Source organism: Marinilabilia salmonicolor JCM 21150, assembly GCF_000259075.1.
GTDB lineage: Bacteria > Bacteroidota > Bacteroidia > Bacteroidales > Marinilabiliaceae > Marinilabilia > Marinilabilia salmonicolor.
In genome coordinates, this window is record NZ_AJKI01000014.1 from 1 (window position 1) to 57,671 (window position 57,671).

General features: G+C 41.9%; 39 protein-coding genes (1 of these 39 running past the window's edge). 20 read left to right on the forward strand and 19 right to left on the reverse strand.

The window, feature by feature from the left end; all coding sequences use genetic code 11:
- A partial coding sequence (locus W7W_RS21965) for a fasciclin domain-containing protein (protein WP_010663505.1) occupies nt 1-1,384 on the forward strand: 1,384 nt, incomplete at its 5' end.
- Nucleotides 1,385-1,678: 294 nt separating this feature from the next.
- Here the strand turns inward: W7W_RS21965 and W7W_RS0109275 are convergent.
- From W7W_RS0109275 to W7W_RS0109285, 3 genes are all read right to left on the reverse strand, one after another.
- Nucleotides 1,679-2,203, reverse strand: coding sequence for a GNAT family N-acetyltransferase (locus W7W_RS0109275; protein ID WP_010663506.1), 525 nt, complete (start codon nt 2,201-2,203; stop codon nt 1,679-1,681).
- 140 nt (nt 2,204-2,343) lie between these two features.
- Nucleotides 2,344-3,942 (reverse strand): RagB/SusD family nutrient uptake outer membrane protein, encoded by a 1,599-nt coding sequence (locus W7W_RS0109280; RefSeq protein ID WP_010663507.1) that lies wholly within the window; start codon nt 3,940-3,942, stop codon nt 2,344-2,346.
- Between the two features lie 44 nt (nt 3,943-3,986).
- The gene (locus tag W7W_RS0109285) at nt 3,987-7,019 is read right to left on the reverse strand and encodes a SusC/RagA family TonB-linked outer membrane protein (RefSeq protein ID WP_081485167.1); all 3,033 of its coding nucleotides are present in this window, start codon (nt 7,017-7,019) and stop codon (nt 3,987-3,989) included.
- A 352-nt stretch (nt 7,020-7,371) separates the two neighbouring features.
- On the opposite strand from W7W_RS0109285, the gene W7W_RS0109290 reads away from it, so the two are divergent.
- From W7W_RS0109290 to W7W_RS0109310, 5 genes are all read left to right on the forward strand, one after another.
- Nucleotides 7,372-10,275, forward strand: coding sequence for a triple tyrosine motif-containing protein (locus W7W_RS0109290; RefSeq protein WP_010663509.1), 2,904 nt, complete (start codon nt 7,372-7,374; stop codon nt 10,273-10,275).
- A 164-nt stretch (nt 10,276-10,439) separates the two neighbouring features.
- Entirely contained in the window at nt 10,440-12,068 is a 1,629-nt protein-coding gene (locus tag W7W_RS0109295) for an SGNH/GDSL hydrolase family protein (RefSeq protein WP_010663510.1), read from the forward strand.
- 31 nt (nt 12,069-12,099) lie between these two features.
- Nucleotides 12,100-12,894: a glycoside hydrolase family 16 protein gene (locus W7W_RS0109300; RefSeq protein WP_010663511.1), complete on the forward strand. Its 795-nt coding sequence runs from the start codon at nt 12,100-12,102 to the stop codon at nt 12,892-12,894.
- A gap of 32 nt (nt 12,895-12,926) precedes the next feature.
- The gene (locus tag W7W_RS0109305; protein WP_010663512.1) at nt 12,927-14,708 is read left to right on the forward strand and encodes a glycoside hydrolase family 31 protein; all 1,782 of its coding nucleotides are present in this window, start codon (nt 12,927-12,929) and stop codon (nt 14,706-14,708) included.
- Between the two features lie 92 nt (nt 14,709-14,800).
- Nucleotides 14,801-16,597 carry a glycoside hydrolase family 31 protein gene (locus W7W_RS0109310; protein WP_010663513.1) on the forward strand — a complete coding sequence of 599 codons (1,797 nt, stop codon included), beginning with the start codon at nt 14,801-14,803 and terminating at the stop codon, nt 16,595-16,597.
- Nucleotides 16,598-16,767: 170 nt separating this feature from the next.
- On the opposite strand, the gene W7W_RS0109315 is transcribed toward W7W_RS0109310, so the two are convergent.
- Nucleotides 16,768-18,297: a beta-N-acetylhexosaminidase gene (locus tag W7W_RS0109315; protein WP_234408530.1), complete on the reverse strand. Its 1,530-nt coding sequence runs from the start codon at nt 18,295-18,297 to the stop codon at nt 16,768-16,770.
- Nucleotides 18,298-18,445: 148 nt separating this feature from the next.
- Here W7W_RS0109315 and ispE point away from each other — a divergent pair, with 148 nt between their 5' ends.
- Nucleotides 18,446-19,285: a 4-(cytidine 5'-diphospho)-2-C-methyl-D-erythritol kinase gene (ispE, locus tag W7W_RS0109320; RefSeq protein WP_010663515.1), complete on the forward strand. Its 840-nt coding sequence runs from the start codon at nt 18,446-18,448 to the stop codon at nt 19,283-19,285.
- 259 nt (nt 19,286-19,544) lie between these two features.
- Here the strand turns inward: ispE and W7W_RS0109325 are convergent, their stop codons facing one another.
- Both W7W_RS0109325 and W7W_RS0109335 read right to left on the reverse strand, forming a co-directional pair.
- Nucleotides 19,545-21,194, reverse strand: coding sequence for an NAD+ synthase (locus tag W7W_RS0109325; RefSeq protein WP_010663516.1), 1,650 nt, complete (start codon nt 21,192-21,194; stop codon nt 19,545-19,547).
- Nucleotides 21,195-21,784: 590 nt separating this feature from the next.
- Nucleotides 21,785-22,423: a porin family protein gene (locus tag W7W_RS0109335; protein WP_010663518.1), complete on the reverse strand. Its 639-nt coding sequence runs from the start codon at nt 22,421-22,423 to the stop codon at nt 21,785-21,787.
- Between the two features lie 145 nt (nt 22,424-22,568).
- On the opposite strand from W7W_RS0109335, the gene gldB reads away from it, so the two are divergent.
- Together gldB and W7W_RS0109345 are read left to right on the forward strand one after the other, a co-directional pair.
- Nucleotides 22,569-23,573 carry a gliding motility lipoprotein GldB gene (gene gldB / locus W7W_RS0109340; RefSeq protein ID WP_010663519.1) on the forward strand — a complete coding sequence of 335 codons (1,005 nt, stop codon included), beginning with the start codon at nt 22,569-22,571 and terminating at the stop codon, nt 23,571-23,573.
- A gap of 15 nt (nt 23,574-23,588) precedes the next feature.
- Nucleotides 23,589-24,959, forward strand: a complete 1,371-nt coding sequence (locus W7W_RS0109345) for a 5-formyltetrahydrofolate cyclo-ligase (protein WP_010663520.1) — start codon at nt 23,589-23,591, stop codon at nt 24,957-24,959.
- A gap of 56 nt (nt 24,960-25,015) precedes the next feature.
- Here the strand turns inward: W7W_RS0109345 and W7W_RS0109350 are convergent, their stop codons facing one another.
- The 5 genes from W7W_RS0109350 to tgt all read right to left on the reverse strand — a co-directional run bounded on the left by W7W_RS0109350 (nt 25,016) and on the right by tgt (nt 31,051).
- On the reverse strand, nt 25,016-25,183 hold the full coding sequence (locus tag W7W_RS0109350; RefSeq protein WP_010663521.1) for a DUF362 domain-containing protein: 168 nt from the start codon (nt 25,181-25,183) through the stop codon (nt 25,016-25,018).
- A gap of 1,299 nt (nt 25,184-26,482) precedes the next feature.
- The gene (locus W7W_RS0109370) at nt 26,483-26,803 is read right to left on the reverse strand and encodes a biotin/lipoyl-containing protein (protein WP_010663523.1); all 321 of its coding nucleotides are present in this window, start codon (nt 26,801-26,803) and stop codon (nt 26,483-26,485) included.
- 112 nt (nt 26,804-26,915) lie between these two features.
- Nucleotides 26,916-28,460, reverse strand: a complete 1,545-nt coding sequence (locus tag W7W_RS0109375; protein WP_010663524.1) for an acyl-CoA carboxylase subunit beta — start codon at nt 28,458-28,460, stop codon at nt 26,916-26,918.
- Between the two features lie 325 nt (nt 28,461-28,785).
- Nucleotides 28,786-29,871: an LptF/LptG family permease gene (locus tag W7W_RS0109380; protein ID WP_010663525.1), complete on the reverse strand. Its 1,086-nt coding sequence runs from the start codon at nt 29,869-29,871 to the stop codon at nt 28,786-28,788.
- A gap of 49 nt (nt 29,872-29,920) precedes the next feature.
- Nucleotides 29,921-31,051 carry a tRNA guanosine(34) transglycosylase Tgt gene (tgt, locus tag W7W_RS0109385; RefSeq protein ID WP_010663526.1) on the reverse strand — a complete coding sequence of 377 codons (1,131 nt, stop codon included), beginning with the start codon at nt 31,049-31,051 and terminating at the stop codon, nt 29,921-29,923.
- 279 nt (nt 31,052-31,330) lie between these two features.
- On the opposite strand from tgt, the gene W7W_RS0109395 reads away from it, so the two are divergent.
- From W7W_RS0109395 to W7W_RS0109425, 7 genes are all read left to right on the forward strand, one after another.
- A complete protein-coding gene (locus W7W_RS0109395; protein ID WP_010663527.1) occupies nt 31,331-32,467 on the forward strand; it encodes a glycosyltransferase in 1,137 nt (378 codons plus the stop codon).
- Complete coding sequence (locus tag W7W_RS0109400; protein WP_010663528.1) at nt 32,458-33,069, forward strand: RNA polymerase sigma factor; 612 nt, start codon at nt 32,458-32,460, stop codon at nt 33,067-33,069. Before W7W_RS0109395 ends, W7W_RS0109400 begins: the two co-directional genes overlap by 10 nt.
- A gap of 50 nt (nt 33,070-33,119) precedes the next feature.
- Nucleotides 33,120-33,740 (forward strand): 16S rRNA (guanine(527)-N(7))-methyltransferase RsmG, encoded by a 621-nt coding sequence (rsmG, locus tag W7W_RS0109405; protein WP_010663529.1) that lies wholly within the window; start codon nt 33,120-33,122, stop codon nt 33,738-33,740.
- A gap of 202 nt (nt 33,741-33,942) precedes the next feature.
- Complete coding sequence (gene rpmH, locus W7W_RS23155; RefSeq protein ID WP_010663530.1) at nt 33,943-34,101, forward strand: 50S ribosomal protein L34; 159 nt, start codon at nt 33,943-33,945, stop codon at nt 34,099-34,101.
- A gap of 232 nt (nt 34,102-34,333) precedes the next feature.
- Entirely contained in the window at nt 34,334-35,215 is an 882-nt protein-coding gene (locus tag W7W_RS0109415) for a PASTA domain-containing protein (protein ID WP_010663532.1), read from the forward strand.
- A gap of 419 nt (nt 35,216-35,634) precedes the next feature.
- Entirely contained in the window at nt 35,635-36,720 is a 1,086-nt protein-coding gene (locus tag W7W_RS0109420) for an RluA family pseudouridine synthase (RefSeq protein WP_010663533.1), read from the forward strand.
- 167 nt (nt 36,721-36,887) lie between these two features.
- Entirely contained in the window at nt 36,888-37,868 is a 981-nt protein-coding gene (locus W7W_RS0109425; protein WP_010663534.1) for a D-alanine--D-alanine ligase, read from the forward strand.
- Nucleotides 37,869-38,135: 267 nt separating this feature from the next.
- Here W7W_RS0109425 and W7W_RS0109430 read toward each other — a convergent pair whose 3' ends face one another.
- Nucleotides 38,136-38,744 carry a T9SS type A sorting domain-containing protein gene (locus W7W_RS0109430; protein WP_010663535.1) on the reverse strand — a complete coding sequence of 203 codons (609 nt, stop codon included), beginning with the start codon at nt 38,742-38,744 and terminating at the stop codon, nt 38,136-38,138.
- A gap of 633 nt (nt 38,745-39,377) precedes the next feature.
- Here W7W_RS0109430 and tpx point away from each other — a divergent pair.
- A complete protein-coding gene (tpx, locus tag W7W_RS0109440) occupies nt 39,378-39,890 on the forward strand; it encodes a thiol peroxidase (RefSeq protein ID WP_010663537.1) in 513 nt (170 codons plus the stop codon).
- A gap of 258 nt (nt 39,891-40,148) precedes the next feature.
- On the opposite strand, the gene W7W_RS0109450 is transcribed toward tpx, so the two are convergent.
- The gene (locus W7W_RS0109450; RefSeq protein ID WP_010663538.1) at nt 40,149-41,342 is read right to left on the reverse strand and encodes an anaerobic sulfatase maturase; all 1,194 of its coding nucleotides are present in this window, start codon (nt 41,340-41,342) and stop codon (nt 40,149-40,151) included.
- Nucleotides 41,343-41,541: 199 nt separating this feature from the next.
- Nucleotides 41,542-44,439 (reverse strand): aminomethyl-transferring glycine dehydrogenase, encoded by a 2,898-nt coding sequence (gene gcvP / locus W7W_RS0109455; protein WP_010663539.1) that lies wholly within the window; start codon nt 44,437-44,439, stop codon nt 41,542-41,544.
- 178 nt (nt 44,440-44,617) lie between these two features.
- On the opposite strand from gcvP, the gene W7W_RS0109460 reads away from it, so the two are divergent.
- Both W7W_RS0109460 and W7W_RS0109465 read left to right on the forward strand, forming a co-directional pair.
- Complete coding sequence (locus tag W7W_RS0109460; RefSeq protein ID WP_081485169.1) at nt 44,618-46,255, forward strand: helix-turn-helix domain-containing protein; 1,638 nt, start codon at nt 44,618-44,620, stop codon at nt 46,253-46,255.
- A 491-nt stretch (nt 46,256-46,746) separates the two neighbouring features.
- Nucleotides 46,747-49,080: a T9SS type A sorting domain-containing protein gene (locus W7W_RS0109465; protein ID WP_044084697.1), complete on the forward strand. Its 2,334-nt coding sequence runs from the start codon at nt 46,747-46,749 to the stop codon at nt 49,078-49,080.
- Between the two features lie 279 nt (nt 49,081-49,359).
- Here W7W_RS0109465 and W7W_RS0109470 read toward each other — a convergent pair whose 3' ends face one another.
- Nucleotides 49,360-50,001: an MBL fold metallo-hydrolase gene (locus W7W_RS0109470; RefSeq protein WP_010663542.1), complete on the reverse strand. Its 642-nt coding sequence runs from the start codon at nt 49,999-50,001 to the stop codon at nt 49,360-49,362.
- Nucleotides 50,002-50,048: 47 nt separating this feature from the next.
- Nucleotides 50,049-50,702, reverse strand: coding sequence for a protein-L-isoaspartate(D-aspartate) O-methyltransferase (locus W7W_RS0109475; RefSeq protein WP_010663543.1), 654 nt, complete (start codon nt 50,700-50,702; stop codon nt 50,049-50,051).
- Between the two features lie 516 nt (nt 50,703-51,218).
- On the opposite strand from W7W_RS0109475, the gene W7W_RS0109490 reads away from it, so the two are divergent.
- The gene (locus W7W_RS0109490; protein WP_010663544.1) at nt 51,219-52,319 is read left to right on the forward strand and encodes a sugar transferase; all 1,101 of its coding nucleotides are present in this window, start codon (nt 51,219-51,221) and stop codon (nt 52,317-52,319) included.
- A gap of 74 nt (nt 52,320-52,393) precedes the next feature.
- On the opposite strand, the gene W7W_RS0109495 is transcribed toward W7W_RS0109490, so the two are convergent.
- The 3 genes from W7W_RS0109495 to W7W_RS0109505 all read right to left on the reverse strand — a co-directional run.
- Nucleotides 52,394-55,180, reverse strand: coding sequence for an alpha-amylase family glycosyl hydrolase (locus W7W_RS0109495; protein ID WP_010663545.1), 2,787 nt, complete (start codon nt 55,178-55,180; stop codon nt 52,394-52,396).
- Between the two features lie 682 nt (nt 55,181-55,862).
- A complete protein-coding gene (locus tag W7W_RS22865; RefSeq protein ID WP_010663546.1) occupies nt 55,863-57,371 on the reverse strand; it encodes a SusF/SusE family outer membrane protein in 1,509 nt (502 codons plus the stop codon).
- Nucleotides 57,372-57,402: 31 nt separating this feature from the next.
- A protein-coding gene (locus W7W_RS0109505; protein ID WP_010663547.1) for a RagB/SusD family nutrient uptake outer membrane protein crosses the window boundary here: on the reverse strand, nt 57,403-57,671 show its 3' portion. The gene runs 1,273 nt beyond the window's last position; 269 of the gene's 1,542 nt are visible here — the last part of the coding sequence; its start codon lies beyond the right edge, outside the window; its stop codon occupies nt 57,403-57,405.

Consider the following 57,671-nt stretch of genomic DNA (forward strand, 5'->3'; position numbering starts at 1 on the left):
GCCGACCGATGCAGCTTTTGACGCGTTACCTGCAGGAGTTCTTGATGACTTATTGGCAGATCCCACAGGAGATTTAACCGATATTCTACTTTATCACGTAGTTGCTGCTGAAGCTCTGTCCACAAGTCTTTCCGACGGACAAGTCATCACCACCATGCTGGGTAAAGACATTGAGGTGACAATCACCGGCGGAGATGTATTTATCAACGGTGCGCAGGTTACTGTAGCAGATATTGAAACCGATAACGGAGTGGTACACGTGATTGATGCTGTACTTATTCCTCCCACCACAGTTGTGGATGTTATCAACGACAGTCCGGACCATACAACCCTGGAGACAGCTCTGGAGGCCGCTGAACTGGATATTCCTCTGAATCAGACAGGACCATTTACTGTGTTTGCGCCTACCGATGCAGCTTTTGACGCGTTACCTGCAGGAGTTCTTGATGACTTATTGGCAGATCCCGCAGGAGATTTAACCGATATTCTACTTTATCACGTAGTTGCTGCTGAAGCTCTTTCCACCAGTCTTTCCGACGGACAAGTCATCACCACCATGCTGGGTAAAGACATTGAGGTGACAATCACCGGCGGAGATGTATTTATTAACGGTGCGCAGGTTACTGTAGCAGATATTCAAGCCGACAATGGAGTTGTGCATGTGATTGATGCCGTACTGACACCTCCGGTAATAACCGTCTTCGACATTATTTCCGCCAGCGCTGATCATACAACTCTTGAAACTGCCTTGATTGAAGCTCAGCTGGATGATGACCTGCAAGGTGAAGGACCATTCACTGTATTCGCCCCAACCGACGCTGCATTTGATGCATTGCCAGATGGAGTACTCAGTGATCTTCTCAGTGACCCAACAGGCGCTCTCGCAGATGTATTGTTGTACCATGTGGTTGCAGGAACTGCCATGTCAACCAGTTTGAGTGACGGCCAAAACATCACAACCCTGCTTGATGAGGACGTTGTTGTTACACTCTCCGGCGGCGATGTTTATATTAATGACGCTATGGTCACACTGGCAGATATTGAGTCAGATAACGGAGTGGTACATGTCATAAATGTCGTTCTTATTCCCGGCACCAACACCAATACTTCAAATATGCAGGCAAACATGGAAGGAATAAAAATTTTCCCTAATCCTTCTTCCTCTTATTTCAATATTGCTTTTTCAGCGGACAAAGCATCACCAACCTATATGGAAATATTCAACATTCTCGGCCAGAAAGTATTTGCCAGAGATTTCGGAATTTTGCCTGCCGGACAACACTCTTTTAATCAAACCTTAAACGGTTTTGACAGCGGTGCTTATTTTGTGATCATCACCTCAGATGATAACAGGTATGTATCCAAATTAAAAATCATCAAATAAAAGAAAAAATTTATAACTAAAAGGAGGGGAATGGAAACGTTCACCTCCTTTTTTGCTGCAAAAAAACAAAAGCAAGGCCTGCATGCACTTATTTTTTTTGCAAGATGCAGACCCCATAAGGGCTAGTAGTGCGACAATTACTAAATTCATTCACTAATTTCAGGCGCTTTTTTCCTTTCTGCTTCGTTAGGGCTTTTAACCATAGCTAAGGCTATGCTTAACAAACCCCGCCTTGCATAAAGAAAAAAATCACATAAAATTCAAGTAAACCAATTTAATAAATATCACACTAGATCATAAGACATTGATTCTACTATATCGATATTCATCACAAACTACCCCGTTTTTTATCAGAGCTTTCCGAAATGTACATTCCAGCTGAAACCCGGCTTTTTCAAGGACGCGCTGAGACCCCTTGTTATAGTCAAAGACTCCCGTGAATATTCGAATCAGGTTCAGGTGATTGAAGCCATAATCGACCATACGCTTCACCGCTTCAGTCATAATTCCCTTTCCCCAGAAAGGCTCTCCGAGCCAGTAACCAATCTCAGCCGAAATACGATACACATCCTTTTGCGGCACCAACCCCACAACTCCTGCCAGCTGTCCTTCATACTCTACCACAAAGGTATATTGAGAATCTTCTTTTCGGCAAATTAAAATAAAGTCGCGTGCATCCTGCTCTGAATATGGATGAGGAACAAAATCCCGGATGTTATTCCAGATCTTTTTATTGTTTAGAAGCCGGGCCAGCACTGGGGCATCCTCTTCCCGAAAGGGCCGCAGGCGAATATTTGTTGGGTGGGTATTACCTTTCATGGAATATCATTAAATTCAATAAATTACAAATGCATGATTATTCATAAAAGTAACACTTTTCTCAATTTAATGCGAAAAAAAGAGGTGACCTGCAAGCAAGCCACCTCTTTCCAAAATCAGAGTTGTTATTAATCTGCGGTTTATCTTGGATAACCGGGGTTTTGCGGATAACTGTCTCCAAAGATATCCAACTGTCCCTGAGGAATGGGCCAGCGAACATGATGTGGTTCCCAGTTTTCACGGGCTTCAGTATTATAGGGGGCTTCACCTGCAAATTGAGAAATCTGCGACTCCGATTGTCCGATACGCTTCAGAAATGCCCAGCGGTGTCCTTCCAGTCCCAATTCCCGGGCATGTTCATCCCGGATGTCATCAATGGTTATTGGATCAACGCGTTCAGGATTACCTGCACGCATCCAGGTCTTGTTATACCATTCAAGTGCTTTTGACATATTTCCGTCCATCAGGTATGCCTCTGCAGTATGGATACATGTTTGTGCATAACGATACTGCATAACATCTGAAAAACCTTTACTGTCCCATACCGAGTAGGTAGATACATCCTCATATTTTTTCAGACCAACATGCAAAAAACGAAAATCATCCACCGTCTGACCACTTTGGGGGATAACATCCCCTACTTCCAGTCCTGCATCTGAAGCAGCACCTTCACTGGTATAAACATATTCATGACGATAAAATTGATTGTAACGTGCATCGGATTCCTGATCGTATAAACTCAACAGGTAATTATTGGGGAACAACCACCCACGGCCGTGTCCGCCATTCTCCTCAGCATACACCCATCCATTGCGGCGATGGTATTCAGGAACAAAAAGTGCTTTCAAACGATGACCAGAATACCCCCACTGTCCTGCATAATCAGCTCCGCCAAGTCCTTCATGATAGTACCATACAGCAATTGCTTCAGGGTGTTCACTATAGTCAGTTCCTTCAAATACATTATCAATGCCTACAAGTTCGTATGCACCTGACTGTGCCATAGCTTCTCCCTGGGCAATGGCCTCATCCCAGTCTGCCATCCATAAGGCTGCAAGTAACCGGACATGGCGGGCAGCCCCTTTGGTAATCCGGCCTGGCTCCCCTCGATCAGTAACATCTAAGACGGCAATCGCATCATCCAAATCAGAAGTAATAACCTCAAAGATATCTTCTTTGGATGCAGGACTATAGTTTCTCTCTGAATTGATATTTTCTGGAGTTACAGCCGTGGTATTGAGAAAAATATTCTCGAACCTTTCGTAAAGAAAAAGGTAAGATTGTGCGCGGAAATATTTTGCTTCTGCAATGGCTCTTTGAGCAGCCGGCGCATCTGACTCCAGTTGTTCTCCATAATATATTATCTCATTGGCTTTACCTATGATCCCGTAATAAAGATCCCAATAACGTTGATGATAACGGTAGGTATTAATCTCCTGCGGACGATAAAACGCATAAGCTGCTGAACCGGTAGGCCCTTCCCTACTTGCCTCAATGTCTGTTCCGCGCACGATACCCGCAAACATCTCACTGTCATTATTAAATCCTGCGCGCAACAATTGTCTGTTCAGGTAATACAGGCCAACTGATGCATTCGCAAGACCTTCAGGGGTATTGTAGATGGCATCAACGGTCAGTTTGGTTTCATGTTCTTCCTCAAGCCAGTCTTCACTGCAGGAAGTGGTAAAAACACTTCCAACTAAAAGACCGAGTATCACAAATATATTCGATGGTCTCATAATTCTTCGTTTTTATAATAAATTGGTTTTCTGATCAGGATTTATTAGAAATTAAGGTTTACCCCAAATTGAACAGTCTTGGGCTCCGGATAAGAACCGGCACCATGCTCAGGTCCGTATGACAAATAGTCAGTGACCGTCCAGAAGTTTGTAAGAGAGGTAAACACCCTCAAGTTACTGATTCCAACCCTTTCAAGGATTGTTTGCGGTAATGAATAACCTAATGTTGCATTGCGAAGTCGGAAGTAAGATGCATCCTGATATTGAATGGTCGAAATATTATAGATATACGACAACTGAGGACGCGGCATTGTATTCGAAGGATTCTCCGGTGTCCAGTATCCCACATCCATTGCATTAGATGATCCGCCTCCCAGGCCTCCTCCATAATTGGAGTTGTATCGGTAGCCACCATATCTCCAGAAGAAATCCAGGCTCAAATCAAACCCTTTAAATTCCATCTCCGAGGTAAATGAAGCTATAAACTTAGGATCACGTTCATAGATAATTTTATCATCCGAATCAATCTCACCATTTTCGTCAATATCGGCAACACGGATATCTCCGGGTTTTGCATCAGGCATATAGGAGTTTGCAATATCATCATCTTCCTGCCAGATGCCATCAAACTTGTAGTCGTGATAAACATTTACAGGTTCCCCTATAAACCAATTATTATTGACATCATCTATGGGATTTCCCTCTTCGTCCAACTCACCATTGATTTTGATTATCTCATTGCGGTTTTGAGAATAATTTAAGTTCACATTCCAATTGAACTCCCGATTCCGCAACACATCATAATTGACAGACAACTCAAACCCCTTATTGCGAACTTCTCCCAGGTTATCGTACATTCTTGTATATCCCAACGAGGCGTCAATACTGCGGTTTACAATAAGATCCTTCGTGTTGGTCACATACATCTCAGCATCCAAGGTCAGGCGGTTTTCAAAAACCCCCAACTCCAGACCAAAGTTCTGTGATTCGGAAACCTCCCATTTCAAATTGGGATTGTATAGTTCACCTGATGGAAGGGCCGCATAACTGGGATCATTATTCCCGAATTTATAGAAATACTCATTAACAACCCCTAATGTACGATAAGGAGAGACTGCCTGGTTGCCCACCTGTCCGTAGCTAAAACGAAGTTTGGCATTGGAGAGCCAGGTCAGATCGGCCATGAAATCTTCGCGATGCAAAAGCCACCCTGCAGCAAAAGAGGGCAAGTAAGCCCATTTATTATTTTCTCCAAATACAGATGAACCATCAGCACGCATAGTGAAAGACAACATATATTTGTCCTGAAGATTATAGTTTGCACGTCCCATAAAAGACTGGATCTTCCTGTCGCTGATATTCATCGAAGGTTGTCCCGGTTCCAGCGCTCCACCAATACCATTGGCACCAAACATATCCGTAGGGAAATTGGTGGCTCCCACAGACAGCGTTTCATTCCTAAGCTGATTAGCACTCTGCAAGAGGGTTAGATCCAATTTCCCAAAGCGATCAGTTTCAAGATTGTACTTCAATATATTTTCAACCAAAATGTCAATCCTTCGGGGTTCTGACAGATTCCCTGTTCCATCGGTGTTGGAACCTATCTGATGAAGAGAAGAACGATAGACCTCATTACTTCCAAACCTGCCATTTAAACTGGTATTAAGCCTGTATGTCAGATTTGGCAATATTTTCCAGTCAGCAAAAACATTGACAAGGTATTGGTGCTGTTTTTCATTGTGAAAGTACTCTTTGTTATTCCAAAGCGGATTGTTTTGTCCTCCATCTCCAACAACCTGAACCAGTTCTCCATTCTCATCGTAAGGACTGGAAAGCGGAGACATACCGAGGTATCCCTCAATAAATTCCTCTTCAATATCTCTGTCACTATACGTATAGGAGAAATTTGCTCCCACCGAAAGGTTGTCATACATTTCGTAATCCGCGTTTAACCGGGTATTGAATTGTTGATAAGCTGAATTACTAATCATCCCGTCCTGATCAAAAAAACCAAAACTCAGCAACATCTGAGACTTTTCTGTACCAGTGGTCATACTTACGTCATATCTTTGCAAACGTGCATTGTCAATGGCCAGTTCCTCCCAGTCGGTATAATTCTGATTTGCAAGATTGTCCAGCTCATAAGTAGGAAATATCACATCATCCGAAGGATAAGAACCATCTTCCTGACGATATTTCTCACGTTGCAAAGCCACATATCCTTCAGGAGTGTAAAAGTCAAAATTCCGCTTCAGCATCTGAGTGGTATGGGTTGCAGATACACTGATATTCGTTTTTCCTTCTTTTCCTCTTTTGGTCGTCACCAGCACCACTCCATTGGCAGCACGTGCACCATATATAGCAGTAGAAGAGGCATCTTTCAACACCTCCATAGAAGCAATATCCGCAGGGTTGATAAAATTAATGTCCTCAACCGGCACTCCATCCACCACATACAACGGGTTGTTTCCTCCTGAAAGAGAACGGGTACCACGAATACGAATATCAGAAAATTCACCTGGACGACCGGTGGCAGGTATAACCTCCAGACCGGCAACCCGCCCAACCAACATCTGACCAATATCCGTTGTCGGTATCTTCATCATCTGCTCTTCATTGACTGAAGAAATTGCACCGGTAATATCACTCTTCCGCTGAACTCCGTAACCGACAACCACCACTTCATCAAGTCCTATTTCTTCTTCTTCCATGGTTATATTAATATTGCGTTGCCCGTTCACCGGAATTTCCTGAGTTCGCATTCCGATAAAGGAAACAACCAGTGTTCCCCCGGATGGCACTCCTGAAAGCGTATATCTTCCATCCATATCAGAAACAGTACCATCAGATGTATCTTTCACTACAACAGATGCACCCGGAACCGGTTCTCCCTGATTGTCAGTTATCATCCCACTTATCGTAATGCTTTCACCCTGAAGATTGGCCAAGCCATTCTGTGGAATACTCCAAAACATGATACCTGTGGCAAGTACCATAATGATAGTTTTAAAACTCATCGAAACTCTGCACCTTGAGCGATGCAGACTGAGCAATAAGTTGTGTGGTCTTTTTTTCATAACTTTCGCTTTTTATTAAAAGTTTTCTTAATAATCACTGCAGGATATTTTCATCATCAACCATAAGATTTTTCCCGCTTTAAAATTGTACAAGCAAAACTACCGTCTCTCCTTGTTGTTAACAAGAATTAACACCCGTTGAACTTTCGCCACACTTTATTTTTACCACTTCAATAATACGTCACGCCACATTTCCCACTGATACACTGTATTTTAAAAAACTGGGAAAATATTGATTACGTCAACCTAAAAGAGCTTAAAAAGAACAAATTCCTTATATTTGGTTTCAAAATTACCACCAGGGAGTTATGTCTGCACTTATTTTTTTTTTGCTATTCCAGAATACATATTCATGAACAACAAAAAGTTTAAAACAATATTTACCCTTATTTTTCTGCTTTTATCGATTTCCGTCATTGCCGGAAACTTTAAGGGCAACCATCCTCTCCTTGTCAATTACCAACCACGTCAATACCAGGCAGGACGCCAGATATGGGATATCGCTCAGGGAAAAAACGGACTGATGTACTTCGTTGCAGGAGAAATCCTGGAATACGGAGACCACCACTGGCATAGCATTCCCAATGAATCCGGCCACATTCTACGAAGTGTCCATTCATTGTCAGAAGATACGATTCTGGTAGGAGGAAACTATGAATTGGGATTATTTGTAAAAGATAAAATCCCCGGAGTACACCATTACAAGTCATTAACCGAACTTATTTCACAAGAGAACAGAGACTTTGGAGAAATCTGGCAAATAGAAGAGCACAACAACTCCTATTTTCTGCGCGCCGGAAAAGCTGTATTCCAATATACGGGGAACACAGTTCGCACTCTGTCCTATGGCTCCATCGTAGAACACATAGAATTTATCAATGATACCTTATTTGTTCATCTTCAGGAAAAAGGTATAGGCACTTTAACAGATGGAGACTTCACCCCTATCCCCGGAGGTAAGCTATTACAAAATAAATTCGTAAGAGGGATTAAAAGGCTAAACAACGGAAGGTTATTCGTATTTACCCGAGAAAATGGCCTTTTCATTCAGGAAAAAGACACATTAATCAGCTTTAATGTTCCGGTAAATGAAATCATAAAGAAGGTAGGTATTGAAGAGGTATGTAATCTTTCCAGAGACCGGACTGCTATTGGAACAATTAAAGATGGGATTTTTATTATAAACAATTCCGGACAGATTCTTCAACATATCAATAAGCAAAACGGCCTGACCAACAACACAATCTTATCTCTTACAACAGATTACAAGGGAAATCTTTGGGCAGGAATGGATAAGGGAATCGCCTATATGGAAACCAATTCTCCTTTTTCGGTAATCAACTCACCCGATGATATTGGAACCGGTTACGTTGCAGAAATGTTTGATAACAACCTGTATCTGGGGACCAATCAGGGATTGTTCAAGGCTGATACTTACGATTCAAAAGGAGAACTCTCTATCGGAGATGTAATTACTCCGGTTCCCAATACCACAGGACAAGTTTGGTCCCTGAACAAAATCAACGACCGCCTTTACAGCGGGCAACACAATGGAACATTTCTCATAAGTAACAACATGGGAAAGAAAGTTAATTCACTGGAAGGTGTGTGGACTATAAAAACCCTTCAAAGCATCCCCCATCTTCACCTTGCTTCTACATATCGAGGGTTCTTTCTGCTGGAACAAACAAACAATGGCGGACTGGATGTAGTAAAGAAGCTGGAGGTACCTGGTAATTCCCGGGAATTTATAGAGGATGCCTACGGAAATATCTGGCGAACATCCGGGATCAATGAGATCATCCGATTCAGAATACACAAAACTGAATTAAAAGCAATTGACATCAAGAAATATGAACTTATTCACGAAGGAAAAATCCCGGAAAGAATCAAAATACTTGGAACCTACCAAAGACCTGTTTTTGCCACCGATATAGGGATATTCGAGTATGACCAGTCAACCAATCAATTTGTACCCATTGATTTTTTCAATAACATCTTTAAGCCAAATACATCACTTAATGAAATTCTGGAAGATGATTTCAACAGAGTCTGGTATTCGTCCCGCGACGAAATTGGTTATTACTCAGCTGTATTGGGCCAGGTAAGACGTACATTCAAACTCTTCGAAAAAGTCAAAAGAGGCTACACCCATGGCTTTGGATATATCAAAGTACTCAGCGAAACAGATGTTCTTTTTCCATACGAAGAAGGGTTTATTCATTACAACGGGACTCCCAAAATAACGAACAACAAGGAGGAGTTATTCAAGGCTTATATCTCTGACGTAGAAACCCATTCTGCCCCGGAACGATGGATCGACAACAAAGAAAACTCTATCATTATCATTCCCGCCTATAAGCATGCAGAAAATTCCCTGCAGTTTTCTTTCACCTCCAACTCATTTGAAAATCCGGAGGCCGTCGAATACAGTTATATTCTTGATGGGTTCAATTCATCCTGGTCCGATTTTTCAAAGAACACCATTATTAATTTCACCAATCTTAGGGAAGGAGATTATACCCTAAGAGTAAAAGCCCGGGACTTATATGGTTTTGTAGGAAAACCAGCACATTTTCAGTTCAGTGTCCTACCCCCTTTTTACCGTACGGTAGCGGCTTATATCTTTTACACTGTAATTGTGTTATTGAGTCTTGCAACAATGTATATTCTAAGGAAAAAGCAGCTAGTCCGCGAGCGAAACAAAATGGAGCTCCAAAAAAAGGAAGAACTTAAACTCCGGGAACAGGAATTTCAAAAGGAAAGACTCATTGCAAGGGAACGCATAACTCACCTCGAAAACGAAAAATTACAACAGGACCTTAAATACAAAGCACGGGAGTTGTCTAACTCCACCATCAATGTACTCCACAAAAACGAATTACTCCAAAACATAAAACAGGAAATACAACTAATGTCAAGTGAGAAGGATCTGGCTGCCAGAAATAGTAAAATAAAACAACTGATTAGAAACATTGACATCGAACTGGAAAGCAGCAAAGATCTGGAGGTCTTTGACAGTAATCTGAATGCAGTTCACGAGGAATTTGTGGAACGACTTACCACCAGATTTCCGGGACTCACCTCCAATGATATCCGTTTGAGCATATTCCTGAAAATGAATAAAACCACCAAGGAAATAGCCACGTTAATGAATCTTTCCGTGAGAGGAGTGGAAACAAGTCGTTATCGGTTACGAAAAAAGATGGAACTGGACAGAGACGATAATCTCTCAGATGTCATAATGAGCATCTAACCCTCCACACTTATTCCCTCACAGACACCAACTTAATACACTGACGTGTTTTTGACGTATCCCCCGTAATACCCAGGCGTAAAACCCAAGTGTCTTAAAAATTGCTTTGATTTGTTTGCCATTGTATAATTGCAAAACACTTCTCAAATCAAGACGACACAAAAATGGGGAAAAAAATAAAATTCATTCTGATTTTAACAGCCGGGTTAGTCTCCATGCTTCTTTCCACTGCACAAAACAGTGCGTGGGACAATACCAACAACAAGCAATGGCCACTGAACTTTGAAATAGTTCAGATCCAATCATCTGCTGACGGACAATTTCAGAATGCCCGGATATTTAATTCAACAAAAAAGAGTCCCCAACCATTAATTGTTTCGCTACACACCTGGAGTGGCAATTTCAACCAGAAAGATCCGCTGGCCCAGGAAATCATTTTGCGTGACTGGAATTATATACACCCAGACTTCAGAGGTCCAAACAACACACCTCAGTCATGTGCCAGTCGTTTGGCTCTTCAGGACATTGAAGATGCCATTGATTATGCAACAAGCAACATGAATGTGGACATCTCAGAAATCCACATAATAGGTGTTTCTGGAGGAGGACATGCCACATTGGCTGCTTATATGACACTCAATCGTCAAATCAAAAGCTTTAATGCTTGGGTTCCCATTTCCGATGTGGAAGCATGGTACTGGGAGAGTTTAGGTCGAGACCTGAAATATTCATCTGACATCAAAAACATCACCAGTTCTAATGAGATACTGAATAAAACAGAAGCCCGAAAGCGATCGCCACTCTACATGGATTTCAACAAAAATCTTCGCAAAGGAGCATCTCTTCAGATATTTGCAGGGATACACGATGGATACACAGGTTCTGTTCCAATCAGCCATTCCATCCATTTTTTTAACAAAATACTGTCGCAAACAGCCCCGCAATATAAAAATCTGATAATCAGCGACAGCCTCAGTTTGTCCCTGATTACAAAACGCATGAATCAGGACGAACCTGAATCCTTCTTAGGAAAAAGAAAGATTCATCTCAGCAGACAAGCTCCGGAAATAGGACTAACTATCTTTGAAGGAGGACATGAAATGATTGTTCCCCAGGCATTATCCTTAATGCCTGTTTACGGATCGATTAGAAAGGAAAGATATAATATTCTGACCATAGGGGATTCAAATGGAGCTGCTGAGGATGGATGGCCGCAGCAGCTGTCTAAACTATTGCCTTACAGCAAGATCATTAATAAGTCCGTTGCAGGTAATACCATCGGTTTTGATAATCTGAACCGATCAGAACTGAACACACTCAAAAACATTGATCATTTCATAACTGAAACACTGGATTCATTAAAGCAACAATCTCCTGATTTTATAATCATAGAACTGGGAACCAACGACGCCAAACAGGTATTCGCCAAACGTCAAAATGAGGTACCGAAAAACATGTCTTTACTGATAAAGAAAATCAAATCAAACTTTTCTTCAGCACAAAAGAACATCCCGGAAATTATTCTCCTTTCAGCTCCTCCTATGAATAAAGATAAATACGATAAGGAAAAATACGGAGGAGGCAATCAACGATTAAAGAAAAACAATAAATCATTCGAAAAACTGGCAAAAAAACACCAGATAACTTTTCTTAATAATTTCCCCATGTTAAAATCTCAAAACAATGACATTACCAAGGACGGCGTGCACCTAACAGAAAAGGCGCAGTTCGATATTGCTGTCATGATTCGTAAGGCTGTTCTGAAAAAGGATATTGATTTCAAGACGAAATAAAAGAATAAAAATCAAATAAACCACACACAAAATGAAGACTCCAGTTTATCTTATCATTCTAATCACATCTGTTCTGATGTTCTCCTCATGCACTAATAACAATGAGTGGGAGTTGGCATGGGCCGATGAATTCAATTACAAAGGATTGCCCGACTCCACAAAATGGATGTATGAATACGGTCCTCCTTACAAAAACAGAGAAAAACAGTTTTACGAAAAAGAAAACCTCAAATACAGCCGTGTGGAAAACGGCCATCTCATCATTGAGGCCCATAAAGAAAAGCGAGAAGGAGCAGACTATGTTTCAGCAAGTCTGCGTACCAGCGGGAAAAAAGAATTTCTGTATGGAAGGATTGAAGCGCGCCTAAAAATGCCAAAGGGTCGTGGTACATGGCCCGCTTTCTGGATGTTGGGAACAAACATCAAAGATGCAGGTTGGCCGGGCTGTGGCGAGCTGGACATCATGGAATATGTAGGCTATGATCAGGAGGTAGTACATGCCAATATTCACACCACTGCATTCAATCACATGGCTGGCACCAACAAAGGAGACAGCATAAAAGTCAAAAAGCCGTATGACCAATTTCATATTTATGCAATGGAATGGCATAAGGACAAGATTGATTTCTTTGTGGATAACGAGAAGTATTTCACTTTTGAAAAACCTTCCGACAAAGTTGAAGAATGGCCCTTTAACAAACCTCAGTTTCTGATTATCAACCTGGCAATTGGAGGAAACTGGGGTGGAAAACAGGGAATTGATGACAGCCTATTCCCGCATCGTTACTACATAGATTATATACGCTATTACAAAAAAAACAATTAGAGATCTATTCATCTTAATAAATACGCATCACCATGAAACAAATACTCAAAATATCATTGGCAATTTACTTTTCTCTTTTTATAGCTTGCACACCAGCCAAAGAAGAAGCCACCTTCAAGCATCCTGATCCCGAGACCATGGATGAAAATGTCATACTTCCGCCATCATGGGCTTTCGGAGTTCTTTACGGAGGATACACCAATCAGGAAGAGACCATCGAACGCATCCAGGAAATCCAGGCACACGACTATCCCATTGACGGATACTTTATTGACTCCTGGTTTTGGGATTATGAAAATCATGGCAGCGGCCCTGACAAGTACATTGATTTTGTGGCTGATACCATCTCTTATCCCGACCGAGTAGCCCTTTGGTCGTTCATGGAAGACAACAATATCAAAGGCGGGTTCTGGATTTGGGATTGCATCCAAAAAACAGGCAATGAAGAAGCCTTTGAGGATTTTAAGTCAAAGGGATATTTCAGTGACATACACATCAACACAGGATCCTGGCACAATTCAAATACCACCACTGATATGTACCAAGAAGGAGATGATTCCACCCCGCAAACTCCCACAGGAAACATTGACTTTAAGAACCCTGAAGCTGTGGCCTATTTCAAACAACAAATCAAACATTTTTTTGATGAAGGTGCTGATTTCATCAAACTGGATCGCACTGCCGAAATTTCTGTCTGCAAAGCAATGTTTGAAGCCACGCAGGAATTAGGCAAAGAGACTGAAGGCAGAGGCTTTATCATGTCGCATTCCTCACATGGGACTGATTCGGAAGAATTTAAACGTTACCCTACCAAATGGACAGGCGACAGCCGTGGAGATTGGAGTCTGGATAAGCCTACCAAAGAATTCTTTTCCTGGGTACCCAAACACGCCCTGAAGGAAAACATTGAAGCCTATACTGACCCGGATAACCACAAAAGTGCCATTCCCTTCCTGACAATGGACATGGGTGGGTTTCAAATGGGGAAAAAAGTTGAGGTAAGTGAGGAACTGTTTATCCGATGGATGCAATTCGCTATATTCACCCCCATCACCGAACTCTTTACACAACCCGAAAACCCCACATCTAACTTACCATATAAATACTCGGAACGAGCAGACACCCTTTTCAGAAACTACGCCCACCTGAGAATGCAACTATTTCCCTACATCTATTCTTATGCCCATCAAACCAGGCTGACAGGCAAGAATATGATACAAAAGCTTCCCGAATCCATCCACGAATACACCTTTGGCAAAGAGATGATTGTTGCCCCTATTTTCACCCAAGGAGCAACTACCAGGGAAATAAAACTCCCTGCCGGAAACTGGATTCATTTTCAATCAGGAACAAAATACCAGGGGAACCAATCGCATACCGTAGATGCCCCCCTGGAGGAGATTCCGGTTTTTATTAAAGAAGGTGCGATAGTACCTTCCCGCAAATATGCTCCTTCTATAGAAGCAGGAAACAACAAAACCATTGACCTGCATATATTTCCAGGAAGCAACTCCTCATTTTCTCTCATTGAAGATGATGGCACCAGCAATGATTATCTGGAAGGTATTTACGCAAAAACAGAATTGATGCTCGAAAGCGACAGCACCTCCTCTGTATTGACCATACAACCGGTACAAGGTTCTTACAAGGGAATGCCGGAAAAGAGAACATGGAATATCAACATCCATACATCCTCAACAATAAAATCCATCTCACTCAACGGAGAGAAAAGTTCAGGCACCAACCTTACAAAGAACATTTTCTCTTTCAACAGCGATGTAAACAAACTAAACAAAATACAAATTAAACATTAAGGATGATTTAACCCGGGATACTTTTCATCATCAACCAAAAAGAAACACCCCGGAAATCAATTCCGTATGTTTAATAATTTAAAAGCAAAACAATGAAAAGAATCATTTATACAAGTCTTCTGTTCGTCATGAGCATCCTCCTGAACTGGGGATGCTCTTCCACGGGCGGAGGGCCAGACAGAACTTTTAGGCATCCGGCACCGGCCAATCTGGACAGCAACATCATCATTCCTCCAGCCTGGTCCTTTGGGGTACTTTACGGAGGCTACACCAACCAGGAAGAGACCATCGAACGAATAAAAAAAATCAGAGAACATGATTATCCCATTGATGCCTACTGGATAGATTCCTGGTTTTGGAGCTACGACGATCAGGGAATGGGCCCCCATAAATACATCGACTTTGTGGCCGACACCACTGCATATCCTGACAGAGAAGCCATGTGGAGCTTCATGGAAAAACACAATATTAAAGGCGGTTTCTGGGTTTGGGATTGTATCCAGAAAACCGGAAACGAAGAAGCTTTTGAAGACTTCAAAGAAAGAGGTTTCTTCAGAAACATCTACAACAATACCAATCCATGGCACAACAAGAGCACTAGCACAGCCATGCACATCGAAGGAGAAAACGATCAACAAGGAACGCCCACCGGAAATATCGACTTCGAAAACCCGGAGGCCGCAGCCTATTTCAAAAAACGGATGAAACCATTGATGGATGAAGGGGCTGATTTCATCAAGCTGGACAGGACTTCTGCCATTCCGGTCACCCGCACCATGTTTGAAATCACCCAGGAACTGGGACATGAAACAGAAGGCCGTGGATTTATTCTCGCCCACACCGGAGGAATGGACAGTGAGGAATACAAGCGCTATCCGGCCAAATGGACCGATGACACCAGGATGGACTGGACCGTGGAAGAACCAACCAAAGATTTTCATTCGTGGGTTCCCAGAGTAGCGTTCAAGGAAAATATAGCCATGTTCACTGATCCTGATAGCCGCCATAGTGAGGTTCCTTTTATGACACAGGATTTGGGGGGATTCGATATGGGAATCACTGACGAGCTGGATGAAGAGTTGTATCATCGCTGGATGCAGTTTGCAATATTCAGTCCCATCACTGAAGTTTTCACTCAGCCGGAGAATCCAACGGCCAATATGCCCTATAATTATTCAGAAAAAGCAGACAGTCTTTTTAGGAAATATGCTCATCTTCGAATGAAATTATTCCCTTACATCTATTCCTATGCAAAAAGAATGCGTCTGGAATGCCAACACATCATTGGTAAATTTCCCAACCACATTTATCAATACATGTTCGGTGGTCAACTACTGATTGCACCTGTTTACAAACAGGAAGAAATATCCCGCGAGGTTTTCCTTCCACAAGGTACCTGGACAAACTTTTGGAGCGGCGAACAAATAAAAGGGGGACGTACAGTAGAAACGTATGCCCCGACGAGCCAGATTCCTGTATTTGTAAAACAGGGAGCTATTATCCCCATGCGTGAATACGCCTCTTCCATAGAAACAGGATCCAATGATAAATTACATATACATCTCTATCCGGGGGCTGACGGAACCTTCACATTAATTGAAGATGACGGTATCAGTAACGACTACATGGAAGGTATTTATGCCAAAACGGAAATGCACCTGAAAACTAAAGGAAACCAGGCTATCCTGACAATCGATCCGTTATTGGGATACTACGATAATATGCAGGAACAACGTACCTGGATTTTTCACATCCACCATCCGGAGCCATTGGGAGAGATGCTCATCAACGGAGAAAAAATATCATTTTCTAAAAATGGTGAAACAATAGTTTCATCAGAATTTAGCAACAGCAAGTACGAAGAGACACAGGTGGTAATTAATTACTAAGCCCCCTTTCACACACAAAAAGAAACAGGAGGAAATCAGTTGATATTCTTCCTGTTTCTTTATCATATTCTCCCTCATCACCGGATCGATTAAATCCTATCTTTTCACCTTTTGCAAAAAAAGACCCGAGATACTATTGCTCCCGGGTTTTTAGATAAATGTTCATAAATTCACTCTCCCCCCTCATCCGTCATTTCAATATCCATAAAGAAGCTCGCTTCTTCTTGCCATGGAACCAGAGGAGATTCATAAAAATCAATGCCCATGGCTTTCATACGATCCCGGTGTTGACCAAGACGGACTCTGTACTCATCCCATCTCCTGTCTTCGCGTACCGTCCAGCCGATCTCTGCAATCCCGAGAATCCGCGGGAACATCAGATATTCAATATCATCGAGTGTTTCAATGGTTTCAGCCCATAAAGGAGCTTCTACTCCCAAAACATCCACTTTTTCAATTCCCTCGACTAGTGTAACAGGATCCCAGTTGTACGCATCATCCACTTCTGTAAGTCCTGCCCATGTGAGTCCTAACGGGCTATCCTCATTATATTTAATATCCAGATAAGCATGTTTGGATGGCGACATTATTAACTTGGCTCCCTTTTTTGCTCCTTGTAGAGCATTTTTTTCTTTTGCCCAAAATTGAACAATATCTGTCTCATCAATGCCGGCATGAGCCACTTCAACCCAGCCAATCATCGTTTTTCCGTGAGATTTTACAATTTCACGTGCCCGATTCATAAAATATTCATAATCCTCCTGCTCCGTTGAATGAGATTCATCTCCGCCAATATGAAAATATGGGCCGGGAGTAATTTCTGATATTTCACGAATCACATCATCCACAAACTCATATACGACTTCCTTATCGGTACATAAAGTACTGAAACCTACTTTCGTTCCGGCATATAACTCTGTAGCTTTCCCATCACAATTCAATTCAGGATATGAAGCCAGGGCTGCATTGGTATGTCCCGGCATATCAATCTCAGGTACAATAGTAATATGCTTATCTCCTGCATACGCTACAATTTCCTTGTAATCTTCCTTGGTAAAGAAACCTCCTTCACCACCACCAACTTCTGTGCTGCCACCATGAGTTGTCAGGTTAGGCCACGACTCAATCTCAATGCGCCAGCCCTGATCGTCAGACAGATGAAGGTGCAGGGTATTCATTTTGTAGAGTGCAAGATAATCAATAACCCGTTTTACGGTAGGCACATCAAAAAAATGGCGGGCCACATCCAGCATCATTCCCCTGTATTCATATTGCGGCCAATCCCGGATTGTTCCAGTAGGAATCAACACAGGTAACTGAAGTCCACCTGCCTGTTCCACCTGAGCCGTGAGCAATTGTCTGAGGGTTTGAATTCCGTAAAACAAACCTTCTGATGACGAAGCAGTAAGAGTCAGCAAATTCTCCTTTATATCCAACTCATATCCCGAAGGAGGCAAATTCTGATCTGCCTTTGACTGATTAATCAAAATGGTATTGCCAAACCAGGCAGCTTTGTCTCCCTCTTCTACTTCGAAACCAACTCCTGTCGCATTTTTAAGTATTCCGGCCAATCGAAGTGCCTCTTTTTTAAACGCTTCATGTCCCTCTTCTACACGAATGGAGAGCCCTTCATCAACCACAAAAGTCTGATTGGTTGCCACCACCGATTGAGGCTTAGGAATAATACTATTTCTTGTCATATCAGTAGGGGGGTAAGTTTCCTTGCAGGAACTTGTTGTCAACATAAGCACACCCAACAAGAAGGTTGTCAATACAGAATTTCTTAAATCCATAATCATTTTTCTATTTTTACGGTCTGAATACAAATCAGGCTAAAAATAAGATATTATGGTGGTTTTTCCCAATGCAAAAATAAATCTGGGGCTCTATGTAACAGAAAAACGTACAGACGGTTTTCACAATATCGAAACGGTATTTGTCCCGGTTCAAGGTTTCAACGACATACTGGAAGTTCTGGCAAACAATGAGAGCAAAAATGATATTCTTACAACCTCGGGAATCCCCACCGATGCTGCCGCTGACGACAACCTGGTAATGAAAGCGCTGAAGCTAATTCGGAAAGATTTTTTTATCCCTCCACTGAAAATCCATTTGCACAAAAACATTCCTTCGGGCGCCGGACTGGGAGGAGGCTCCTCTGATGCAGCATTCATGCTTCGATTGCTGAACGACCAGTTTCATCTGAAACTCCGAAGTGACCAACTGGAAGAAAAAGCTGCTACCCTGGGGGCCGATTGTGCTTTTTTTGTGCGTAATCATCCGGTTTTTGCCGAAGGTGTTGGCAATGAATTCAGCCGGACAGAGGTAACCTTAAAGGATTTGTGGATCATGCTGGTGATTCCCCCCATCCACCTTTCCACCCCTGCAGCCTACAAAAATATTACACCCAAACAACCGGAAAAATCTTTGAAAGAGATCCTGAAGATGGAAACAGGTGGCTGGCCGCAAAACCTCATCAATGATTTTGAACAAAATGCCTTTCAAAATCATCCTAAACTGATGGAAATAAAAAAACGTTTGTACGACCAAGGAGCCGTGTATGCAGCCATGTCGGGCAGTGGATCGGCAATGTTCGGATTGTTTGAAGCAAAGCCTGCAATTGAATGGTCAGAGGATTACAAAGTATGGACAGGAGAGATGAGACAGAATGAAGAGAGGAAAGGTTAAGGCTGAGGTTAAGAAATAAACTTAGGCTGAGATTAAGGTTAGGAATGAGGAGAAGTATGAGAAGATATTTACCAATTAAGCCAACAGACCCGGGAATCCGGTTTGTAGAAATAATTCAGTTGAGATTATTCAGAAAAATCCGGCACCAAGCCAAAAGTATTGTTTAAAAATGGGCAAAACCCCGAACAACAGCAGGAAAGTCTCCCATCTCAACGGTAATCTCAGCCTCAGCCTAAACCTCAACCTTCTCCTTCTCTCCTCAATACTTCGCTACCAGCGGCATACGGCGTCCCACGCCAAAGGCCTTCCCGGAAACCCGGAGAACCGGGGCAGTCTGAAAACGCTTGTATTCATTGAAATTGACCAATCGAACAGCCTTACGCACCACTTCCTCATCAAAACCTTCTTCAACAATGCTTTGGGGAGAACGATTCAACTCAATATATCGGAACAACACTTTATCCAGCACATCGTAATCAGGAAGAGAATCTGAATCTTTCTGGTCGGGCCGCAACTCAGCCGAAGGGGGCTTTACAATGGTATTTTCAGGAACCATCTCCCCTTCTTTATTGAGATATCTTGCCAGTTTGAATACATCAGTTTTGTAAACATCTCCAAGCACACTGAGGCCACCGTTCATGTCACCATATAAGGTACCATAGCCCACCGCAGCCTCACTCTTATTTGAGGTATTGAGCAGAATATGCCCAAACTTATTGGAATAGGCCATCAGCAACAATCCCCTGATTCGGGCCTGAATATTCTCTTCGGTAACATCAGCCTCACGCTCATCAAAAACAGGCCCCATAGCATTCTCCACACTTTGGTAAACATCCTTGATAGCTACGGTGTGCGTACCTATTCCCAAATTGGAGGCCAAATCTTTTGCGTCGCTCACACTGTGGCCGGAACTATACTGAGAGGGCAACAAAATACCATGGACATTTTCAGAACCTAGTGCTTTTACGGCCAGTGCTGCCGTCACTGCTGAATCAATTCCCCCCGAAAGACCAATAACCGCTTTTTTCAATCCGGATTTTTGAAAATAGTCACGAATCCCCAAAATAATCCCGTCATGAATCAATTTTATCGGATCGGTCTCAAACAGATTATCCGAAGCTACATCATCAATGCTATCGGTTTCCACATCCACAACACCTTCCTTGAAAGTGGGAATTCTGTGCGTGATGTTTCCTTCACTGTTGACCATCATGGAGCCACCGTCAAATATCAGTTCAGTATTGGCCCCAATCTGATTGACATAGGCCACCGGGACACGGTACTCGGCTGCTTTTTTGCAAACCACCTGCTTTCGAACATTTTCCTGATGATAAGAAAATGGAGATGCCGCAATATTCACCATGAAATCGGGTTTCAGGGCTGCAAGCTTCTGCATCGGAGAAAGCGTATAAAGATTATTTCGTGCAAAAGCAGCCGAAACAGGTTGATCATCCCATAAATCCTCACAAATAGTCAATGCTATCCGTTTACCCTTATAATTTACCACCCTAAAATCCTGATTGGCCTGAAAATAACGATACTCATCAAAAACATCGTAATTGGGCAACAAAGTCTTGTGAATGGTCTCTTTTACAACTCCGTCGGCCAGGAAATAAGCAGAATTGTGCAATTGTTTACCACGAGCCTGTGGGTTGATACTCGGACCTCCCACCACCGCAGCAATTCCCTGACAGTGTCTGGCTATACCGTGAATGGCTGCAATGGCTCCTTCAACAAACTCCTGCCGGGTCAGCAGATCCAGCGGAGGGTATCCACAAACAGCAAGTTCTGAAAAGGCCACCATATCAATGCCCCGCTCTTTAGCTTCCTCAATGTGCGCAATTATTTTGTTACTGTTCTCTTCGTAATTCCCAATGTGATAATTTAACTGTACCAGCGCCAGTTTCATATTATTCAATTTTTAAAATAGATGTGTAATTAGTGTCTGTCCATAAAGTACCATTTACTGCGTTACGCTTGTCCGAAAATTACTCATTTACGAAAAGTAAACTCCGTATTTTCGGACTTCGCAAGCCTTGTAACTGGCACTTTCTGTACAGACACAAGCCTAAAAACAGAATTTGCTTAGTTTATAGACAGGCACTAATCAGGGCCCGCTAAAAAAGTCAAAAGGACATAATTTGCATGCCGACAAATCGAAGATGTATTGGAATACTTCGAGATTTTGTCGGTGAAGTAAATTTTGTTCTTTTGACCAGCAATTTTTCTGTTTTCAAGTGCAAGGTTATTTCTATGTTGCGTCAAAAACCTTGCAACTTAATTGATTTTAATTATTGTGACAAACTGCTAATCATCGACTTGTGCGTTTTTCAGCAGCCCCTACTTGTTGATTTTATCTTAGCTCGCTTTATCCATATAACAGCTAAAATGCAAACAGGGTTAAGACCTGAGAGCAATAGCCCGGGGACAACTCCACCCTCTCATTATTTGGTGGCATCGCGACCAATAATGAGAGGGGAAGGAATTCCTTAAAACGGATCAAAAAATAAACCCGATTTCAAATACCAGTCTGCCAAGGGTAGTTTTATCATCAAAATAAGGTTCGTCGGTAATATCAAGAAACCCATTATGATAGGTCAGTCCAAACATAAACGCATTGGAGCCCCCGATGGAATATTCCACTCCCCCGCCAAGATGGTAACCCAAATCGAATAACCGAACCTGCTCATTGATATTATTATCGTTATCATCTTTTGCTTCTATGTTTATTTGAGGACTTAACCCAAAACGACCATAAATATTAAACCTTCTGAAATCATTGGAGCGAAGTTTCAACCCTAAAGGGATCTCCAGGTAGCGCAACTTATAGTCTTTATCGCCCAGTGCCGGCTCGGGAATATCGGCATTTTCAACATCTGAATATTTCAGCTTACCCCCGGTAGTGTTGATAGTCAGACCGGTGGAAAAGGCATAATTATCTGCAAAAAAACGGTCCAAAACTATTCCGAAATTATAGCCACCCCGACTACCTCTTGACTCTGCTCCATCCACATCGGGTCGAAGCCACGAAAACTGAGGTTCCACAACAAATGATAACCGAATAGTATTGGCATCCTGCCCTTTTACCGAACTCAGCAGGATCAGAATAAGTCCCAGACTAAAAACTATTTTCTTCATAAGATTTTTCTTTTATCGGGTAAAACAGAAATTGAACTCTGTACAACAATTCACGTTAAAATTAATATCTTAGCAACTATTATTCCAATAATCAACCGTAAAGATAAGTCAAATCACCCACTTTTACCGTAAAGAGCAATTTCGCATGAAGATTTTACAGTTTCTGTTTTTTTCAGCACTCATATTTTCAGCCGGTTGTAGCAACCTCTCCCCGGCCCCTGATGTTTCACACATTCAGGTGAATTTTGAATTGATTCCGTTTTATGAAGATCTCTTCTCTATTCACCCCGATAGTGTAGCAGAGAACACATCAGCACTCAAAGAGAAATACGGAAAATACCTGGAAGCATACAGTGAGGGTGTAATAAATGTGGGAAATCCTGACTCAAAAGATTTTGCTCAAAACATGTCCCGATTCCTGGCCTATCCTCCAAATAAGGAGGTTGTTGACACCTGTCGTAAAGTATTCTCAGATAAAAAATCACTCAAAGATGATTTGTCAAAAGCCTTTCAGTATTACCAATACTATTATCCCGAGCGCGAAGTCCCGGATGTCTATCTGCATATTTCAGGATTCAACGAATCTATGGTGGTAGATTCAGGCTGGATATCTGTAAGCGTGGAAAAATACCTCGGCAGTAATTGCCAGTTTTATGAATGGCTGGGCACTCAGCAATATCTACGCAACCGGATGATACCGGAAATGGTGGTTCCCGACGTTATGAAAGCACTGGCAATGACAGAATATGCCTACAACGACTCCATCGATGATCTTATCAGCCAGATGATTTACCATGGCAAAATGCTGCACTTTGTTAAACGTACCATTCCGGAAATTCCGGACACCCTGCTGTTTGGTTATACCACCAGAGAAATGAACTGGAGCAGAAAAAACGAGGCTTTTATGTGGTCCACCATTGTTGAGCAAAAACACCTCTTCTCCACTGATCCCATGTTGATCAGGAAATATGTTGGTGAAGGGCCTTTCACAAGTTTCTTTGGACAGGAATCACCCGGCAGAACAGGCCGTTTTCTTGGATACCAGCTCATGAAATCCTGGCTTGAAGAACACCCTGAAGCATCTTTTCGTGACATGATGTCACAAACCGACCCTCACCGAATACTTGCCAAAGCCGGATATCGTCCGTGATTAAATCATGACCATATGGAAGTGAAATCAACAGTAAAGATTGGAATTCTCCAATTCGATCCCGTTCCCGGGGATATAAAAGCCAACATAAAGAAAATTGACCGGTTATTTGAGACAGTTCAGGATGCCGACATTCTTGTATTGCCGGAACTGGCATCCTCAGGTTATAATTTCAAATCCAAAGAGGAAGCATTTAATTCTTCGGAATCAATCAGCGACAGTCTTTTTATAGATTTTCTTATTCAAAAAGCGAAAGAACTCAACACATGGTTTGTTTCCGGAATTAATGAACGGGAGAACAACAAACTGTACAACAGCGCAGTATTGATAAGCCCTGATGGACTGGAAGGTATTTACCGCAAGATGCACCTCTTCAACAGGGAGAAATTATTTTTTGAACCGGGAAACACGGGATTACCCATTTTCGAAACACCCTTTGGCTTGGTCGGAATTTTAATTTGCTTCGATTGGATGTTTCCGGAACTTTGGCGTGTCCTGGCGCTCAAAGGAGCACAAATCATTTGTCATCCATCCAACCTGGTGCTTCCGTTCTGTCAATCGGCCATTCCCGGATATGCACTGACCAACCGGATCTTTATTGCCACCGCAAACAGAGTGGGAACAGAAAGAGACCTCACCTTTACGGGACAATCAGTATTGGTAAATCCCAATGGCGAGTACCTTCTTCGTGGCGACCATAGAAATGAAGAAGTTCTGACTGCTGACATAAATCCGGAATTGGCAGAAAACAAACAAATGACTCTCCTGAATGATGCTTTTGATGACAGACGAACTGACTTTTACTCAATTGAAGTCAATGAAGACCATGAAACCATGAAAAGAGAAAAGAAAATCCTGAGGAAGAAAATTCAGAAAAGAAAAAAACAATACAACGAAGATCAACTCAAAACCATCGGCCAGGATGCAATGGCACAACTGGAAGACACAAAAGAATTCAAAGAAGCAAAAACCATATTTATTTACTGGTCGCTTCCAGATGAAGTGCCGACACACGAATTAATAGAAAAATACAGAAAAGAAAAAAGATTTATCCTGCCCCGCGTAGTAGGAGATTTCCTGGAACTTCGTGAATTCACCGGCATTGAATCATTGGAACAAGGAAACTCCTTTGGAATTCAGGAACCAACAGGCCCTGTTTTTTCGGACTTTACTTCCATCGACTTGGCCGTCATTCCGGGACTGGCATTTACCCGCAACGGACACAGACTTGGTAGGGGAGGCGGCTATTACGACCGGACACTCCCCTTTCTGGAAAATGCCACAAAAACCGGAGTTGCATTTCCGTTTCAGATGGTTGCCAGAGTTCCTTTTGACACGCACGACATACCTTTAGATAAAGTAATCGCAGCCCATAAAACCCACTAACTAAAAAAGCCTGTTCACTTCTTTGCGAACAGGCTTTTCTTATCCTTTATAAAACCTTATGCAGGATGAATGGCCTCCGTGGGGCAAACATCAGCACAAGAACCACAATCGGTACACAACTCGGGATCAATTTTATAGATCTCACCTTCAGAGATAGCATCAACAGGACACTCATCAATGCAGGTACCGCAAGCAATACAATCGTCGTTAATTACGTATGCCATTTTTCTTTCTTTTTAATGATTAGATGATTTTTCAGAAACAAAATTATCTGCTTTTTTCCTTTAAAAAAAAAGAAACCTGTCTAAATAAGGTTATTTGTACATGTTTTAAATAATATACTCCCTTAACTCCTTGGCTGAATAACAAATACCCTCCAATCCCTATGAGTCTTCAAGGTTTAAAATATCCTCTTTAACCTCACACCTCAAAAACCTCACAATCAACCCTTCACGCAATTCAAAGGCAATTACCTTGTAATCATTAACGAAAGAGTTTATCTCAAAGATATCGTAATACCGAAAATACTGGAACACAATCTACACATTCCCCGAGATGCCAATCTTTCATTTTGTTTACTGTTTTCCTTGCCGGCTTTCCAATATTCTGAAAAACAACCTTTATTGCCTAAAGTTTTCCATTCAGAAAGTGAAGCCTCTGATTCAGAAAGCCATGTGACATTTCAGTGCATTGACATCAAAGTTTTGTTATATTGCTGAAAAATATACGTAATTCTATTGAGGGCCAACAAGATTGTCGTATTGATTTTTTAGAAATAAGTGTTGGTTACTTTTCGATGAATAATCCTTTTATAGATTCCCGTGAGTAACCCCTAATTGCATTAATTATAAAAATCGTACCCGGGAAAAATTATTTTTGAAATTTCTTTAACCCGATGGACTTCTGATTGCTCGTCATAGAGAATTTGTAAAACAAAGATCAATTGTTCAAGTTAGTTAGTATCTTTCCATAATGTACCACTTGCTGCGTTACGCTTGCCGCCAAAATACTCATCCCGATTGTGCTTTTTGTTGGTTTTTTGTTCAAAAAACCATACAAAAGCTACTTCGGGACTCAGTTTTTGGCGGCTTCGCAAGCCCCCGAAGAAAAATCGGGGCAGACTTTGCAACTGGCACATTCTAACCAGACACATGACTTTTTACAAACCTTCCCGACTTTATAAACGGGCACTAACCTGAACCATTCATAAATTATCTATTACAATGTTCAACTACCGGCTAAATACAGGCGTCCTCAATAAAATTGACTTGAAAATAAATTATTATTCCCTTCATCAATTTTCTTTGCGGTTGCCCGTATTTATTGGTATTTAAACATTTCATGACGAAAACTCATGAAACGAAGTTCGACGAAGTCAATAGACCAGGGTAAATAATTGAATCATGAATTATTTACCACAAGTGGATAGCAACGTTACCGTTTGGTTTCCCATGTACGGCACACAAAGAAAAGGCCGGTAACAAATTGCTACCGGCCTCATTATTATAGTGTGAATAGTTGTACTACTCAATCTCAACCATCAAAAAGTTCTTCGAAATCCGTTGTCCTTTCTCCACAAGAATTTTCTTAATCTTTCCGTCGAAAGGCATATGAATTTCATTAATCATTTTCATGGCTTCAAGAAGCAAAATTACGTCACCCTCCTTAAGTTTCTGTCCTTTTTTGGCTTTAATATCAACCACCGTACCGGGAATAACAGACTTCAACTGATTAGGATCAGGCACCTCATATTTCTTGCGTTCCTTAAATTTACGGGTCAACCTGGTTTTATATTTCAGACTCAATATCTGAAAATCGACCAGTTCCTGATTATCGTCCTTCATAATTGCACATTTTTAATTCATACCCACCGGCAAGACCGGCTTTCCTATGATTTCAGAGAGCCCTTTCACTAAAAGCGGAAACAGGCTCCAATGGCGGGAATCCCCTCCACTGTTAAAATGGAGGTATTCCGTGTTTTTTCTCGGGACGATGATCTTCTTTGCTAACGGAAACATCAAGCGCATGAAGGAGCATCTTACGAGTTTCATCAGGCTCAATCACAGAGTCGATGTAACCTTTGGCTGCTGCAACGTAAGGATTGGCAAATTTCTCCTTATATTCCTGCACCTTCAACTGACGCATTTTTTCAGGATCATCCGCTTCCTCAATTTCTTTCTTGAAGATAATATTGGCAGCACCCTCAGGCCCCATCACTGCAATCTCGGCAGTAGGCCATGCAAACATAAAGTCGGCATGCAGGTGACGGGAGTTCATGGCAATATAACCACCTCCATAAGCTTTTCTGAGGATAACTGTAATTTTAGGCACAGTAGCTTCTGAATAAGCATAAAGCACTTTGGCTCCGTGACGAATGACTCCTGCATGTTCCTGGTCGATTCCAGGCAAATACCCAGGCATATCCTCAAGTGTAATAATGGGAATATTAAAGGCGTCGCAGTAGCGAATGAAACGGGCAGCTTTATCTGAACTGTCGGTATCGAGCACACCTGCCAGCACTAATGGCTGGTTGGCTACAAAACCAATAGTTTCACCATTCATCCGACCAAAACCAATAACAATATTGGCGGCAAAAAGCTCCTGAATCTCAAAGAAATCGGAATCATCCACAATGGCTTTGATAACGTCCCGCACATCGTAAGGATTCTTTGGGTTGCTGGGGATAATATCCTCAACCTTGGCCTTACTTTTCGGAGGTTTAGGCGGAAATGCCTTGGCCTTCTGCTTGTTATTCCACGGAATAAACGTGATCAGTTTCTTGATCTGATCAAAGCATTCTGCCTCACTGTTGGCAAAGAAATGAGCATTACCGGTAATCTCGGCATGCACGCGGGCACCACCAAGATCCTCCATGGAAATTTCTTCTCCCAGAACAGTCTTGATAACGTTAGGACCTGTAATAAACATCTTACTGATTTTATCCACAGTGAACACAAAGTCAGTAAGAGCCGGTGAGTAAACAGCACCTCCGGCACATGGCCCGAGAATTACGGAGATCTGAGGAATAACCCCTGAGGCAATGGTATTGCGATAGAAAATTTCACCATACCCGGCCAATGAATTTACACCCTCCTGAATACGGGCACCACCGGAATCATTGATTCCAATAAGAGGCACTCTCATTTTCAGAGCATGATCCATAATCTTTGTGATCTTACGGGCATGCATCAATCCCAAAGATCCACCGGCAACGGTGAAATCCTGAGCAAACACACACACAGGAGCCCCATAAATGGTCCCTGTACCGATAATCACACCATCACCATGTAATTGCTTTTTGTCCATACCGAAGTCACGGGCTTCGTGCTCAACAAAAAGGTCATACTCGGTAAAAGAATCCTGGTCCAACAAGGCCAAAATACGTTCACGGGCCGTCATTTTACCCATGGCGGTTTGTTTCTCAATGGCTTTCTCGCCACCGCCTTGCTGTACTTTTTCTCTCCTTTTCCGAAGGTCAAGGATGTACTTTTTTAATGACATAAACAAAAGTTTTGGTTAATCACCTATCAGTCAAGATTCAATACACAAATCTGCTGAAAAATCAGGGTGCATAATTACAAATTTTACAGGAAAGAGTTGCATGAATATTTGAATATTTTAACAGCCTACACTGCAAGTTGCTGAACTACAATAAGTAAATTTTAGACTAAATAGTGTTTGTCTATAAAGTCCAACTTCTGCGTTTTTGCTCAAAATCTAAATCCTCAAATACATTTAGTATTCTGCGGCTTTAGATTTTTCACACGCCTTGAATTTGAACTTTCTATTTCAAACACACAAAAAACGCTTAGTTTATGGACAGACACTACTTGGGTGCCCGGTAATAAAGTAAAACACCAATACCCGCAAACACAAAATTAGGTAGCCAGGTGGCCACTATGGGTGACAAATTACCATTTATAGCAAACGTTGTTGAAATAGTCATGAATAAAATATACGAAAAACTAAGCGCGATGCCAACCCCAATATGTAATCCCATACCACCTCTGGTTTTTCGAGAGGCCAGTGAAACACCAATCAGCGTAAGTATAAAGGCCGAAAAAGGAGATGCAATTCGCCGGTGCTTTTCAATAAGATAGGGCTCGATATTTCCTACTCCCCGGGCTGTTTGCTCATCAATGTAGTCTTCAAGTTCAGGATTGGTCATGGTCTCGAAAAACTTCCGCTCTTCCTTGAAATCGGCAGGCTTCATATTAACGACCGTATCCATCTCCTCCCCCTTGGAGATGGTCATTCGTCCCTCTTCAGAAAAGTCACGACGAATATAATCTTCAAAAATCCATTTGCCGTTAATACTGTCATACTTCACTTTCTCGGCAGTAATTTTCAATCTCAAATCTTTGTCTTCAATTTTCTCCAGGCTGAAATCATCTCCACGCTCTCTAAAAGAAGAATACCGACGCATATAAATAAACAAACCGGGCTCTATCTGCATATGGATATTACTCATCCCGGTTTCCTTTATCTCTTTTACATAGTAATTTTCAAAATCTATACGAACCTTGTTGGATGGAGGAATTATATACCCTCCCATCACATAAGAAAAAGCGGTTAAAATAGCTGCTCCTATAAAATATGGATACAAAAGACGTTTAAAACTGACTCCACTGGATAAAATAGCAATAATCTCAGTATCGTAAGCCATTTTAGAGGTGAAGAAGATCACTGCAATAAAGACAAACAGCGGAGTAAACAGGTTCGCAAAATAAGGGATGAAGTTGAAATAGTAATCAAAAACAATGGCCTCAAGAGGGGCGTCAGTCTCCAGAAAATCGTCAATTTTCTCCGCCAGATCAAACACCACCGATATACTCAATATCAGCAATATAGCGAAGAAAAAAGTTCCCAGAAACTTTTTCAGTATGTAAACGTCTATTTTTTTTAGAATCATCCTCTTATCAGAATTTTTACTTACAAAGGAACAAAAAACAAAACATTTCTTACAAACGCCTTGCCAGTTGTTTTACCATTTGATCTTTCCATCCGCTGAAAGTACCGTCCTGAATCTGCCTTCGGGCCTCTCCCACCAACCAGAGATAAAAGGACAAATTATGAATGGATGCCACCTGAGGCCCCAGCATTTCACGGGAAATGAACAAATGCCTCAGATATGCTTTTGAATATATAGTATCGAAAGAACAATGACCGTCAGGATCAACCGGAGAAAAATCATTTTTCCACTTTTCATTCCGGATATTAATTATCCCCTCACTGGTAAAAAGCATCCCGTTGCGACCGTTGCGGGTAGGCATCACGCAATCAAACATATCCACTCCCCGGCTTATAGCCTCCAGCAAATTCACAGGAGTGCCCACCCCCATGAGATAACGGGGTTTATCTTTTGGCAGAATCTCATTGACCACCTCTATCATTTCATACATCACATCCTCTGGTTCGCCTACCGCCAAACCACCGATGGCGTTTCCTTCACGATTGAAAGAAGCGATATACTCAGCTGATCTTCTGCGCAAATCGGCATATCCCGCCCCCTGAACAATGGGAAAGAAAGTCTGGCTGTACCCATATTTAGGATCTGTGGAGTCAAAACGATCCAAACCACGCTTCAACCATTTGTGCGTGAGCTCCATCGACTGAAGTGCATACTTATAATCGGCATCTCCCGGCGGGCACTCATCAAAGGCCATAATGATATCTGCACCAATGGTTCGCTGAATATCCACTACATTTTCGGGAGTAAACAAATGTCTGGAACCATCAAGATGGGACTGAAACTCGGCCCCCTCAGCCGTAAGTTTTCGCTTATCACTCAGTGAAAAGACCTGAAATCCGCCACTGTCGGTCAGTATTGGCTTGTCCCAAGCATTGAAACGATGCAACCCACCGGCCTGCTCCAGTACTTCCAGACCGGGACGTAAATATAAATGATAGGTATTTCCCAGTATTATGTGAGCTTTCACTTCATCTTTCAGGTCATTTACATGAATCCCCTTGACGCTGCCCACGGTGCCCACAGGCATAAAAACAGGTGTCGGAATTTTACCGTGATCAGTGATTACCTCTCCGGCTCTGGCGGCTGTTTGATGATCTGTTTTTTCTAAAGTAAATTGCATTCGTTTGGATTCCCTCAAAATGATTAAATAGTGTTTGTCTATAAAGTCCAACTTCTGCGTTGTTGCTCAAAATATAAACCCTCAAATACATTAGTATTCTGCGGTTTAGATTTTTCACACGCCTTGAATTTGAACTTTCTATCTCAAACACGTGAAAAACGCTAAATGAATGTATCTGATTAATCAGGTTTGCAAAGATACAAGTATTGGCCGTTTTTTCGTTCTTAATTGTAAGCTAAGGAAAAAAATCGCACTTTTGCCCGTCAATTTTCAGAAACTATGAACATTCCTCATCCAAACACAATCGAAATCATCCTTCTAACACTGATGCTGATGGTATGGCTCTGGCAGTTTTTCTTTCTGATCAGACGAATTCTTCCCGTTGCCCGCCATAAGGAGACTTCCCCTTCGGACGCTGATTTCCCGCCTGTTTCTGTTGTCATAAGTGCCAAAAACGAAGAAGAGAATCTGGAAACCTTCCTGCCCGAAGTTTTGAATCAGGATTATCCTGAGTTTCAGGTTGTGGTGGTAAATGATGGTTCGGAAGACGACACGGACATGGTTCTGACCCGACTCAAGGCTATACACCCCCACCTTTATATTACCAGGATTGCTCCTGACAAGAAATTCTATCATGGCAAAAAGCTGCCCCTTTCCCTTGGGATAAAAGCGGCCAAACACGACATACTTGTGCTTACAGATGCCGACTGCCGGCCTGCCACCGACCAATGGCTGAAGCACATGGTGACGGCTTTACATAGTCGAAATAAAGAACTGGTTCTGGGCATTGGAAATTACAAAAAAACAAAAGGATTCACCAACCTTTGGTTACGTTACGACACCTTTACCATCGCCATTCAATACCTGGGATTTGCATTGAGCGGAAAGCCATACATGGCCACCGGCCGGAACATGGCCTATTCCAAACAACTGTTTCAAAAAACCGGCGGATTTAAAAATCATATCTATGTGGCATCCGGAGATGATGATTTATTTGTACAGGAAGCTGCCAACAAGACCAATACTGCTGTTTGCATGGCAGCAGAAGCCCACACCATCAGCGCCCCTCCTTCCTCCTTTAAAAAGTGGAGGGAACAAAAGATAAGACATCTTTCCACTGCGTCGCATTACAAAAAATCCATCAAATTTTCCCTGCTGACAGAGCCGGTTACCAGAGAATTATTCTGGGCACTTACCCTTTATTTTATATTTTTTCCTAATTTTGGGCTGCTGATATTGCCTTTTTCATTATTATTGTTTTTATTCAAACTTATTATCTGGAAAAAGGCATCAGATAAAACCGGAATGGGGAAAATTTTCTGGGGGCTGTTACTATTTGATATTATTCAACCTTTAATCATCGCCTTCAGCCATTTCGGAAATCTGACAGGGTCAAAAAAAAGGAAATGGAAATAAATCCGAACTTATCAGATAAGGCAAGGTACGACCTTGAATTGGTTGACAAAGCAGTGGAAGGCGATCAAAAGGCCTATGCAGAGCTTATGGCCCGTTACCGGGATGCCATCTACTTCATGCTGCTCAAAATGATAAACAATAAAACCGATGCAGAGGATCTGACCATTGAAGCATTCGGAAAAGCCTTTAAAAACCTCAGTCAGTATTCGCCTAACTATGCATTCAGCACCTGGCTGTTTAAAATTGCATCCAACAACTGCATAGACTATCTTCGCAAGAAAAGAAACAACCATGTGAGCATCGATGGAGGCTATGCTTCCGACGAAAAAGAAACCGAGCCTCAGATTCATCTCAAAGATGAAACCCCTGACCCGGAAGAATACATGATCAGGGAGCAAAAAGTAGTCTTGATGCGTACCGTAGTCAAGAAACTGAAACCCCGCTATCGCACCCTTATCGAACTCCGCTACTTTAAGGAATATTCTTACGAAGAGATTTCAGAAGAACTGGATCTTCCTCTGGGAACTGTAAAAGCTCAATTGTTCAGGGCCCGCGAACTTCTTTTCAACACCCTGAAAAACTCCGAGGTAAAAAAACATTAATGATACTCTTTTAATTTTCTCAAGCGCTAAAGTGCTATAGTTAATTTTTCATGGACATCCTTTTCAAATATTTCCCTGCTCTGACTTCATTACAAAAAGAACAGTTTGCTCAACTCAAATCCATTTACACCGATTGGAACAGTAAGATCAATGTTATTTCCCGAAAAGATCTGGACAGTTTTTATCTGCACCATGTCCTGCATTCACTGGCAATAGCACAATTCGTCAATTTTATTCCGGGCACCCGAATCATCGATGTGGGAACCGGCGGCGGATTTCCGGGAATCCCACTGAGCATATTTTTTCCGGAGACACAATTTACCCTGCTCGACTCCATCGCGAAGAAAATAAAAGTTGTACAAGCAGTTTCGGATGCATTGGAATTAAAGAACACCTCTGCAGTGCAGTCACGCTCAGAAGATTTTAAAGGCAGATATGACTTTATCGTTAGCAGAGCTGTCACCAACCTGCCCGACTTTGTCAGACAAACCAGGCATCTGATAACATCAAAGTCATCAAACGCCATCGCCAATGGCATTTTATACCTAAAAGGAGGAGATATTTCAGAAGAAACAGCACCCTTCAAAAAGAAGGTTTTTATCGCTTCAATCAGTGACTGGTTTGATGAGCCATTCTTTGAAACAAAGAAACTTGTGCATCTTACTTTGTAAAAATTGACCAACAAAGTTTTGGGAGACAAAAAAAACTTGTATTTTTGCAGTCCGAATTTCAGAAAAAAGGCAAAATAAATTCATAGTCACAACACAAGGACATTACAGGATATTTTGCAATAAGCTAAAATAACCTGAGTTCTTTATTCGGGACTTACTGAAAAGGAGTCTTCGGAGAAGAGTGATTTAAAAACACAGAAAAATGAAAAGGACATTTCAACCATCAAACCGTAAGAGAAGAAACAAGCATGGTTTCAGATCCAGAATGGCCACTGCTAACGGACGCCGTGTGCTTGCATCACGTCGCGCCAAAGGTCGTAAAAGACTTAGCGTAAGCAGCGAAAAGAGACACAAAGCATAAATAATGGACCGGGATTTTACTCCGGAATTAGACCATTAGATATGCCTCATGCAACTGATTTAAATCAAGTGCATGAAAAACCACATTCTTCTGCATTACTGCAGATATATAAAACAACAAGGATTCCTGTAGGATCCTTGTTTTTTTATATCCATACCTCATCGTCTCTCTTTTTATCCTGCTGTTTGTTGATTTTATGTTATTTTTGAGGTCAAAATAAAAACATGAAACCATGTCGTTTTTCAAAACCATTTTTAATAAAACCTTTGCCAGACATCTGGGAATAGTCATCATCAGCGGACTGTTATTAATCCTTCTCACCTTTTTGGGACTAAAACTTTACACCCGCCACGGTAAAGGATTTGAGGCACCCGACTTTAAAGGGCTCACAGAACAACAACTCAAACACCTCATACAGGAAAATGAGTTACGATATGCGATCATTGATTCTGCTCACATTGCTGACCTTCCGCCCGGAGTTGTCATTGAACAAACGCCAAACGCAGGAAGCATGGTCAAAAAGAACCGGAATATATTCTTCACGATCAACTCATGGACTCCCGAAAAAGTACAGGTTCCTGATGTTATAGATTACAGCATCAGAAATGCCCGTGTTATGCTGGAATCCTTCGGACTTGAAGTAGGCGATTTAATTTATGTCCCTTCGGAATACACCAATCTGGTGCTTGGCCAGCACTATAAAGGCAAACCTGTTGAAGCCGGAACTCCACTGGAGCGTGGTGCTGTTATTGACTTGATTGTAGGACAGGGTTTAAGCAACCGGACAACAGCCGTTCCCGACCTTAAGGGGCTCATTTATGGAGAAGCCAAGCAAATAAGTCAGGATCTTTCCCTTAACATTGGTGCCACAATATATGACAGCACTGTTGTATCGAAGGAAGATACACTCAATGCTTTTGTGTGGAAACAGCGCCCGTCAGGCGATGGTGACAGCCGTTTAAGACTTGGTTCATCCATCGACATCTGGCTTTCCGTTGATTCTTCTCTTATCATGCCTGACACCACAAATATTGAAAAAACAGAAGTCCCCATCCGGGAATTTGAGGAAGAAACAATCGAAGAAGAGAACCTGGATGAAGAGGAATTCTTTTAATATATTACAATATATTTGTTATGGAAAAAGCATGAAATTTGATTCTTCGCCCCGTCATAAACCACCTATTAATAAAGAATTAGACCTGTGTCATGTCAAGCATAAAATATCGCACCAAACATCACTGATTTTCGTTTTTTCTTCATGATAAAAAGTTCACGCAGCTATGGCTATGCTCGCTTTTTCTCATTTTGAAAAAATAAAAATCAGTTTTAACTTATACGTCATTTTACACAAGACATGACACCAGAGGCGAACATCTGCATGAAGAATCAAGCGTTCCATCAGACCATTAACATAGATACACTTTTAAGCGAATGAAACGAGCATGGAACTTTGATTTTTCAAAACTGCCACAAAAGAGTATGTATAAAAGAATCGCGAGTTCCATACGACCTTAATAAAGAAATTTTATACGGATGAATAAAGAAAACCGGGAATTTGATGAAACAGACGATCTGGATGAACTCATCGAAAATGGGGAAACAACAGACGCCGGAAAAGAATTGTACGAACATTACAGGTTTGTGGCAGATGCCGGTCAGAACCTGCTAAGGATAGATAAATTTCTGGTCAACCGAATCGAAAACGCATCAAGAAATAAAATACAGGATGCAGCCGCTGCCGGAAGCGTTCTTGCCAATGGACAGCCGGTGAAAGCCAACTACAAAGTAAAACCTGGCGATACTATCACCATTGAAATGAGCTGGCCTCCAAGGGAAATCGAGATTATCCCTGAAGATATCCCCCTCAATATTGTTTATGAAGATGATGCGCTTATCGTGGTCAATAAGCAACCCGGAATGGTCGTCCATCCCGGCTTTGGCAACTATACCGGCACTCTGGTCAATGCATTGGCGTGGCACCTGAAAGATCATCCCTGGTTTCAAAGCAACGATCCCCGCCCGGGGCTGGTTCACAGAATTGATAAAGACACCTCCGGGTTACTGGTTATTGCCAAAACAGAAGAGGCAAAGACCATTCTTGCCCGCCAGTTTTTTTACAAAACTACGGAACGAACCTATCAGGCCATTGCCTGGGGCAGTATGAAAGAGGACGAAGGAACCATTACCGGAAACATTGGGCGCAGTATTCGAGACAGAAAACAAATGACTGTTTTTGAGGATGAATCGATGGGAAAACCCGCAGTAACTCACTACAAGGTACTCGAACGACTAGGCTACGTCACGCTCGTTCAGTGCAATCTTGAGACCGGCCGTACGCACCAGATCAGAGTTCATCTGAAATACATCGGACATACACTATTCAATGACGAGAGATACGGTGGCAACCAGATTTTAAAAGGAACCACCTTTACTAAATACAAACAATTTGTCAAAAACTGTTTTACCTTATTGCCCCGTCAGGCCTTGCATGCCAAAACGCTGGGATTTGAACACCCCGTTACCGGGGAATTTATGAGATTCGATTCAGATTTGCCGGACGACATGGTACAGACCATTGACAAATGGAGAAACTATATTGCAGGAAGAGAAGAAGAGTAAAGGGCCACTAAATCCTCCCCCAAGGGAGACCTAACAATCTCTGCCGGTTCAGTAAAGTGAAACTGAAATAACAGCCAACACCTCTGTTTTCAACCTGCCTCAAACAAGGATAAAACTAACAAGACATTCCAATTAACTGTGATTCTACTTCGACAAAAGCCCGAAAAATGAAAAATATTGGTATTATATACGGTGGTTATTCCTCTGAAATAGTGGTAAGCAAAAAAAGTGCAGATGGGATCAAATCTTTTCTGGATCCCTCGAGATATAACATCATTCCGATTTTGATTACGGAAGATAAATGGGTGGCAGAATACAACAACAGAGAGCTTGACATCGACAAAAACGATTTTTCTTTTGCGGATGACCACAAAAAATACACCTTCGACTGTTTATACATCACTATTCACGGAACTCCAGGGGAAAACGGCCTTCTGCAGGGATACTTAAAGATGCTGAAAATCCCTCACTCCACCTGTGATGTACTGCCATCATCTCTCACCTTTAATAAATTTACCTGCAACACATATCTGAAAGGATTTGGTGTCTCCGTGGCAGACTCTATTCTCATCCGGAAAGGTCGTGAATTTAACCCCTCAGACATTCAGGAAAAATTAGGTATCCCCTGTTTTGTTAAACCCAATGCAGGAGGATCAAGCTTTGGCATCTCAAAAGTTAAAACACCTGATGAATTGCTTCCGGCCATAGAAAAAGCTTTTGAAGAATGCGAGGAAGTGCTTGTCGAGGAATTGATGGAAGGCACCGAAGTGACCTGTGGCATTTATAAAACACAAAATCGCGAAGTTGTATTGCCATTAACGGAAGTCATCAGCAAAAATGAATTCTTCGATTTTGAGGCCAAATACAATGCCGAAAAGGCAATAGAGATAACACCCGCACGCATCTCGGAAGAATTGACAAACAAAATTCAAAAAATTACTTCCTTAATTTATGACATCCTGAATTGCAAGGGAATCGTAAGGGTAGATTTCATCATTACAGAGAAACAAATCTTTTTGATAGAGGTAAATACAACTCCTGGGATGACAGCCACAAGTTTTATTCCGCAGCAGGTGGAAGCCATGGGCATGACCATGCAGGATGTGATGACCGAAGTTATTGAAGATGCTATTAAAAGAGGTAACTAGTGAGCATTGCGGAAAAACCAAAGAAACACAGTATAGGATTTGGAAGTTAGATGTTAGATATTGGAAATTAGATGACAGGGATCTGAGTTGGCAGGAATCGGAATATTAAATTCCGTAAACGGGGGCTCCTCCGAAGGTTCTTGCAATTCCCGAAAGGCGATGCCTCTTTTCGATAATCCTTATAAAAAAAACGGGTGTATCTAAAACAATAGAGATACACCCGGATAAGAACAGCTGATACGCTGCATGAGACTAAAATGGTTCTGATTACTTTTTAATTGCATAGCTACTTGAATTTTTACCTGAAACCAAACTTACATAATACGTACCGGAAGGAAGTGATGATACATCAAATTTACCGGAATAAGTAAGGTCTTTGGGCAAAGCAGATTCAAACAGAACATTACCACTTGCATCTTCCACTTTCATATTGAAAGAGTCGTTGGATTTGTTCAGGTAGCTCACAAAGATAAAGTCATTTTTTGCCCATACTTTGGCAGCCATTTCTTCTGCTTTCTTGCTTGAAACTTCAGAAACAAGTTTTCCTCCTGATACAGTGAACTCATCTTCCAGGAAAGTTTTTCCGCTACCTTTAAGAACGGCAACATACTTACCATCGCTCAGTTTTGAGAAATCAAACAGTTTGTTGAATTGAGTACTTGTACCCACTTTACCGCTTGAGTAAACAAACTCACCTTTGTCGGTTTTAATTTCAACTGAAAAATCAACCATCTCTTCGCTCAATGCAGATACAAGAGCATAGTTAGTGTCCAAATAAGGATACACAGTGATTTTTCCTTTGGCTGATGCAGTGGTTGCAACTGAAACCATAAATGCCGCAAGGGCAACTACAGATAAAAACTTTTTTGCTTTCATAATTGAAAAGTTTTAAGTGAAACATTTAATTTTGTGCCTTTCTGTAAGAACACAGTGCAAACATAATTGCGTTTTCACCACCCACCAAATTTCACGACCCAAAAGTCCTTTATTTTACAAATTCTTAACCATACCCCGTTTTACTAACAATTAATAAACATTTTTCGATGTTTTGTTCACATATAGTTATTTTTTGACAGACTTCTTCAGCCTATGAAAGGTTTTTTGACAATAACCCCCTCTCACCACTTTTTTAGTAACAAAACATTAAAAACAGCATTCAACAAAACATTTCAGGAAAACCTTTTGTTATTAAAGTGCAAGCTACAAAATACGTAAAAGCCCGTTTACAGAGAGGCTCTAAGAACATAGCAAAAAATAGGGCAACCGAACAGGGGAATTTTCGAAGGTTATTCTTTCAACAATCCGTTAACACTTTTTTATTGAAAGAAGACACAAAACACAACGCTGCATCAACAAGGCAAAAATCTATGAATCAGGCATATTTCACCCCTCCTTCTGTGCTTTGCCAAATAATTAAAGGCTTCCGCCCTGTTTTCGTAAGCGAAGAACATCATTTTTACTAAACAAAATATTTGTTAACCCAACTTTCAATACATAAAAAGAAAACACATGGAAAGAAACAATTCAAAAGTAAAATTTGCAGGAAACCAGGTAACCTTACTCGGAAAAGAGCCAAAAATTGGCGAAAGCGCACCTGAGTTCACCGTACTTGGGAACGATCTGAAGCCGGTAAAACTCACTGATTTCGACGGAAAAATTAAGGTAATTGCCATCTATCCATCCATTGACACAAGTGTTTGTGCAGCCCAAAACAGAAGGTTTAACCAGGAAGCTGACAAACTGGATAACGTGGTGGTACTATCCATCTCATGTGACCTTCCGTTTGCTCAAAAGAGATTTTGTGCTGCAGAAGGGCTTAACAACATTGTCACCCTCTCCGATCATAAAGACGTTGACTTCGGAACAAAATATGGCTTCCTGATGGAGGAATTCCGGCTGTTAGCCCGGGGAACCGTCATTATCGGGAAAGACAACAAAGTTAAATATGTGGAATATGTGCCCGAAGTTACTGAAGAGCCAGATTATGAGAAAGCCCTTGAAGTAGTAAAGGAACTTATTTAGTGTTTGTCTACAAAGTCCAACTTCTGCGTTGTTGCTCAAAATATAAACCCTCAAATACATTAGTATTCTGCGGTTTAGTTTTTTCACACGCCTTGAATTTAAACTTTCTATCTCAAACACGTGAAAAACGCTTAGTTTATGGACAGACTCTATTTAAGAAACAATAAACTGAGGGGATGGAGCTTGGGGCATGGAACCCCAAAAAAGAAAACTCCCAAAGAAGAAAACTTAAGGCTGCCCGTTTCGTGGCAGCCTTTTTTATCCCATAAAATCTTTGAAAGCATTATAACTAACACCGCCTGTTGACTGCTGACTTGTTTGCTGATCTTTCCAGTTACGAGCCAATTCTTTAAATACAGGATCTGCATGTTCCATAAACATTATGGTGGATTTACAAAAACGCGGTAACCCGCTGTCTTTGGGATCTTTCACTCTGTCTTTGGTACACCCCCCATAGCAGTGTTGTAACCAGGGACAGGTACGACATTTTCGGGGCAACTGGCTTTTTAGCTGTCCAAACTTCGTTTGTTTAGTAGAATTCAACAAATCCACCAATCTCTGTTCTCTGATATTCCCGAGTTTCCACTTAGGTTCCACAAAAAAATCACACGAATAAACATCCCCGTTATGCTCAACTGTAGGATAAACACCACACTCTTTATTCAATGTACACTCGGGTGCTTCCAGCCCCACGTAAGTATGAAAAATCGATTCGATAAACCTCACATTTGTGGTGGGCTGCCCATTCTCAAAATCCTGCAACCACAGATCGAAAACTTCGATCATAAACTGCCCGTATTGCTCTGCAGTGACTGAAAAATCAGCTGCTTTTTTAGGATTATCTTTATCCCGCTCCACAATTGGAATAAACTGCATCCACTCAAAACCCTGTTCCTTGTAGAATTCATACAACTCCCGGGCATAAGGCGCGGAATCACTGGTAATACAGCACATGGCGTTCACTGCCACATTGTGTTGCTGAAGCAGTTTACCGGTTTGCATTACCCTCTCCCAGGAAGGTTGTTCATTTTTCGTCAGACGATATTTATCATGAATATGTTGCGGTCCGTCAATAGAGAGGCCTACCAGAAAATGATATTCTCCCAGAAAATCGGCCCACTCTTCGTCAATAAGCATCCCGTTTGTTTGCAAGCCATTTCCAACCACTTTACCCCGGCCATACTTTTGCTCCAGCGCCACCACTTTTTTGTAAAACTCCAACCCCATCAGGGTAGGTTCTCCTCCCTGCCAGGTGATGGAAATATTTTCTCCGGATTGCTCCATCGCCTGTTTTATGAAAACCTCCAAGGTTGCATCACTCATTCTGTGCTGCCTGGACTCCGGATATAATGCTGCTTTCTCAAGATAAAAGCAATATCCACATCCCAGATTACAATCTGGCCCGGCCGGTTTTACCAAAATTGAATTGAGCGGTTTAAACTTTTTCTTCATCCTCCGAAAATAATAAAATCAACACACACCATAGATAAACTGCCCGTCATTAACCTAATAGTACGATCAAAAAATACTATTTCATATTTTACATTCCCTTTTCCCTTTCTGCATCGTTAAAATTTTTCACCGTAGCTATGGCTATGCCTCAAAATTTTGCCTTGCAGAAAGGAAAAATAAAAGCAAAATATTTGAAACACTATTTTACGAACGTACTACTAGTTTCAGAGGGCTCATCATAACTTTCCATTGGCTCACAGGTACACACCAGGTTTCTGTCTCCCCAGGCATCATCCACCCGTGCCACAGCCGGCCAGAATTTATTCTCACGAACCCAGGCCAGTGGGAAGGCTGCTTTTTCGCGTCCGTAAGGCCTTTCCCAGGCATCCGTTACCACAACCCTGTCGGGGTGTGGCGCATTCTTCAGCACATTATTGTCTCTGTCGGCAATTCCGGCCTCCACCTCTTTAACTTCAGCATAAATTGCTTTCAATGCATCGACAAACCGGTCAAGTTCCTCCTTCGATTCACTTTCGGTCGGTTCAATCATTAGCGTCCCATGGACAGGAAAAGAGACCGTAGGTGCATGATATCCATAATCCATCAAACGCTTGGCAATGTCTATCTCACTAATCCCGGTTGCCGCCTTCAGCTTCCGGCATTCAAGAATCATTTCATGTCCCACACGACCACTCTCACCAGAGTATAGGATTCCGTAATCATCTTTCAGCTCAACCGCCAGATAATTAGCATTCAGGATGGCCATTTTGGTGGCCCGGGTGAGTCCTTCTGCCCCCATCATCTTAATGTAACCATAGGTAATGGGTAACACACCGGGGCTTCCCCAGGGAGCTGCGGCAACAGCCGAAATGCCATCCCGAAGGTTATCAATGACAGTATGGCCCGGCAAAAAGCCTTTAAGGTGCTCCGCCACGGCAATTGGTCCAACTCCCGGACCGCCGCCACCATGCGGAATGGCAAAAGTCTTGTGCAAATTGAGATGACATACATCGGCCCCAATGATTCCGGGACTGGTAATTCCCACCTGGGCATTCATATTTGCACCATCCATATATACTTGTCCACCGTACTGGTGAATAATGCTGCAAACTTCCAGAATAGAAGATTCAAAAACTCCATGAGTGGATGGATAGGTAACCATAATGCAAGACAGCTCCTCACTGTGCTTTTCTGCTTTTCCTCTCAGATCCTCCACATCTATATTTCCTTTGTCATCGCACTTAACCACCACCACTTTCATGCCTGCCATCACCGCACTGGCAGGATTGGTTCCGTGAGCAGATGACGGTATAAGCGCAACATTTCGATGTCCCTGATTGCGGCTCTCATGATAGGTTCGAATGACCATCAGGCCGGCATACTCCCCTGCAGCACCTGAATTGGGTTGAAGACTCACATCCGCAAGACCTGTAATTTCAGCCAGGTCAGCTCTTAGTTCGTCCATTAACTCATGATATCCCCGTGCCTGCTCTATGGGCACAAACGGATGAATAGAAGTAAAGCCGGACCAGGTAAGGCCAAACAATTCCGACGCGGCATTAAGCTTCATGGTACAGGAGCCCAGAGAAATCATGGAGTGAGCCAGAGAAATATCCTTTCGTTCCAAACGCTTAATGTAACGCATCATTTCTGTTTCGGAACGGTAAATATTAAATACCTCTTGCTCCATAAAGGCACTTTCCCGTATAAATTTTTGCTCCAACGAATTATCTTCAGAAAAATCCTCGACATTCACACTGGTTTCATCCACCATGCCGGTGATGATGTCCACCAATTCCTGAACATCACTCTCAGAGGTGGTTTCATCAAGGCTGATTCCGATAAGCGTCGGGTCATCAAAATATCTGAGATTAATCTTCCTTTTGAGCATTTTTTGCCTTAAATCATCCACCGTCAATTGCCGGGGTAATGCAAACAGTACAGTATCAAAAAAATTACGATTAAAAACCTTGAACCCTTTGCTTTCAAGGGCTCTTTGAAGCTGAACTGTTTGTTTGTGCACACGGCCTGCCATTTCTTTCAGCCCCTCAGATCCGTGCCAAACACCATAAAAGCCGGCCATTGTAGCCAACAGAGCCTGCGCAGTACAAATATTGGAAGTTGCCTTTTCTCTTTTGATATGCTGTTCACGGGTCTGAAGTGCCATTCGCAACGCAGGGTGACCTGTGACATCTTTCGATACACCAATAATGCGGCCCGGCAGTGATCGTTTATACTTTTCCGATGTGGCAAAAAATGCTGCATGTGGACCTCCGTAATAAAGTGGCACACCAAAACGCTGAGAGGAACCGAAAACAATATCCGCACCCCATTCGCCGGGAGGAGTAATCAGCGCTAATGAAAGCAAATCTGCCGCCACTGCCACTCGTCCTCCATTTGCATGAACAGTTTCTGTAAAACCACTAAAATCTCTTATTTCTCCACGGGAATCCGGATATTGCACAATTGCACCAAAGTGACGGGATCCATCATAAACATTGTTGCTAACCTCGACAAACTCCAGTTTTATGCCCAGAGGAACAGCTCTGGTCTCCAGCACCGCCCTGGTCTGCGGCCAGATATGTTCATCCACCAGACAAGAGTCAACGCCTGACTTTACCTGATCTCTGCTTCTGGTATTAAACATCATAATCATTGCCTCGGCCGCCGCGGTAGCTTCATCGAGCAATGAGGCATTTGCCAGAGGAAGTGCTGTCAACTCCGACACCATGGTCTGAAAATTCAGCAAAGCTTCCAGCCGTCCCTGCGAGATTTCAGCCTGATAAGGAGTATAAGAGGTGTACCACACCGGATTTTCCAAAACATTACGGATAATAACAGAAGGCGTAAACGTATTATAATAGCCCATACCGATATAAGTCCTGAAAATTTCATTGCGTGCTGCAATTCCACTTATCCGCTGCAAATACTCCTGCTCGGACAAAGCTGGCGACAAATTCAGCTCTTTATTCATTCGGATACCATCAGGAACTGCCTGATTGATCAGGTCATCCAGAGATGAAGCCCCAACACGCTCAAGCATCAGGTCTGTTTCGCGGGCGTCTGGCCCGATGTGCCGGTCTGCAAATTGACTCATATCGAACTATTTGGATAAAATATTAACTTTCAAAAAATGACTCAGGAATAAGTTTATAAAAGAACTAATAATTTCCAATTCCCACCAATGATTTTTATCAAAAGTCAGTCCGACAGAATCACCCCCCCCAAATTCCTAAAAAATAGTAATTTTAGATTCCCAATTTTATGAAGTTAGTATGAAAAGAGTCCTACCTAGTCGGAAAACCAAAACAGATAAGCCGGTCAATTCAAATTGCATCCGACTGTTAACATATACGCTACACTTAAAAGAAGTCATCAACAACAAGAAATTATTAAGTGTACTGCTAATTTTCCTGCTATTTGGTACACTCGCCCTTTCTCAGGAAAAAAACATTCGGATCATTGTAGAGTCATTGCCCGGAAGCACGCCATCTGCAGACACTATTTTTGTGTGCGGCAATTTCAACAACTGGCGAATTAATGATCCCGACTACCGCCTTCAAAGACAGCCCGACGGAAAACTATTTGTGACAATTCCACAAAACCAGGATACCATTGAGTTTAAATTTTCGAGAGGCGACTGGATGAAAATGGAGACCAATGCCAACAATTCCCATCTTCCCAACCGACAGTTGGCCGGTGAAATAAAAGAACCTGTAATGGTAAGAATTGAGAACTGGCAGGATATTGGAGGCCAAAGATCACTGCCTTTCTATGTTTTAATTTTATCTGCAGCTATCCTCAACGGGATTTTCCTGATCTTTCTGATAAAGAGAAAAGGACAAAAATACGACCGGAAGAAAAGTTCCAGAACAATACTCTGGTCTCTCTTCCTTATTTCGATATTACTGGGTGCTGTCCTTTTTGAATTTGCCAATCCGGTTTGGAAATTCAGGCTGATGCTGGGTTTTGAAACACTTTTATTTGCAGCAGCTCCTCTTGCTCTGATTTTTCTTAAGTCTTTCTATCCCACAGACAACACCCCCCTTGCCTTACCTCACTGGATTCCGGCACTCTTGGTTTTTCTTTTTAACACTCTTCGCTTTTCAGGAATCTGGAGGGCTCAATGGCTGCAATCACAAATAATAAGCGATTATTTTATTCCTGATGTTCTTTTATTATCCCTTGGAACGATTCTCTTTGTCGCATATATTCTTAGCTTCCTTTATAAAATGCCCGGTGGTAAAAAGAAAAAAAACAGGGGGAACGACATTCATAATTCACCAATGTTCTCCCCTGAAATTCCTGATCTAATCATCACTGCCGAAAATAAAACCAGTCAGCATCGGTTGCCGGAATGGTCCTTTTTGAAACTGGGAACTGCCATCAACCTGCTGGCTGTGGCATCAGGAGTAATTCTTTTTATTCTAAATGAATCAAAGGGCTTCATTATTCAGAACTATCAGGACATTCCTTTTTCCATCGCATCTCTGCAATTGTTCGTTATCTTCTATTATGTCTATTTCAATGAATCTCTTTTTCTACCCTCAAAAAACATTCATGAAAATGAACCAGACCTGGAACTGGCCGGAAAAATCCTGAATTTCATGCAAACTAAAAAGCCCTACCTCGATACAGAGCTCACTTTAGCAGGATTTGCTGAGAGACTGGAAATAAAACCTCATAGCATCTCCAAAACAATCAACGATTGCTTCAATAAAAACTTCAGGGATTTTCTGAATGAATTCAGGGTTATTGAGTTCATCCAAAAAATCAATTCAGGAAGTGCCAAAAACCGTACTTTTTTATATCTGGCCCATGAATCAGGATTCAATTCCAAATCTACCTTCAACCTGGCCTTCAAAAAAGTCACGGGTTTGTCTCCCCGGGAATATTTCAATACAAAAAGCTGAAGTTTATGATTACATGTGTCTTTTAAAAAATTGCTTCGTGGCATACCCTTGCATTTTAATTAAAATGGAAAGAATCTTTTATGACCAAACGATATTCCCGGCCATAGCAATAAAAGGCTATAGTTTAAAATAACGTTTTTGCAATCAGAGATTGCTTCGGGCAAGGCCCTCGCAATAAACAAAGTCGGCCAACACATTCCATATAAAAATAAAAAACGTTCATTGCTAGGACTCAGCCCGAAGCATTCTCTAAACATACACACGCAACTATAAATTAAAGCCCAACAAAAACACAACCCGCTTCTAAACAACGCCTTATACCTCCTAAAAGACAAATCAGCACTTACTTAATGGTCCTAAAACCCAAAATCAGTCGATTTTCGCCATCCTTTTTACAATATTGCCCATACTAAAATTTACTTCCCGCCATACAAAATCCCTTCAGTATGCAAAACGGGAATAGTATTAACAATCACAAAATTCCAGGTAAAATGAAAAAAATCTTTACTATGATGGGCATCTGTTTGCTGATGCTTTCCAATGGGTCTCTATTGCAGGCCCAGAATGATGTAATGCTTCAGGCTTTTTACTGGGATGTCCCTGTGGATGCCGCAAACAACAACGGTCATTGGTGGGACAACCTTTACAACAAAGCCGATGATTTCAAAGAAATTGGGATTACCGGCATATGGATTCCCTCTCCGGCCAAAGGAAATTGGGGAATATATGATATGGGGTACGGAATCTACGACCATTACGATCTGGGAGATTACAACCAGAAAGGATCTGTTGAAACAAGATTTGGGAGTCGTCAGGAATTACAGAGCATGATCTCTGCCATGCATGACACCAGCAACGGGAAGCCCAAAGTGGAAGTCTATGCGGATATTATTTTGAATCACATGTATTCATCTGATGAAGATGCAGAAGTCAACCCTGCTGTCAAACAATATGTTTTTGATGAAGCCTACCGCAACGGGCAGCAATATGTACCCTATCCGACCAACGAAATCATATGGACTATTGAAAATGCTCAGGCGGGCGACTATTACATTAAATTCAAAGGTTTTTATCTGGATTATGCTGCTTCTTACCAGGAACGCGCCTACGACATTCAGATAGATTACAACGACACAGGGTTTGGAAGTTCCTACTCCTGGGAAAGTGAGCCCAACAACGGGAACGGTGATACCAATACCTTCCCTGCTTCTGGCGAAACGGTGAGAGCATTTATCAACTCGGAAGGAGACATCGATGAATTTAAGGTCGTTGCCCCAGGAGGAAAAGACATCGTTATAAAACTCACTGCCAGACGACAGGCAGGAGAAGAATGGCTCTGGGCAGATCAGACCCATGGTTTTTATCCTTTTGAAATATGGTACAACGGTCAAAACTTTGCTGTCAATGAGCTTAAAGCCATCACTAACACAGGAATCTCTTATGTAAATCACACCGGCCAGGGAGAAGCCAATCTGGTTTGGGATTATTCCTATTTCCACCCGGTGGATGAGAATGACTGGCTCGGCAACTGGGGATCGGGAGATGAAATTATTTCCAATACCAAAGGGTTTGGTAATGATTTGAATACCTTTGACGCAAGAGTTCAATCCCGAATGAATGACTGGGGAATATGGCTGAGTGATGAAATTAATTTTGACGGATACAGACTCGATTTTGTACGTGGTTTTCAGGAAGCTTATGTGGCCAACTGGATTTCGAACCTGCCTCTTATCAATGATCAGCAAAGATTTATCGTTGGTGAATACTGGGGATCCGCATCAAGTATCCAAAGCTGGGTAAACAATGTGGCTGCCAACGGAGCTGATGCCGATGCTTTCGACTTCCCTTTGAAATCTACATTATCAAATATGTGTAACGGCGATGAAAGCTTCGATATGAACTGGCTCAACCATGCAGGAATGATCAGAAATGCTGATGGTAACAGCCTCCCGGGAACTTCAGTTGTTACCTTTCTCGACAATCACGACACCGGAAAAGAACACGACAAATGGGTGACCAAAGACTGGCATCTCGGATATGCCTATATGCTGACACACGAAGGAAAACCATGTATTTTTTATCCTCACCTATACGGAGTGAACCTTGTGGACAATCATGATGCTTCAGTACAAATTCAGGTTCCGGCTTCTCTGAAAGAGGATCTAAAAAAGCTGATTTTCATAAGAAACACCTATCTCAACGGTGGTTTATCTGTGATGAGTGAATCAGGAAATCCGTATCCCTCTTCCGACACCCACGATGTATATGTGGCAAGAAGAGAGGGAAACAGCAGCAAGAGCGGAGCCATTGTGGTGCTTAACAACAGCAACTCAACCAAAGGTCTTTGGGTGGATGCAACACCGCAGGGATGGACCTCGTGGACGGATAAGACTCTGGTGAATGCATTTGACGAAACACAAACCAGCCAGGTGTTCGGGGATGGCAGAGTATGGGTAGAAGCACCGGCACGTGGTTATGCAGTTTATGTGCTTCAGGAGGATTATGAAATTTACAATGATTTAAAAACTGTAACATCGGACAATGCCTTCCAGAACCAAACACCAGGTAATCAGAAGGATGACAAAATGAGTGTTTTCCCAAATCCTGTAAATGCTGGTCAGTCAATTCAGGTGTCAGGAGCCTTCGAAGGAGCAGTTCAGATTCAGCTTTTCGATAAACAGGGCCGGATGGTCTTTCACCAGAAAGAGGTCAAAACAATAGGTAATGATCTTAGCATCACCTGCCCTGTCATCAACCGGGGCGATTACATCCTCAGCGTAAAAGATTCAGAAAAATCGGAAAGTCGGTTTATCTCAGTACAATAAATCCGTAAACCATTAAATTTTGGAAGAAACAGCCCCACGTATGCAACCGGGGCTGTTTATATCAAAATTATAATCTGCAAAGAAAATATTTAGGCTATAGTTTAAAATAACGTTTTTGGAATTAGAGATTGCTTCGGTCGTTGCCAGAAGCAATCTTTAAACACCCACACGCAACTATAAACTTAAGCCAATATTTATTTGAACTCACTGTAAAAGTTCAGTTTGTATTATTCAAATCATTGGTGTCCGGTTAAAAAATAGAAAAAGGAAAATCCATCGCTACTGCAAAAACGGATTGGATCTTTTCTCTTCTCCAATGGTAGTTTTAGGTCCATGCCCGGAATAAACAGTAACATCATCAGGTAAAATCAATAATTTTTCCCGAATACCATCAATCAATTCATGCTGGTTCCCTCCCGGAAGGTCTGAGCGACCGATGCTTCCCTTAAATAAAACATCTCCGGCAAGAAGAACTTTTTCTTCTGCACAATAAAAGGCAATGCCCCCGGGTGAATGTCCGGGAACATGGATGACTTCAAAAGATACATCACCCAGCTCGATGTGGTCGCCATGATTCAGATATCGGGCCGGATAAGGAGGGTTCTCATTCAAATCCATTCCGAAGCCGGCAGCCATTTCTTTAGTGCGTTCCACTAAAAAAGCATCACCTTCATGCCCTATGGGTTCAAGTCCCCACTTTTTGGTAACAAACCCCGTACCCAGCACATGATCAACATGTAAATGTGTTTGAAGCAACAGTTGCGGACGAAGATTTAGTTCCTCAATTTTTTCAACCAACCGCTCCTCTTCATGTGGGAAAAGCATTCCGGGATCCACGATTGCACAAACTCCACTATCCGTATATACCAAATAAGTATTTTCCTGAAAAGGGTTGAATACTAAACTTTCAACATGTATCATAACAATTAGATCTTTCTGGTTCCTGTTTACACTAAAAAATGCGCTATCTACTTTGCGATTCCTTTGAGCAGGGGCACAAAGGCAAAATCTCCAAAACTCTCCTGTTCGAAGTCATCTTCTGCTAAACGTTTAATTCGGATCATTGTTTGCGACTTCAGCCCCACAGGCAGCACTATTATTCCTCCAACTGCAAGTTGAACCAGCAGCCCGGTCGGGACTGATTCAGCTCCGGCCGTAACAATAATCCGATCAAAAGGTGCTTCATCGGGCAACCCAAGATTCCCGTCACCCAGAAAAAGTCTTATTTCCTTATAACCTGTTTTCCGAAGCAACGTTTGGGTCTTCTCATACAATTTTTTCTGTCGTTCCACCGAATAAACCTCAGCTCCCATCTCGGCAAGCACTGCTGCCTGATAGCCTGATCCGGTACCTATTTCCAGCACCTTACACCCGGGGGAAACCTCAAGCAAACTACTCTGAAAGGCTACAGTATAAGGCTGGGAGATGGTTTGTCCCTGACCTATCGGAAAAGCTTTATCCTGATAGGCCAAATGAACAAAAGAAGGGTCCATAAAAAGATGCCTGGGAACCCGGCCAATGGCTTCAAGTACCATCTTTTGAGTAATCCCCTTTTTTTCAACCTCTTTCACCAGACGATTTCGTAATCCCTGATGCCGAAAAGAATCATTTACATTAAACATGGAACAAAAATAGCCTGATGACCGTAAGAAAACAAAAAAACATCTTCATTCTGATGCCGTTGGTCAAAAAAAAGACCTTTCACGATACAAAAGCATACCAAAATTAGGAACTATACGTACTTCTTATTGTAAATTGTAATTGAGAAACCAACCTTTAACCCGGAACATTGACCTCGTCGAACTTCGTTTAATAAATTTTTGTTAGGATGTTCAACTGCTGGATAGATGCATGCATTGTCAGGAAAATTGATTTAAAAAGTTTTAATTATCCCCCATCAATTTTCTTTACGACTGCCTTTTTCAACCTGACATCTAAAACACTTACATCCAAGACCCATAAACATAAATTAGACATTGTCAATAAAACAGCTTTTATAACCTGAGAAATCCTCCCCATAGATTAAGAAACTGTTTTAGTTTTTATGAAAATCACGGAAGAGATGCATTGCTCTATATTTTGAAAGTATATAATCCCAGACAGACAACGCAGAACATCCGACCAAACATTATCTGTGAATGAAGTTTACCAATAAAAAAACAAAAAAGAGTTCAGCCCGAACTCTTTCAATCTTGTTTTTTCAGGAGACGAAAGAGAGTATACTGAAGAGCCTTCAGGAATACATTGAATGGAATCATTTTACGCAGACTCAATATTTCAACACTCATCCACTACCTTTAAAATTCAAATACTCGGGAGACGTGACCGATTTTCAGCAATCGTTTCCGCAAAAACCTACGCATGAATTATTTGTGGTGGGCACCCCTCCGGACGGACTGGTTTCGCACGAAATATTGCTTACATTAAAACTCTCGGGTGCCATCATAAAACTTATTCCTGCAGAAATAGATCTTCTTACCGGACTTGTAGAAATAAGCCACATCCATGACATTCCGCACATAAAGCTCTTTCCCGATAAAATCGGTACAACTCAAAAATACCTGAAAAAACTTTTGGCCATTTTCATTTCCATTCCGGGAATTATCCTGACCGGACTCATGTTGCCGTTAATTACCCTGCTGATCAAAACGACCTCCCGGGGACCTGTACTTTACAGACAAAAGAGACTGGGTAAAAATGCCCGACCTTTTACGCTTTATAAATTTCGGACCATGCGAGCCGATGCAGAAAAAGATGGCCCTCAGCTGTCAGGAGACCATGACACGAGAATTACCCGGACCGGGAAATTCCTCAGATACTGGCACATTGACGAGTTGCCTCAATTCTGGAACATTCTCAAAGGGGACATGGCATTGGTAGGCCCCCGACCGGAACGCCCTTTCTTTGCACATTTTTTATCTCAGAAAATCCCTTACTACAAAGTCATTTATCAGCAGAAACCGGGACTTACCTCTCTGGGAATGATAAAATATGGTTATGCAAGCAATACAGAAGAGATGACAGATCGCCTGTTCTATGACATTGTCTATCTTAACAATCCATCCCTCGCGATGGATTCCAGAATACTATTGAGCACCATCCGTTACCTGGCACTAAAGATATTTTACAGCCCATCAGAAAAGAGACGAGAGAAAAGACAGGATGAACTGAAAACGCTTACGTCAAGTAATGACCCCATTGTACGATGGTTGTCCTTTCAAAACAAAGTAAATGGTTAGTGTTTAAGCCTTAACCAACAAAAAAGGCCGGAATTTTCCGACCTTTTTTGACTATGAAAAATTGAATCTGCGTGTTATTCTTTAATTATTTTATGCCAGGAAGAACTGTCCTTGCCGGTTGAAATCTCCATAAGGTATAAACCGGTGGCCAGCGATGACAAATCATAAGAGTTCTTTCCTTCTGCTGACTCCTCAAACACAACTCTGCCGGAGAAATCATATACCACAACTCCTGAGACTTGTTGATTCCCCAAAGTTTCAATATAGATTTTATTTTCAACCGGATTTGGGAAAACGCTTGTCCCGTTCGCATTCTCAAAAACGTCGGGCCCGGTGGATGTCACATTCCTGAAACCCGGCAACTTTTCTGACGTGTAAAGAACAAATTCTCCGGGGCGAAGTGAGATCATCATATTCTCATTAGTAACATTAATGCTGTCGCCCTGGAAATGATTGTACCACCATCCAGTGCGACTGAAAAAAGCCTCTTTACTTCCTTTTTCCAGTCCGAAATTTCCAACCAGACGTACATCAACCTCTGTGCCGTTTAAAGCAATTCGTTTTAGAGCTCCGGAGACGTCCATTCCAAAGTCAGCTGTTGAGAAAACTTCATGGGTCTTCCGAAGCTGAATCATTTCAGCATAGAAGTTCCACAACGACTCCCGGGCATAATCCTCCAGGTAATCCCACTTTGGTGGCTTTTGCCCAAGACGCCCTCCATCATCAATACTCACATCATAACCCAGTTCGCCAAATTGCCAGATCATTTTAGGACCGGGAATTGACATCAGGAAGGTAGAAGCCATAGCAGAGCGCAGCAGAGCAGTTTCAAGCTCACGAACATCATAACCATTGGAAGAGTCTCCAAAATTAAGGGCCCTGTACATCACCCGCTCTTCGTCATGACTCTCCATATAAGCCACCACATTGGGAAAATCCCATCCGCGTTGTTGATAGGAAGCCCATGAAAAGTCTGATTTGCCGTCAGAATTATAGCCCATCACCCCTTCGCTAAAGGGATGATTCATATTGCCCCACAAAAGTATTCCATGATCAGCAAGAACACGTTCTTCCGAATTATCTGACAAATGCTCAAATATAACTATGGCATCCGAATTTCTTTCCCAAATCTCATTGGTCATCCTTTTTAAAATCCCAATCCGACTGGCATCATAATCGCTGGCCCATGAATTGGTGCCATAAGGAGTATTGGTAAAACCCTTGGTGAAGTCAAACCGAAAACCGTCAATTCTGAATTCAGACATCCAGTATGAGTTAATGCTGTCAATTAGTTCACGGGTATATGCACTTTCATGGTTAAAATCATACCCCCATTGCGCAGCGGTATTTTCCATATTGTGATCACGGTTGTACCAGGGATTATTCGCGGCGGGTTTTTCTCCATCCCAATACATTCTTACAAGAGGAGACTGGCCAAAACTATGATTCAGAACCATATCCATAATAACAGCAATACCTCTAGCATGACATTCATCCACAAACTCTTTATAATCATTTACAGTACCATAAGCTTTATCCGTAGCAAAATAGAAAGAAGGATTGTATCCCCAGCTGTCATTTCCCTCAAATTCGTTGAATGGCATCAATTCGATGGCATTTACGCCCAATCGTTGCAGATAGTCCAGGGTGTCGGTCACTGTTTTGATGTCCTGTGCTGAAGTAAAATCACGAATCAGCAATTCATAAATCACCAAATCTTCAGAGGCGGGAGCGACAAAGTCAGCTGTTTTCCATACATACTCATCCGGAGTAGTCGTAAAAACAGAAACAATACCATCTGCCCCCTTAGCTGTGGGATAAGGCTTGAGCCCGGGATAAATATCTTCAGGAATATATCGGTCATTCCAGGGATCCAGTACTTTATTGGTATAAGGATCAGCCACTTTCACTTCCCCGTCAATATAATACTGATAGGCGTATTCTTCTCCGGCTGTAAGTCCCGTAGTAGTCAACCAGAAAAACTCCCCATCCTTTTTCATTTGAGCATCAGGACGAGGTTCCCAATTATTGAAATCGCCCAAAACGTACACAAACTCCTTTTCAGGTGCCTGAAGAAGCAAAGTTACTGTGTTCTCGTCGATGATATTGACTCCGTTTTTCAATCCTTCCGGCCGTGGTTCTGCAACCACAGGTTCCTGGATATAAAAATTAACCGTATCGGCATCGGTTTCTGTTCCTGCTGAAGCCACCAATATCAGTTGATGACTGCCCTCATTCGGAGCATTGAAAGAATAAGTCAACTCACCCGAGGTGGAAGTCTCTACGGATGCATCATCGAGATAAAGCTCCAGTGTTTCGGCATCCTGTCCCTGCCCGGTCACATTAATCAAAGCACCCGGACTGAAAAGAGTACCATCGGCAGGTTCGGCCAATAAGGCGGTCAATCCGGAAGAATAAACATCAACCATGATGTCTTTACCGCCTTCATCCTTACCTTCTTTCCAGCTACCATTCACCTCAGCCTCACTTCTGAATACAAAAGCCATTTTCAGGATCTCTTCCCCATCGGGAACCCCATAATAACTCCTGAGATCAGGAGTGATTGCCAACTCATAGGTGTTTTCGGCAACCCTGGTCAGTTTTGCTTTTTCAACATTCACCCCCCAGTCGGCCACCACATATTTCCAATCCGAATCACCAGTACTTTCACTGGTAATAACACCTGTGTGGGCATAAACATCCCCTGTATAATCCTCCAGTCCTCCTGTACCCTGAGTAGCATCAAATGTTACTACAATCTCACTTCCTTCGACAGGGATTGCAGGTTGAGTTGAAACTACCTGAGCCGATACCCAGGTAGTTACAAACCCTATGAACATGAAAAAAAAGAGTCGCTTCATATTTTTTATTTTGTATTTCAAATTTCAGAATCCTATTAAACCTCAAATTCACTTCAGGTAAATCCTTAATTACAACTTCCAATATCAGAACAATCCTCTCAAACAGGATGGATTCATACGATAAAATTTATTTTTAAAGCTTGAAAGTATCTGTCATAATTTTATTTGGTGACACTTAAGTGTCGTATCATTATCATTTTAAAAGAATCAGTCCCAAACACATCTTAATTGTTCAAAATAAAACAAGTAAATAGTGTTTGTCTATAAAGTCCAACTTCTGCGTTGTTACTCAAAATCTAAATCCTCAAACACATTAGTATTCTACGGTTTAAGTTTTTCACACGTTTTGAATTTGAACTTTCTATCTCAACCACATGAAAAACGCTTAGTTAATAGTCAAGTGTCTGGTCAGAAAATGCCAGTTGAAAGGCCAGCGAAGCAAATGGTACTTTATCGACAGACACTAAATAATCCTCAGATCATACAGAAAAACACCTTCATTTTAGTTTTTACGTTCTTTCACTTCAGTGACAATAACTCCCCGCTCGAATCATAACAACTGACAACCTTTTGATTTACAAACAACAAAATATCATTCATTTTCTTGAAAAAATAAAGCTATGCTCGTAAACAAAAAACACGGACCCGGAGAATACTCCGGATCCGTGGTGTAAAACTTGATTTATTGTAATGTAATTGATCCTGTACTATCCTTGAAGTTAAGATCAATTTTATATGTACCTGCTTCCACAGCGACAGGCTCCTGATCTCCACCGGTACCTCTGAATTCAATATTACCACTATATATCATAAATTCAGACTGCCACCAATCCCCAACCTCAAAGTAAGAATGCCCGGCATACATTCTAAGGTTGGCACCAAGCAGAGGCCCTTCATAGGTAATCACCTCATTGGCATTATCAACGGTAAAGAGGTAATCTGTATTTCCTCCATCCCAACTACCAATGGCATCACCAATCAGGTAAATCTCGGGATCTTGCACTGAAATCTTTTCAGCATCCAGGTCAACAACAACCATATAATATCCGCTTTCGGCAGGAGCAACAATATTATCTGACCCCTTGCTGTATTCTCCGTTCCCCAGGTCTTCAGCGGCTCCAAAATCACCTTTCCATTCTCTCTGTGGGGCAAACTTAAAATTACCTCCACCTTCAAGCCAAACAATTTTCCAAAACATGTTTGGATGTGAATTAACAGGAACCATAGGAGCATCTGTCAGATCCCATTGCCATCCGTCGGGTGTTCCATCGCTATCAGAATCATCCATATTCAGAGCATCACCTACCATAAATAAAGTTTCCGGATATTCAGCAACTTCCACATCCGCTGTCTTTTCAGTAGTGAATGAATCAGCTCCACGAGCATTCCACACATACTTAACAGTATATATTCCGTTCTCAGACCAGGAAAAATTGTCTCCACCTGATTCCAATTCATCAACACTACCGCCAAAATTAGTATTCACGGTTACACCTTTGTTTCCTTCACCCAGGTCCAATTCTTCATCAAGAAAAATTTTCCATCCTCCTGAGTAACGCAGTTTAAACGTTCCTTCAAGGAGTTCAACACCTTCTTGACGAAATACCACAGAGTCAAGACTGAAAGTTTCCATGGTTAACTCTGTATCACCAGACCAGCCACCGGGAGTTGCATCACCTATGAGGCCCCATTTAACCTCCGACACAGAAACTTTACCCACTTCCTCATCGAAAACAACATGATATAAACCATCATTAGGCACCGTAAAAGCTGTTGAAGTTTTCACCAAAGAACCTTTTCGCAGTGAAGCCCCTTTGGGCTCATCACCATGTCTTTCTTCATCAGGAATCTCGGCAAAATCATCACCGGGTCCCCACATGTTATTATCAGCACCTTCAACGGTAAGAATATTGAAGCCTTCCTGTCCTTGTTTTACAGCAATATAGATTTCAAAAAGGGATGCACGTTCTTCCTGAAGCACCTCATTCTTAGCCATTCTAAGACGAGCTGCAGATTCCGTTTCCTCAAAAACAATTCCGGAACCAATAATGTACATTCCATCCAAAGAAGGAACATCCTTGGTGCTGTTCAGAATTATTTGCTCATAATCTTTGTCCTCCTCACACGAGGAAAACATCATAACTGCCCCGATAGTCAGGAACAACCACTTCGATATATTTTTTATTTTCATAATATTTCAATTTTATGATTTTAGCAGAAACCTATTTGGGTTCTTCCAATAAGTTTGGATTTGCATCTGAAGCCCATTTGGGAATCGGGAAAGTAGAAACGCCAACTTTAGCCTCTTTTTCCCACCATTGTTTTTCAAACTCCCCAAACCGGATTAAATCCTGACGGCGATGACCTTCCAGCCACAATTCACGTCCACGTTCATCCAATAAATCATCCAATGAAGCACCAATAATATCATCGACTCCTGCTCTGTCTCTTATTTCGTTGATTAAATCATCCCCATCTCCAGGGTTTCCGA

What these genes read in the sequence shown, in the direction of transcription:
- W7W_RS0109400 (WP_010663528.1), top strand. Translation starts at nt 32,458, where the DNA reads ATGGAAATAAATCCGAACTTATCAGATAAGGCAAGGTACGACCTTGAA.
- W7W_RS0109350 (WP_010663521.1), bottom strand. Translation starts at nt 25,183, where the DNA reads ATGGCATACGTAATTAACGACGATTGTATTGCTTGCGGTACCTGCATT.
- W7W_RS0109450 (WP_010663538.1), bottom strand. Translation starts at nt 41,342, where the DNA reads ATGAAGAAAAAGTTTAAACCGCTCAATTCAATTTTGGTAAAACCGGCC.
- W7W_RS0109420 (WP_010663533.1), top strand. Translation starts at nt 35,635, where the DNA reads ATGAATAAAGAAAACCGGGAATTTGATGAAACAGACGATCTGGATGAA.
- rpmH (WP_010663530.1), top strand. Translation starts at nt 33,943, where the DNA reads ATGAAAAGGACATTTCAACCATCAAACCGTAAGAGAAGAAACAAGCAT.
- gldB (WP_010663519.1), top strand. Translation starts at nt 22,569, where the DNA reads ATGAAGATTTTACAGTTTCTGTTTTTTTCAGCACTCATATTTTCAGCC.
- W7W_RS0109280 (WP_010663507.1), bottom strand. Translation starts at nt 3,942, where the DNA reads ATGAGACCATCGAATATATTTGTGATACTCGGTCTTTTAGTTGGAAGT.
- W7W_RS0109295 (WP_010663510.1), top strand. Translation starts at nt 10,440, where the DNA reads ATGGGGAAAAAAATAAAATTCATTCTGATTTTAACAGCCGGGTTAGTC.
- W7W_RS0109325 (WP_010663516.1), bottom strand. Translation starts at nt 21,194, where the DNA reads ATGAAACTGGCGCTGGTACAGTTAAATTATCACATTGGGAATTACGAA.
- W7W_RS0109380 (WP_010663525.1), bottom strand. Translation starts at nt 29,871, where the DNA reads ATGATTCTAAAAAAAATAGACGTTTACATACTGAAAAAGTTTCTGGGA.
- W7W_RS0109305 (WP_010663512.1), top strand. Translation starts at nt 12,927, where the DNA reads ATGAAACAAATACTCAAAATATCATTGGCAATTTACTTTTCTCTTTTT.
- W7W_RS0109395 (WP_010663527.1), top strand. Translation starts at nt 31,331, where the DNA reads ATGAACATTCCTCATCCAAACACAATCGAAATCATCCTTCTAACACTG.
- W7W_RS0109290 (WP_010663509.1), top strand. Translation starts at nt 7,372, where the DNA reads ATGAACAACAAAAAGTTTAAAACAATATTTACCCTTATTTTTCTGCTT.
- W7W_RS0109475 (WP_010663543.1), bottom strand. Translation starts at nt 50,702, where the DNA reads ATGTTTAATGTAAATGATTCTTTTCGGCATCAGGGATTACGAAATCGT.
- ispE (WP_010663515.1), top strand. Translation starts at nt 18,446, where the DNA reads ATGGTGGTTTTTCCCAATGCAAAAATAAATCTGGGGCTCTATGTAACA.
- W7W_RS0109375 (WP_010663524.1), bottom strand. Translation starts at nt 28,460, where the DNA reads ATGTCATTAAAAAAGTACATCCTTGACCTTCGGAAAAGGAGAGAAAAA.
- W7W_RS0109335 (WP_010663518.1), bottom strand. Translation starts at nt 22,423, where the DNA reads ATGAAGAAAATAGTTTTTAGTCTGGGACTTATTCTGATCCTGCTGAGT.
- gcvP (WP_010663539.1), bottom strand. Translation starts at nt 44,439, where the DNA reads ATGAGTCAATTTGCAGACCGGCACATCGGGCCAGACGCCCGCGAAACA.
- W7W_RS0109370 (WP_010663523.1), bottom strand. Translation starts at nt 26,803, where the DNA reads ATGAAGGACGATAATCAGGAACTGGTCGATTTTCAGATATTGAGTCTG.
- W7W_RS0109275 (WP_010663506.1), bottom strand. Translation starts at nt 2,203, where the DNA reads ATGAAAGGTAATACCCACCCAACAAATATTCGCCTGCGGCCCTTTCGG.
- W7W_RS0109460 (WP_081485169.1), top strand. Translation starts at nt 44,618, where the DNA reads ATGAAAAGAGTCCTACCTAGTCGGAAAACCAAAACAGATAAGCCGGTC.
- tgt (WP_010663526.1), bottom strand. Translation starts at nt 31,051, where the DNA reads ATGCAATTTACTTTAGAAAAAACAGATCATCAAACAGCCGCCAGAGCC.
- W7W_RS0109300 (WP_010663511.1), top strand. Translation starts at nt 12,100, where the DNA reads ATGAAGACTCCAGTTTATCTTATCATTCTAATCACATCTGTTCTGATG.
- W7W_RS0109465 (WP_044084697.1), top strand. Translation starts at nt 46,747, where the DNA reads ATGAAAAAAATCTTTACTATGATGGGCATCTGTTTGCTGATGCTTTCC.
- W7W_RS0109315 (WP_234408530.1), bottom strand. Translation starts at nt 18,297, where the DNA reads ATGACAAGAAATAGTATTATTCCTAAGCCTCAATCGGTGGTGGCAACC.
- rsmG (WP_010663529.1), top strand. Translation starts at nt 33,120, where the DNA reads ATGGACATCCTTTTCAAATATTTCCCTGCTCTGACTTCATTACAAAAA.
- tpx (WP_010663537.1), top strand. Translation starts at nt 39,378, where the DNA reads ATGGAAAGAAACAATTCAAAAGTAAAATTTGCAGGAAACCAGGTAACC.
- W7W_RS0109415 (WP_010663532.1), top strand. Translation starts at nt 34,334, where the DNA reads ATGTCGTTTTTCAAAACCATTTTTAATAAAACCTTTGCCAGACATCTG.
- W7W_RS0109285 (WP_081485167.1), bottom strand. Translation starts at nt 7,019, where the DNA reads ATGAAAAAAAGACCACACAACTTATTGCTCAGTCTGCATCGCTCAAGG.
- W7W_RS0109425 (WP_010663534.1), top strand. Translation starts at nt 36,888, where the DNA reads ATGAAAAATATTGGTATTATATACGGTGGTTATTCCTCTGAAATAGTG.
- W7W_RS0109345 (WP_010663520.1), top strand. Translation starts at nt 23,589, where the DNA reads ATGGAAGTGAAATCAACAGTAAAGATTGGAATTCTCCAATTCGATCCC.
- W7W_RS0109490 (WP_010663544.1), top strand. Translation starts at nt 51,219, where the DNA reads ATGAAGTTTACCAATAAAAAAACAAAAAAGAGTTCAGCCCGAACTCTT.
- W7W_RS22865 (WP_010663546.1), bottom strand. Translation starts at nt 57,371, where the DNA reads ATGAAAATAAAAAATATATCGAAGTGGTTGTTCCTGACTATCGGGGCA.
- W7W_RS0109430 (WP_010663535.1), bottom strand. Translation starts at nt 38,744, where the DNA reads ATGAAAGCAAAAAAGTTTTTATCTGTAGTTGCCCTTGCGGCATTTATG.
- W7W_RS0109310 (WP_010663513.1), top strand. Translation starts at nt 14,801, where the DNA reads ATGAAAAGAATCATTTATACAAGTCTTCTGTTCGTCATGAGCATCCTC.
- W7W_RS0109495 (WP_010663545.1), bottom strand. Translation starts at nt 55,180, where the DNA reads ATGAAGCGACTCTTTTTTTTCATGTTCATAGGGTTTGTAACTACCTGG.
- W7W_RS0109470 (WP_010663542.1), bottom strand. Translation starts at nt 50,001, where the DNA reads ATGATACATGTTGAAAGTTTAGTATTCAACCCTTTTCAGGAAAATACT.